The organism is Mycobacterium sp. E3305 (assembly GCF_001666785.1).
GTDB lineage: Bacteria > Actinomycetota > Actinomycetes > Mycobacteriales > Mycobacteriaceae > Mycobacterium.
Genome location: NZ_LZJA01000007.1, coordinates 1 through 56,669 on the forward strand (window position 1 = coordinate 1; position 56,669 = coordinate 56,669).

The following is a 56,669-nucleotide window of genomic DNA, read 5'->3' on the forward strand; positions in this document are numbered from 1 at the left end:
CAGATGTCCTGCAGCCGTTGTTGCGGGATGTTGGCGACGATGTCCTCGCGGATCTGGTGTGCACCAGGGCGCCGGCCGCCAAGATGCACCTCGTCATCCGGCTGCCGGCCCGCCCGCCCCGAGGCGCCGCAGCCGCACGCCCACCGTCGCGGCGTAGACGGCCAGGGGGACCGACGACGCGAACGTCGCAACCGCGACGACGCGCCCGGCGACCGGCTGCGCGCGGACGTAGGCCACGACCGCGGCCGCCGGCCCATACGGCAACGGCATCACGCCGCCCAGGCCGACGCCGACGGCGATCCCGCCGAAGAGCAGCGTCACGCACAGCGTCGAAAGCAGCGGCAACGAGAAGCCGGCGGGCCGGGAGCCGCGATCGCGCTGACGGGGGGCATCTTGGCGGCCGGCGCGCTGGGGCTGTGCGGATTGTTGGCCTGGCCGCTGTCGCAGCCCGGAGTCGCCGCGGACGCGCCGTTGGTCCGGGTCCTGTACTTGCTGGTGTTCCTCGTCGGCGGCCCGGGGCATATCGTCGCCCTGGGTCTGCTGGTGGCCGCGATGGCGGCAACCTCGCTGAACCTGGGGGTGCTCCCGAGGCCGGTCGCCTGGGCCGGCCTGGTAACCGCCGCCCTCGCCGAAGCGGCGCTCGGGGTGATGATCTGGCCGGATCTGGGCGTGATCCTGCCAATCGCGCGGGTGCTGGCGCTGTCTTGGCTGGTGCTGGCCGGGGCGCTGCTGCCGTTGCGGCGCAATGACATTCGGGAATGAGGAGTTACGGGGAGTCGATCTCGACGCGATGCAGGTCGTCGCCGAGCTCGATCCGCCCGCCGAACCGCGATGCCGCCAGCGCCCGCCACTGTTCTTCTTGGCCCGGCACCAGCGCCGGCACGTAGTGCGTCATGACGAGGGTGCCGACCCCCGCGCGTGCGGCGGTTTCCGCCGCCTCTTCTACGGACGAGTGGTAGTCGCAGATGTCCTGCAGCCGTTGTTGCGGGATGTTGGCGACGATGTCCTTGCGGATCACGGTGTGCACCAGCGCGCCGGCTCCCGCGGCCAGCTCGTCGAGGCCCGCGCAGGGGACCGTGTCCCCGGCGAGCACCACCGACGCCGTCCCGTAGTCGACGCGAAACCCGATCGTTGGCGCCACCGGCCGGTGATCGGTCGGCGCGACGCGGATCGACACGCCATCGCGGTCCCACACCGCCCCGCCGGTGCATTCGTGGACCTCGACCGCCGGCGGGGCGTTCAGGTCGGCGTGGTGGGCGAGCCGGTACTCGATGTCGTGGCGGAACGCGTGCAGCGTGGCCTCGACCGTCTCCGCTATCCCGGGCGGCCCGATGATCGGCAGCGGCGCCGGATCGGGCGCGAAGGTGCTGATCCAGCGGGTGATCAGGAGATCACCGAGGTCTCCGATGTGGTCGCTGTGCAGATGGGTGATCAGCAGCGCCGACAATCCCGCCGCGCCCACGCCGACCGCCGCCGCGCGCTGCAACACACCGCGGCCGCAGTCCACCAGAAATACCTGCCCGCCGGCCCGCACCAGAGTCGACGGCCCGGCGCGGTTTGGGTCGGGGATCGGGCTTCCGGTCCCGAGCAGCGTGATCTCGATCATGGCCCTTATCTTGCAAGCCCCAGCCCCGCGCAGGTGGGCCAATCGCTCGATCAGACCCGGCGCGGCGGCGCGGGCCGGTTTCGAACGCCGACGTCAGGGTATGGACACGGATCGGCTACCGGTTCTCGCCATGGCTTTTGCGCCGCGCGAGTTAGCCGTAGCCTGGTGTGAAGCCGATCACAACCAGCTGGAGGCCTTGATGCGGATTGCAGACGTCTTGCGGAACAAGGGCGCGGCGGTGGTGACCATCAATCCCGAGGCGACGGTCAAAGAGCTGCTCGCGGGCCTCGCCGAGCAGAACATCGGCGCCATGGTGGTGGTAGGCGACGAGGGCGTCGTCGGCATCGTCTCCGAGCGCGACGTCGTGCGTCAGCTGCACACCCATGGCGCCAGCGTGCTGTCACGCCCGATCTCGAAGATCATGACCGCTACCGTCGCGACCTGCACAAAGGCCGACACGGTGGATTCGCTGAGCGTGCTGATGACCAAGAACCGGGTGCGTCACGTCCCGGTGCTCGACGGCAAGAAGCTGATCGGCATCGTCAGCATCGGCGACGTGGTGAAGACCCGGATGGAAGAACTCGAGGCCGAGCACCAGCAGCTGCAGTCCTACATCACGCAGGGCTGAGCGCCGCGCGACAGGCGCCTAGCTCCACGAGTAGTCGGCGCGCAACCGCTCGGCCACCAGGTCGAAGATCTCCCGATCCAGAATCGCGCCCTCGCGGCGAATGCTTTCCTCCGGCACGTCGAGCACCCGGTCCAGCCTGACCCAGCTGGGCCTGCCCTCGTAGTCCCACGCCCCGGAGCCGATCCGGACCCAGTCCCGGTCCTCGGCGTGGCGCTCCTGGCTGGACAGCATCAACCCCAGCAACACCCGACGGTCCCGCCCCACGACGAGCACCGGCCGGTCCTTGCCGCGGGTCGGATCGTCTTCGTAGACGACCCACGTCCACACGATCTCGCCGGGATCGGCTCGACCGTCGAGGTCCGGGGCGTAGACCAGCTTGCGCGCCCGCTGGCCGGTGGGGAAGCTCGTGCTGGTCACCGGGCGGCCCGCGGTGACGGCCGGCGGTTGCGGCGCGGCGGCCGCGATGACGTTCGCGGTGATCTTGACGGCCTGCTGCAGTTCTCGCAGCACCGTCTGCGAGTTCTGCACGTGCCGGGCCAGCCGCGGGGCCCGATCGAAGACCAGGTTCTCGGCAAACCGCTGGAACGTCTTCCACTGGGATTTGCGGGCAGACGCCATATTCGCAGCATAGACGCGCGCGTGCGGGTGCGATTGTGTCCAAGTAGGTCTCGGGCACCCCGCCTAGATACCCTGGACATACCAACTGAGCCGGCGTTCACGCCGCCGCGAGCATGTCCAGACCAGGAGATTCCCATCAGCAGTTTCGCCGACAAGACCTTCACCGCGCCGGCGCAGATTCGGAACTTCTGCATCATCGCCCACATCGATCACGGCAAGTCCACGCTGGCGGACCGGATGCTTCAGCTCACCGGCGTCGTCGACGAGCGATCGATGCGCGCGCAGTACCTGGACCGGATGGACATCGAGCGCGAGCGCGGGATCACCATCAAGGCGCAGAACGTGCGGTTGCCCTGGAAGGTTGGCGACGAAGAGTACGTCCTGCACCTGATCGACACCCCCGGGCACGTGGACTTCACCTACGAGGTGTCGCGGGCACTGGAGGCGTGCGAGGGTGCGGTGCTGCTGGTCGACGCGGCCCAGGGCATCGAGGCGCAGACGCTGGCCAACCTGTACCTCGCGCTGGACCGCGACCTGCACATCATCCCGGTACTCAACAAGATCGACCTGCCGGCCGCCGACCCGGACCGCTACGCGGGCGAGATCGCCCACATCATCGGCTGTGAGCCCGGAGATGTGCTGCGGGTGTCCGGCAAGACCGGCGAGGGCGTCGCCGACCTGCTCGACCACGTCGTGCGCGAGGTGCCGCCTCCGCAGGGCGACGCCGACGCGCCGACCCGCGCGATGATCTTCGACTCCGTCTACGACATCTACCGCGGTGTGGTGACCTACGTCCGGGTGATGGACGGCAAGATCGTCCCGCGGGAGCGCATCCTGATGATGTCCACCGGCGCCACCCACGAGCTGCTCGAGGTGGGCATCGTCTCGCCCGAACCGAAAGCCAGCGCGGGCCTGGGGGTCGGCGAGGTCGGCTACCTGATCACGGGCGTGAAGGACGTCCGCCAGTCCAAGGTCGGTGACACGGTGACGACGGCCCGGCACGGCGCCACCGAGGCGCTGACGGGATACCGCGAACCCAAGCCGATGGTCTACTCGGGCCTGTATCCGGTGGACGGCTCCGATTACCCCGTTCTGCGTGACGCCCTGGACAAGCTGCAGCTCAACGACGCGGCGCTGACCTACGAGCCGGAAACGTCGGTGGCGCTGGGCTTCGGCTTCCGGTGCGGGTTTTTGGGCCTGCTGCACATGGAGATCACCCGCGAGCGCCTGGAGCGCGAATTCGACCTGGACCTGATCTCGACGTCGCCCAACGTCGTCTACCGGGTGATCAAGGAGGACGACACCGAGATCGTGGTGACCAACCCGTCGGACTGGCCCGAGGGCAAGGTGCGCACGGTCTACGAACCGGTCGTCAAGACCACGATCATCGCGCCCAGCGAGTTCATCGGCACCATCATGGAGCTGTGCCAGGCGCGCCGCGGCGAGCTGGGCGGCATGGACTACCTGTCGCCCGAGCGGGTCGAGTTGCGCTACACGATGCCGCTCGGCGAGATCATCTTCGACTTCTTCGACTCGCTGAAGTCGCGCACCCGCGGCTACGCCAGCCTGGACTACGAGGAGGCCGGCGAGCAGGAGGCCCAGCTGGTCAAGGTCGACATCCTGCTGCAGGGCGAAGCCGTCGACGCGTTCAGCGCGATCGTGCACAAGGACGGGGCTTCGGCCTACGGCAACAAGATGACCACCAAGCTCAAGGAGCTGATTCCGCGCCAGCAGTTCGAGGTGCCGGTGCAGGCGGCCATCGGTTCGAAAATCATTGCGCGCGAGAATATCCGGGCAATCCGCAAGGATGTGCTATCCAAGTGCTACGGCGGAGACATCACCCGCAAACGCAAGCTGCTGGAAAAGCAGAAGGAAGGCAAGAAGCGGATGAAGACCATCGGGCGGGTGGACGTGCCGCAGGAAGCCTTCGTGGCGGCGCTGTCCACCGACGCCGGCGGCGACAAGGGCAAGAAGTAGCCGTGCTGCTGATGCGAGCCGTCACTGTCGTCGGTCTCAGCCTGCTGGGCACCGGATGCGTCACGACAGTGGCCGGAACCCCAACCCGCACCGGCCCTCTCGGCGCGTCCGCGTTGCCGCTCGAACAGGTCCTACCGGACGACGCGGAGGTCAGCGTCGCGGTGGGAAACGAGCTGCCGCCCCACAGTCCGCCGCTGGTGGGTGGTATCGAGGTGCTGCCCAACGGGATTCGTGACGCCGGCGGCGCCGCTCCCATCGAATGCCTCGGCGCCGTCGACCCGGCGATGCGCCTCGTCTACGAAACCGGCCCGGTGCGCCGCGTCGCGACGCAGCGCTACTGGAATTACGGCTCCGGCGTGCAGGTGTCCAGCGCAACGGCAGCGGCGATCGAGCTGGCGACCGCGTCCGACGCGCAGCGACTCTTCGCGTCCTTCGTGCAGCAATGGCAACACTGCACGGACACCACGGTCACCATGTACACACACGATGAGAGCGCCACCGAGTTGTACTCGAAGGTGACCGACGTCCGAGTCGACGGGCCGGTACTTTCCGCCACCGTCATCGCCTGGGACAACCATCACACCCCGCCAACCCCGGACGAGCGGGCGGTGGGCACCGCGGGCGACGTCATCGCCGACGTCAAGGTCGCCGTCGCGCCGCACGTGCAGGCCGGGACGCGGGCTGTCGACGTCGTTCAGGCGATGTTGCGAAAAGTCTCGAGCACCAACTGATGTCGATGCGCCGGACGATCCTCGCCTGCCTGTTGACCGTCGCGCTCGCGACGGGCTGCACGGTCGACGGCACCGCGCGGCCCGCGCCGAATCTGAAACCGCACCCGGTGATTGGGCAACCCGTTAAGAAAGTGCTCCTCGATGACGCTGAGCTGTCGAAGCTGCTGGGCCAGTCCTTCGGGAGCAAGAACGAACTCCCGGCGCGGTTCGGCGGTCCCGAGGTGCTGCAGCCGGCCTTCGGCGCGGCCTCGCCCGCCAACTGCGTCGGTGTCACCTCGATGATGGTGAAGGACGCGTACCGATCCGCCGACGTCAAGAACGCCGCGCGGGAGACGTGGTGGAACCAGCGCGGACCGGCGAAGGTGATCAGCGTCGCCGAGGGCGTGGTCGCGCTGTCCAGCACCGGCGGGGCCGCCGCGCTGTTCCAACAGTTTGCACAACAGTGGCGCGACTGTGAGGGCACGACCGTGACCATCGGACGTCCCAGCATCATCATCGACCGCCCCGCGATCGTCTTCTCGGACACCATCTCTGAGGTAAGGGTCTCCGAATCGGTTCTGGCCGCGACCGTTTCGATCGACACCCAATTGCCCGGCATACCGTCGAGCGGGCCCAGGCCCGAGGCGCGCGCCATCGGCGTGCGGGGGAACTGCCTCGTCGAAGTCGAAGTGGCGTTCTTCAATTCGACGCGCTCGTCGGATGAGGGCTCCGGCGATGTGCACCGCAGCGCCATCGACATCGCGCACGCCATGATGGACAAGGTCAGCGGGCTGAGCTGACCGGCAGCTGCCACAAACCTGGGACTTCTCTGGGGGTTGAGCTGTGCTCACGCGTGGGCGACGGCTTCGCCGCGCCGTCGAGCCTAAGCTCGGGTGAAGTGGGAGGTAGCCGAGAAGCGCATGGAAAGAATTTGCGGTAGCGAATTGCCGCCTTCTGCGTTTGTCGCCGTGGCGACCGGTAGAAGCGGCGGCCGGCGAGCACGTTGTTACGCCGTAGCACTTTTGGTCGTGCTGATCTCGGCCACGGGCTGCTCCACCACCGTCGGTGGCGCGGCGCGGGCTCCGGCGAACCTCACGACGCGATTCCTCGACGGGCACACCCTCGAGCGGGTGCTCCTCGGCAAGAGCGCGCTGTCCCGCGTTGTCCGGGAGCCCGTGGAACTCGACCCGGGTTTCCCACCGTTTGTCGGGGGACCCGAGATGTTGGGTCGCGTGCGGTCGGAGGGGTCCGAAAGCTGCCTCGGGGTGGCAGTGATGATGCGGGCGGGCGCCTATCGGTCCGCGAACGTCAAAGCCGTTGCCTTCACTACCTGGCGGCCCACTGCCCCGTCCGGCGCGGCGGTCATCCGCGTGCAGGAGGCCGCCATCGGCCTGCCCACGGCCGATCAGGCCTACGCGCTGTTTTCGACGATCGCCAGGCGGTGGCAAGAATGCGACGGAAAGACCGTCCCCATTGCGGGCGGCAGTCTGCCGCTGGAAGTGAAAGTGAGTCACGTGCAAAGCGCGAGTTCCGTTGTCGCCGCGACTATTTCGACACAGTGGAACATGCCACCGTCGTTTTCGCCGCCAGCGCTTCCCGCTGAGCGGGCTGTCGGTGTCCGGGACAATTGCCTCATCGAAGTTGAGGTCGACTTCTTCGACGCACCAAGCGCATTGCAAGACGGCACGCGTGATGCGAACGCCAGGGCGCTCGACATCGCCCAAGTCATGCGAGACAAGGTGAGCGCGCTGAGCTGATTCGCGGTGTTGATGGCGGCGACCCGCGTCGCCCGGCCTGACGGCCGCGCTCGCGATCGCCGCGGTGTTGATGGCGGCGACCCGCGTCGCCCGGCCTGACGGCCGCGCTCGCGATCGCCGCGGTACGGATGGCGGCGACCCGCGTCGCCCGGCCTGACGGCCGCCCTCGCGATCGCCGCGGTACGGATGGCGGCGACCCGCGTCGCCCGGCCTGACGGCCGCGCTCGCGATCGCCGCGGTACCGATGGCGGCGACCCGCGTCGCCCGGCCTGACGGCCGCGCTCGCGATCGCCGCTACATCGGCGCGTTGGCGGGCTGGAACATCCCGGAGCCGTCGGCCTCCTCCTCGGCGCGGATCACGTGCACCACGGCGTTGATCAGCGCCAGGTGGGTGAACGCCTGCGGGAAGTTGCCCAGGTGCCGGCCGGTCCGTGGCTCGATCTCCTCGGCGTAGAGGTGCAACGGGCTGGCATAGGACAGCAGCCGCTCGCACAACCGCTTGGCCCGCGCCACCTCGCCGATCTCCACCAGGGCCGACACCAGCCAGAACGAGCAGATCGTGAACGTGCCCTCCTCGCCGGACAACCCGTCGTCGGTCTCCTCCACCCGGTAGCGCAGCACCAGGCCCTCCGAGGTGAGTTCGTTGGCGATGGCCAGCACGGTGTTGCGCACCCGCGGATCGTCCGGCGGCAGGAAGCGGGTCAGCACCACGAGCAGCAGCGAGGCGTCCAGCGCGTCGCTGCCGTAGCGCTGGGTGAACACCCCGCGGGCGTCCACCCCGTGTTGCAGGATGTCCTCCTTGATCTCCTCGGCGATCGCCCGCCACTGCTGGGCGTAGCTCTTCTCGCCCTGCCGCTCGGCCAGCTTCGCCCCGCGGTCGAGCGCGACCCAGCACATCACCTTCGACGAGGTGAAGTGCTGCGGCTCGCCGCGGACCTCCCAGATGCCCCGGTCGGGTTCTCGCCAGTGCTTGATGGCCTCCTCGACCTGCTTCTTGAGCACCGGCCACAGCGTCTCGGGGACCTGCTCGCGCGACTTGGCGTGCAGGTAGAAGGAGTCGAGGATGGAACCCCAGATGTCGTGCTGCACCTGGTCGTAGGCGCCGTTGCCGATGCGCACCGGGCGCGCATGGTCGTAGCCGGACAGGTGATGGAGTTCCTCCTCCACCAGGCTGCGTTCGCCGCCCACTCCGTACATCACCTGCAGCGGGTGCCGTTCGTTGCTGTTGGCGCCGGAGACGTCGGCGATGAACGCGAAGAAGTCGTCGGCCTCGCGGTCCAGTCCCAGCGTGTAGAGACCCCACAACGCGAACGTCGAGTCACGCACCCACGCGTAGCGGTAGTCCCAATTGCGTTCGCCCTGAGGCGTTTCCGGAAGCGACGTGGTGCTGGCCGCCAGCAGCGCCCCGGTCGGCGAGTAGGTCAGCCCCTTCAGCGTGAGCGCGCTGCGCTGCAGGTACGCCCGCCACGGGTGGTCAGGGAAGTTGCCGATGTTGATCCACTGCCGCCAGCATTCGGTGGTCTGCCACATCTTGTCGGCGGCCTCTTCGTAGGTCTGCGGCGCCGGATGCTTTGTCCAGCTCAGCGCGACGAACACGTCGTCGCCCTCTTTCATCCGGGTGCGCGCCCGCGCCTCGCGACCCTCCAGCCCGATCCGCAGGTTGCTGGTGAGCCGCAGTGTCGGGTGGGCGTCGGGCTGCTTGGTCGCCCGGGCCACCGCCTCGCCGTACGCATTGGCCGAGTACTCCCAGGTGGCGCCGACGCGGTGGTAGTCGAACGCGGGCTCGCAGCTCATCATCAGCTCGACCGTGCCGCTGACGCAGCGCACCGTGCGCAGCAGGATGTGCTCGGCGTCCCAGTCCATCGGGGTGCGGCGGTGCGTCCTCGACCGGCGCTCGATGTCGTGCCAGGGCCCCATCACCAGCGCGTCGCGCACGATCAGCCACCCGGTGTGGGTTTGCCACGTGGTCTCCATGATCAGGCTGCCCGGCAGGTAGCGGCGGGCCGAGGGCACCGAGACGCCGTAGGGGCCGAGCCGGAAATGGCCGGCGCTGCGGTCCAGGATCGCGCCGAACACGCTGGGGGAGTCCGGCCGGGGCACGCACAGCCATTCGACGGATCCGGCGGGCGAGATCAGGCACGTCGTCTCCCAGTCGGACAGGAACGCGTAGTCGGCGATCGGCGGAAACGGGTTCCGTAGTGCCCCGCTGGAAGCCAGGGGCGCCGGCGCGCTGAAGTCGATGGGTGACGGCAACGTCGCCGGGGCCGTTTCGAATGCCTCCTCGGGCATGGCGTCGGCGGGCTGGTCGTCGGGCTGAGCGTGCAGGACCATCCCGACATCATCATCTGTGGAGCGGTCCCCCGTCCATTTTTTCGCCGACGTGGCGTCACTCTGTGTCAACCGCGGCGTCGGGCGAACCTCGGGGCGTGCTCGGGCAGCGGGCCGATTGCGACGAGGTAGCCGAGCAGTCTCCGCAGGGCTGTGGAGCGGCCCACCAGCCGCACGCCCGGTGGCGCGCGGTCCTCGTTCCGGGCCACCGCCGCGGCGATCACGTTGGCGTGGATCCCCCGTTGCGCGGCCTGCAGCAGCGCGGTGGGCAGCCAGCGGCGCGCCTGCACCCGGGCCAGCCGCCAGACGGGCACCCGACCCGTGCGCAGCGGGCCGGCCAGGATGCGGGCGGCGGCCACCGCGTCGGCCACCGCGAGGTTGATGCCGATCCCGCCGACCGGCGACATCGCGTGCGCGGCGTCGCCGATGAGCAGGACGCCGTCGGCATACCAGCGGCGAAGCCGATTCAGTTGCACATCAAGCAGTTTCACGTCGTCGAATGACGTCAGCGTCCGCACGCGGTCACCCAGCCAGGGCACCATGGCGACCAGCACCCGGTGCAGCGCCTCGATGCCCTCGGCCCGCAGCTGGGTGTCGGTTCCCTTCGGGATGATGTAGGCGATCTGGTAGTAGTCGCCGCGATCGATCACGATGACCGCGTGCCCGGCTCGCAGCACCCCGCCCAGCCCCCGCGGATCCCCGGGATGGCGGGGCAACCGGAACCACCACACGTCCATGGGCGCGCCGAAGCTGTGCGGTTCGAGGCCGACCGCCGAACGCACCGTGGAGGAGCGGCCGTCGCAGGCGACGGTCAGCTCGGCGCGCATGCTCCCAACCTCGCCGGTCTGGTTGCGGTAAGTGACGCCGACGACCCGGTCTCCGTCCCGGATCACGCCGGTCACCTCGGTGCTGCGCAGCAGCCGGAAGCTCGGCTCGGCCTCGGCCGCGGTGGCCACCAACTCCAGGAAGTCCCATTGCGGCACCAGGGCGATGTGCTTGTGGGCGCCGGGCAGGCGGGTCAGGTCGAGCGCCACCGGTTCGTTCTGTATCTCCATGCGGACGGTGTCGATGAGGCGATGCGGGATCTGCGCGAACCGCGCGCCCAAGCCCAGCTCGTCGAGCAGGCGCAGCGTGCTCGCGTGCACGGTGTCGCCGCGAAAGTCGCGCAGGAAGTCGGCGTGCTTTTCCATCACCGTGACGTCAACGCCGGCGCGGGCCAGCAGCAGTCCCAGCACCATCCCCGCCGGGCCGCCACCGACGATCAGGCAGGCCGTCGCCCCGGGCGCGGGTGGCGGGGCGGACATGCGCCGATCTTGGCACATTGGAATTCCACTGCACGGCCGAATAGGGTGAGCCGCGTGACCGCGTTCCTGAATTGGTGGGACGGCAACGAGCTGTGGCTTTCCGGGCTCGCTTTCGTGCTGCAAGCCATGGTGGTGATGCCGGTCGTGCTCGTCGTGGCCGCGGTCACGGCGGGGCTGCTCGACGGCCTGCTTGGCAAGAGCATCGCCCTGATGCGCCGGGCCCGCCACGCCGGTGAGGCGCCCGGGTAACCCGCATGCCTCGGTCGCACGTGACGTTGATTCTGGTCGCGCTCGTGGTGCTGGTCATCGTCGCGTGGTGGCTGACGCACTGAGCGCGGTTTGCCGGCTCGGCCCCTCGAGCGGTGGCGGGCATGCCGATTCCTGTTAGGCTTCCCGCCATGCATGTGACATCCGGTGTGGAACGCCATGTCTTCGTGCACTGTTGTCGCTGACTGCCAAACCCGTGTGCGGTCTGGTATGGGGTTCGTGAGGTCTCCCTCCGTTTAAAGGCGCCTTTCCGCAGCAACGGGACAATCGTCCGTAAGTCCCCGTCCTGGAAGGCCCGAATGCCCAACCACATCGCAAGGCGTTGGCGACCGGCGACCATCTTCGCCCTCGTCGTGGCGGTCATCGCGGGGTGTAGTGGTGGGCCCAGTGACGTCGTGGGGGGGAGCGGCCCGAACAACGCGCGCACGAGCATCACTCTGGTCGCCTACTCGGTCCCAGAACCCGGCTGGAGCAAGGTGATTCCGGCGTTCAACGCCGCCGAGGAGGGCAAGAGCGTCCAGGTGATCACCTCCTACGGTGCCTCGGGCGACCAATCGCGCGGAGTCGTCGACGGCAAGCCCGCGGACGTCGTGAATTTCTCCGTCGAACCCGACATCACCCGATTGGTGAAGGCGGGCAAGGTCTCCAAAGACTGGAATACCGACGCCACCAAGGGAATTCCGTTCGGTTCGGTCGTCACCCTGGTGGTGCGCAAGGGCAACCCGAAGAACATCAGGGACTGGGACGACCTGCTGCGGCCGGGGGTGGAGGTCATCACGCCCAGCCCACTTAGTTCGGGATCGGCCAAATGGAACCTGCTGGCGCCGTACGCGGTCAAGAGCGAAGGGGGCAGCAACGCCCAGGCCGGCGTCGAGTTCATCAGCAAGTTGGTGCATGAACACGTCAAGCTGCGTCCCGGTTCGGGGAGGGAGGCCACCGATGTTTTCGTCCAGGGCAGTGGGGACGTGCTGATCAGTTACGAGAACGAGGCGATCGCCACCGAGCGCGCAGGCAAGCCGGTCGAGCACATCAACCCGCCGCAGACGTTCAAGATCGAGAACCCGGTGGCGGTGGTCACCACCAGTCCCCACCTGGACGCCGCGGTCGCCTTCAAGAACTTCCAGTACACGGCCGCCGCGCAGAAGGTGTGGGCACAGGCCGGTTTTCGGCCCGTCGACCCGGCCGTCGCCGCCGAATTCCGCGCCCAGTTTCCGGCGCCGGCGAAACTGTGGACGATCGCCGACCTCGGCGGCTGGACCGCGGTCGACCCGCAGCTTTTCGACAAGAGCACCGGCAGCATCACCAAGATCTACACGCAGGCCACCGGATGACGGCCGCGATCACGCCCGACCCCCAGGCGATCAGGCCCGAGCTCGGCGATCCCGCCGGTTACCCCGGGCGCGGGCCGGTCAAGGCCCGGCGGGCCCGCGGCACCACGTCGCTGCGCGTCGGCGTCGCGACGCTGTGGCTGTCGGTGATCGTGCTGCTGCCGCTGGCCGCGATCGCCTGGCAGGCCGCCGGCGGCGGCTGGCACGCCTTCTGGCTGGCTGTCAGCTCCAACGCGGCGCTGGAGTCGTTCCGGGTGACCCTGACCATTTCCGCCGGGGTCACCGTGGCCAACCTGGTGTTCGGCCTGGTGATCGCCTGGGTGCTGGTGCGCGACGACTTCGTCGGCAAGCGGCTCGTCGACGCGATCATCGACCTGCCGTTCGCGCTGCCCACCATCGTCGCCAGCCTGGTGATGCTGGCCCTCTACGGCAACAACAGTCCGGTGGGGTTGCACCTGCAGCACACCGCGTGGGGCGTGGCGGTGGCGCTGGCCTTCGTCACGCTGCCGTTCGTGGTGCGCGCGGTGCAGCCGGTGCTGCTGGAAATCGACCGGGAGACCGAGGAGGCGGCGGCGTCGCTGGGCGCCAGTGGCCCAAAGATTTTCACTTCCGTGCTGTTGCCGTCGCTGACGCCGTCGTTGCTGTCCGGTGCGGGGCTGGCGTTTTCGCGTGCGATCGGCGAATTCGGTTCGGTGGTGCTGATCGGTGGAGCGGTGCCGGGCAAGACGGAAGTGTCGTCGCAATGGATACGGACCCTGATCGAGAACGACGACCGGACCGGCGCCGCCGCTATCTCCATCGTGCTGCTGTCCATCTCGTTTGTCGTGCTGTTCATCCTGCGGATCGTGGGCGGCCGCGCGGCCAAGCGTGAGGAGCTGGCACCGTGACGTCGTCGCGCGGGGTTCGCTACCTGATCCGATTCGTGGCGCTGGCATACGTTTTCGTGTTGCTCGTTGTTCCGGTGGCCCTGATCCTGTGGCGGACTTTCCGGCCGGGCTTAGGCCAGTTCTTCGACTGGGTCAGCACGCCCGCGGCGGTCTCGGCGCTGAACCTGACGTTGCTGGTCGTTGCGATCGTAGTGCCACTCAACGTGGTGTTCGGCATCCCGACCGCTTTAGTGTTGGCGCGCAACCGTTTTCGCGGTAAGGGCGTGTTGCAGGCCGTTATCGATCTGCCGTTCGCGGTGTCGCCCGTCATCGTGGGCGTCGCACTGATCCTGTTGTGGGGATCGGCAGGCGCGTTCGGATTCGTCGAGAGGGACCTCGGGTTCAAGATCATCTTCGGGCTGCCCGGCATCGTGCTCGCGAGCATCTTCGTCACCCTGCCGTTCGTCGTGCGCGAGGTGGAGCCGGTGCTGCACGAATTGGGCACCGACCAGGAAGAGGCCGCCGCGACCCTGGGATCGGGTTGGTGGCAGACCTTCTGGCGGATCACTCTGCCATCCATCCGGTGGGGTTTGACCTACGGCATCGTGTTGACCGTCGCCCGCACCCTCGGCGAATACGGCGCCGTCATCATCGTGTCGTCGAACTTGCCGGGTAAGTCCCAGACGCTGACGTTGCTGGTCTCGGATCGATACAACCGCGGGGCCGAGTACGGCGCGTACGCGCTGTCGACGTTGTTGATGGGCGTTGCGGTGTTGGTGCTGATCTTCCAGGTAATTCTCGACCTTCGCCGGGCACGGGCGGACAGATAGGCTCGATATGGAGACTTGTAGATGACCGACAAGCACAACCGCGACCACGCCATCATCGTGCGGAACGCCCACAAGCGCTATGGCGACTTCGTGGCGCTCGACAACGTCGACTTCGTCGTACCGTCCGGCTCGTTGACGGCACTGTTGGGTCCCAGCGGGTCGGGCAAGTCGACCCTGTTGCGCGCCATCGCCGGGCTCGACCAGCCCGACAGCGGAACGATCACTATCAACGGCCATGACGTCACGCGGATCCCGCCGCAGAGACGGGGCATCGGGTTTGTGTTCCAGCACTACGCGGCGTTCAAGCACCTGACCGTTCGCGACAACGTGGCGTACGGGCTGAAGATCCGCAAGCGTCCCAAGGCGGAGGTCAAGGCCAAGGTCGACAATCTGCTGGAAGTCGTGGGGCTGAGCGGCTTTCAGAACCGCTATCCCAATCAGCTGTCCGGCGGTCAGCGACAGCGGATGGCGCTGGCGCGGGCGCTGGCGGTCGACCCCCAGGTGCTGCTGCTCGATGAGCCGTTCGGGGCGCTGGACGCCAAGGTGCGGGAGGACCTGCGCGCGTGGCTGCGCCGCCTGCATGACGAGGTGCATGTCACCACGGTCCTGGTCACCCACGACCAGGCGGAGGCGCTCGACGTCGCCGACCGAATCGCCGTGCTGAACCACGGACGCATCGAGCAGGTGGGATCGCCGACCGAGGTCTACGACGCCCCGGCGACGGCCTTCGTCATGTCGTTTCTCGGGGCGGTGTCCACCTTGAACGGCAATCTGGTTCGCCCGCATGACATCCGGGTGGGCCGCAACCCCGAGATGGCCATCGCGGGCGGCGACGGCACCGCGGAGTCGATCGGGGTGGTGCGCGCCACGGTCGATCGCGTGGTCGTGCTGGGCTTCGAGGTGCGAGTCGAATTGACCAGCGCCGCCACCGGGGGACACTTCACCGCTCAGATCACCCGAGGCGACGCCGAGGCCCTGGCCCTACGCGAGGGCGACACCGTCTACGTCCGCGCCACCCGAATGCCGTCCCTTCCCGCCGAGGACGCCGCCGACGGCGGCAGCCGTTCCGGCGGGGCCGGTGAGAATCAGACCACGCTGACGTCGGCGTGACCCAAGGCCGCGCTCAGGAGGCGTGCAGCCCGCACTCGGTCTTGGCCAGCCCCTGCCAACGCCCACTGCGCGGGTCGGCCCCGGCGAGCGGCTTGGCGGTGCAGGGCTCGCAGCCGATCGACGGATACCCGTCGTAGACAAGCGGATTCACCAGCACGCCGTGCTCGTCGATGTAGTTCTGCATGTCCTCGTCGGTCCACGTCGCAAGCGGGTTGATCTTCACCAGCTTGAAGCCCTCGTCGAAGCCGATCACCGGGGCGTTGGCGCGCGTCTTCGCTTCGCTTCGGCGCAGCCCGGTCACCCAGGCGGAATATCCGCTCAGGACGCGGCGCAGGGGCACGACTTTGCGCAGCCGGCAGCACTCGCCCGGGTCGCGCTCGAACAGGTTCTTCCCCAGCAACTGGTCCTGCTCGGCCACCGTCTGCTCGGGGGTGATGTTGAGAACGTGGATGTCGTAGACCGATTCGACCGCGTCCCGGGTTCCGATGGTCTCGGCGAAGTGGTAGCCGGTGTCCAGGAAGACCACCGGCACACCCGGGCGAACCTTGGCGGCAAGATCGATCAACACCGCCTCCTGCATGCTGGAGGTGAGCACGTAGTTGCAGGTGGCCCAGCCGCGCGGCCCGTTGACCCCGCCGAAGGTCTCGTCGGCCCATTGCAACACCTCGATCGCGCTGGCGCCCTCGAGTTCCGCGGCGCCCCGCGCCGCCAGGTCGCGCAGTTCCGCTTCGGTTCGTTTCGTTGCTTGTCCACTCATCGTAAATCGTCCTCATCCGCCCGAATCGCCCACTGCGCGAACCGTTCTCCCGCACTGCGGTGTTTGATGAAGTTCCTTACCACCCGGTCGATGTAGTCGCCCAGTTCGTCGCTCGTCACCTTGTGCTGGCGCAGCTTGCGCCCGAATCCGCTGTCCAGCCCGAGGCTGCCGCCCAGGTGCACCTGAAAGCCCTCGACCGAGCCCCCGTGACCGTCGTCCACCATTTGGCCCTTGAAGCCGATATCGGCCACTTGAATTCGGGCGCATGAGTTCGGACAACCGTTGATGTTGACCGTGATCGGCACGTCGAGCGAGGAGTTGATGTCCTCGAGCCGGCGCTCCAGCTCCGGCACCAAGACCTGGGCCTTTCCGCGCGTTTCGGCGAACGACAACTTGCAGTACTCGATCCCTGTGCACGCCATCAGGTTCCGGCGCCAATGGGACGGTCTGGTCTGCAGCCCGAGCGCCTCCAGCCCGGCGAGCACCTCGTCGAGTTTGTCGTCGGCGATGTCGAGGATGACCAGCTTCTGGTACGGGGTGAACCGCACCCGGTCCGAGCCCGCCTTGTCCATCAGATCCGCCACCGCAGAGAGGATGGACCCCGAGACCCGCCCCGCGATCGGCGCCGCCCCGACCGCGTTGAGCCCGTTCTTGAGCCGCTGAACCCCGATGTGGTCGATCGGATGTTTGAGCGGTTCGGGGGCCGGCCCGTCGATCAGCGGCCGTTTGAGGTACTCCGTTTCGAGGACCTCGCGGAATTTCTCGATGCCCCAGTCCTTGATCAAGAACTTCAGCCGGGCCTTCGACCGCAGCCGGCGGTAGCCGTAGTCGCGGAATATCGACGTCACGGCCTCCCAGACCTCGGGCACCTCGTTCAGCGGCACCCAGACGCCGACCCGCTGGGCCAGCATCGGGTTGGTGGACAGACCACCGCCGACCCACAGGTCGAGGCCGGGCCCGTGCTCGGGATGGTTGACGCCGATGAAGGCGATGTCGTTGATCTCGTGCGCGACATCCTGCAGACCCGAAATCGCCGTCTTGTACTTGCGCGGCAGGTCGGCGAAGTCCGGCGTGCCGATGTAGCGGCGCACGATTTCGTCGATCGCCCAGGTCGGGTCGAGCACCTCGTCGAGCGACTCGCCGGCCAGCGGCGAACCGAGGATCACGCGGGGGCAGTCACCGCACGCCTCGGCGGTCTGCAGTCCCACCCCGGCGAGCCGCCGCCAGATTTCGGGGACGTTTTCGACCTCGATCCAGTGCATCTGTACGTTCTGCCGGTCGGAGATGTCGGCGGTGTCGCGGCCGAACTCCGTCGAGATCTGGCCGACCGTGCGCAACGCCGCGGCCGACAGGGCACCACCGTCGCAGCGCACGCGCATCATGAAGTACTTGGCTTCCAGCAGATCGGCATTCTCGTCACCGGTGAAGGTGCCGTCATAGCCCTGTTCGCGCTGGGTGTAGAGCCCCCACCAGCGGAAGCGGCCGCGTAGGTCACTCTTGTCGATGCTGTCGAAGCCGGCCTTCGCGTAGATGTTCTCGATGCGTTCGCGCACCTCGAGCGGGGCGCCGGCGTGCTTCATCTCTTCGTTGGGGTTGAGCGGTTCCCGATCTCCCAGCGCCCACTGGCCCTCGTTACGGGGCTTGGCGGGACGGGCTGTGGTCATCTCGGAGGTCTCCTTCGAACATCGCAGGCATGAAAGCGCAGCTCACCGGTGGTATCGGCGGCGCAGATCCGATGCCAGCTGGACGTACAGGTGGGCGGGTCTACGACATCAAGGGAGACAGCAACAGCTGCAAACACGCTTGAGATCAATGTGCCGACGAGCCACGAGCGCAATGCGAAGGCTGGGCTGAGCGACGGTCACGCCACCATTGTGCCACGCCCGTCGGCCGGCGATGTAACCAGGTCAAACATCGGCTCACGATGAGCGGAATTCCCGATTAAGCTGGTCGCGCGGGTAAGAAAACCCAGGAAAAGCGTGTGCGGCCGACATCGGCGCGGGCACGGTGGATCGACGCCGCGGCCGGGTACCGCACACCGTGGGATGATTTGGCATGGCCCTTCGCGAGGAAGCCGTCGAGCTGCCCGACCTCCAGCCCGTCCCCGAGCGGCCGTTCGGGATCTACATTCACGTCCCGTTCTGCATAACCCGTTGCGGCTATTGCGATTTCAACACCTACACGCCGGCCGAGTTGGGCGGTGTCAATCCCGACGCCTGGCTTGCGGCGCTGCGGACGGAGTTGGAGCTGGCGGCAGAGCGTCTGCCCGGGCCGACCGTGACCACGGTGTTCGTCGGGGGAGGGACGCCGTCACTGCTCGGTGGCGCCCGCGTGGCGTCGGTGCTGGAGATGGTGCGCGAGCATTTCACGCTGGCGCCCGATGCCGAGATCACCACCGAGGCCAACCCGGAGTCCGCCTGGCCGGACTTTTTCGACGCCATTCGCGCGGCCGGCTACACGCGGGTTTCGCTCGGCATGCAGTCGGTGTCCCCGCGAGTGCTGGGGGTTCTCGACCGCATTCACACGCCGAACCGATCGGCGGCGGCCGCCCGAGAGGCCTTGGACGCCGGCTTCGAACACGTCAGCCTCGATCTGATCTATGGAACGCCGGGGGAATCCGACGACGATCTGCTGCGCTCGGTCGACACGGCGATCGACACCGGCGTCGATCACGTGTCCGCCTACGCCCTGGTCGTCGAGGAAGGCACGGCGCTGGCCCGACGGGTCCGGCGCGGCGAGCTCGCCGCCCCCGACGACGACATCCTGGCGCACCGCTACGAGCTGGTCGACGCCCGGCTTTCCGAAGCCGGAATGTCTTGGTACGAGGTGTCCAATTGGGCGCGGCCGGGCGGTGAATGCCGACACAACCTCGGCTATTGGGATGGTGGCCAGTGGTGGGGCGCCGGACCGGGGGCCCATGGCTATGTCGGTGCCACGCGGTGGTGGAACGTCAAGCACCCCAACGCCTACGCGGAAAAGCTGGCCGCCGGCGTATTACCGGTGGGGGGATTCGAGCGGCTCGACTCCGACGCCGTGCACACCGAAGACGTACTCCTGAAAACTCGTCTGCGACAGGGCCTTCCGCGCGATGTGCTGAATTCTGCCGAGGGGGCGCGGGCCGAAGGCGCGGTCGCCGACGGGTTGCTGGTGTCCGACGCAGATCGCTTCATCCTCACGCCGCGCGGCCGCCTGCTGGCCGACGCCGTGGTGCGCACCGTGTTGGGGTAGTCCTCAGCTGTTCGGGAACCAATGCGCGACTGCGCGATTGATCTCGATGTACAGCGGGATCCCGATCGTGACGGTGTAGGAGAAGGTCAGACCCAGCGCGGCCGCCAGCGGCAGGGTTGGGCTCGCCTCTGGGATCCCCAGCCGCTGGACCGCGGGCAGCGTGATGTAGGACGCCGCACTGCACAGCACCGCGAACAAGACGTAGGTGCCCGGCTGGAAGTGCGTGTCGGTCAGGTTGGCGTAGGCGTAGGCGGCCAGGATGCCAAGTGCCGCAAACAGGTTGGGCGCCAACAGGCCGAAGGCGATGAACCCGCCACCGGCCAACTTCAGATCCCGTAATTTGCGGGACGCCGTCATGCCCATCTCGAGCAGAAACAGGCAGAGCACGCCCTGAAACGCCGCAACGAAGAGCTCGTTTTGGTCGTGCACAACCTTCTGGCCCTGCAGCGCGCTGATGAAGCCGATGGCGATGCCGCCGACGAGGAGGATGAGGCCGGGATTGAGGAACACTTCCTGCAATATCGCCCGTGACATCAGCGGTGCCTTCTCGCGCTGCGGGGTGTTCCCGTACCACGCGTGCTCCTGCTTTTCCAGCGAGAACTCCAGCTCCTCTTCGATTCCGCGCTCGACCCCGTCGTCAACGCCCTCGGCCTGGGCGGCAGCGCCGGGACCTACCCTTGCGGGGGCGGTGTAACCCTGCTCGTCCGGCATGTACCCGGCTTCGTCCATCCCGCGGTGTCGCAGCCGGGCCACCAGGTATAGGGCAACCAGGCAGCCGGGAATCTCCATGAACGCGAGTAGAACCGGCATGTAGGCGTCGAAGGCGATCTTCACGCTGGTCAACACGGCCACGCAGGTGGCGAAGGCGCCCGCCGAGTCCGACCCGTAGTAACCGGCGACCGTCGCCCTGTCGACGCGTCGCAGCCGCGTCAGGTACCTCAGCAAGACATAGGTGAGCACTCCGATCACGAAGTTCAGCACCAAGCCCAGCGCGACGAATCCGGCGATGTTGTCGATATCGGCGGGTTTCACTTTCGCCAGCTCTTCGCCACCCTGCCAGCCGACGGCCACCAGCAGATACATCGTCAAACCCTGGTAGATCACGTACGGGAATTCGAACCGCACCCTCAGGATCGGAATGAGGAAACCGAAGTAGAAGAACAGCAGCAGCGGCTTGAACAGATTGTGGATGAAGTTCTGCCACATCTCTTGAAGCATGGGCGCCTCCTGGCGACGCAGTACAGCCCGGCGGGTGGCAGCAGGCGACTCGCGGCGCCCCTGAACTTAGTGGAACCTCGCGGGCTTGAGCGAGCCGACCATCGCGTCTTTACGAACAATTAACAAGTGGCCGATTGGGACCTTGGCGCGGCCCGTCAAACGAACTGTCGCCCACCATGATTCACCGGCCTGCGCGACCGCGTGGTTGGCGAAACTAGAACCAGTGGGCGATCAGCCGATTGACCTCGATGTACAGCGGGATGCCGATGGTGACGTTGTAGGAGAACGTCAAGCCGAGCGACGCGGCAAGCGGCAGGGTGGGACTGGCCTCCGGGATGGCGAGCCGCTGGACCGCCGGGACGGCGATGTAGGACGCGGCGCCACAGAGCACCGCGAAAAGCACATAGGTGCCGGGCTTGAAGTCGGCGTGGGTGAGCGACGAGTAGATGTGCGCGACCAGGATGCCAAGCGGGGCAAAGATATTCGGGGCCAACAGGCCGAAGACGATGAACCCGGGGCCGGCGCTGCGCAGGTCCTTCAGCTTCCGGGAAGCCGTCATGCCCATCTCGAGCAGGAACAGACACAGCACGCCCTGGAACGCCATGACGAAGAACTTGTCGTCATCGGCGACCACCTTCTGCCCCTGTAGCCCACTGACCAGGCCGATGATGATGCCCCCCATCAGCAGGACAAGTCCGGGGTTGAGGAACACCTCTTGGAACAGCTCCCGCGAGAAGATCGGCGCCCGCTTGCGCGCCGGGCCGGCAGTGCTCTGGTCGGGCTCCCAGTCCGGGTGGTCGAGCTTTTCCAGGGAGAATTCCAGCTCCTCTTCGATGCCGCGCTCGTGCTCGGCCGCCAGGCTCTGGCCGTGCGGTGGCTTGGCCGCGGTGCCCGGCCCGACCGAAACCCGCACCGGCGCTGTGTAGCCCGGTTCGTCGACCATGTTCCCCGCCGCGTCCATCCCGCGGTGACGCAGCCGCGCCACCAAATACAGGGCCACCAGACAGCCGGGAATCTCCATGACGGCCAACATGACCGGCATGTACGCGTTGAAGGCCATGCCGACGGCCGTCAGCACGGCCACGCAGGTGGCGAACGTTCCCGCTGAGTCTGACCCGTAATAGCCGGCAACGGTCGCTCGGTCGACTCGCCGGAGGGTGGTCAGCCAGTTCAGCAGCAGGTAGGCGATGCCGCCGATTACGAAGTTCAGCACGAATCCCAAAACCATGAAGCCGACGATCATCCCGATGCTGCCGGCGCTGATCTTCGCGAGCTCTTCACCCCCGTGCCAACCAATGGCCAGCAGCAGGTACATGGTCAAGCCCTGATAGATGACGTAGGGGAATTCGAAGCGCACCTTCAGGATCGGAATGAGAAAGCCGAAGTAGAAGAACAGCAGGAGCGGCTTGAACAGGTTGTGGGTGAAGTTCTGCCAAAACTCTTGCAGCATTTGATGCCTTCCTCGATGAGTGCGGTGATCAGGGAAAGCACCGTCCGCAAGCGGAGCCACCACGAACATCCCGACGACCGTGGAAAACTTATCCCCGGCGATGTCAAACCGCCACTCGAATGCAAAGCATGAAGTACAGGCGTGTCGAATCGATGCCGACGCGCCGATGACGGGCAAAAGCGCTGTTCAGACGGTTTCTGCCGACTGCCTTCCGGCCGCGGGCCACCGACACCGCAGGCGTGGGTTTGGTGGGAATATGCTGTGCATTTGCTGTGTGGCTAGCACAGGAATCAGCGGGCCGACGAAATTACCGAGGGCCTGACCCCGACGCCCTTCTTGCGGTGTGTCACCGACAGCCATGCCATCGGCGAGTAATAGGTGGTGATTTCCTCGAAGCCGTCGACCCTCGAGACTGTGAGCACGCCGGTCTCTTGATTGATTTCAAGCCCGTCACTCTCGCTGCCCTGGATCTCTTCGCCGTTCGCCAGCCGGATCACGAACATGACGTCGCTTTCGAATCGGCACGATCGTGCTCGCCGGAATTCACCGCCACTCCTTCACTCACGCCGCTGGGGCCTGCCGCCTCCCATTAAATCTCCCGGCCGGCGGGTTCGCACGATCTCGCCCGGAGTTCAGGCGAGGTCACGTCGCATGGGCCGTGCAGGGCTCCGACCGGGCGGGTCGTCGCGTCCCGTGTACCTGCGCTAACTGGCAGAGTCGGCGGGCCGGCGTGGGATCGAGGTGCGGCACAAGCGGGGACGGGCCGCCGCCCCGGCTTGACGAAGTTCTCGGCAGGACGGAGCGAATATGCCGGGCCGCGGCTGGGACAGCTTGCGCGTCCTTAGATAGGTTAGGCTACATTTACTAACCGTGACCGAGGTCAGCGTTCAGACGAGTTCCGCCGGCTCCACGTCATCGCCGATTCCACTTCCCGCACACGTGCACCCGGCCGACCTGGCCGCCGAGCTCGCCACGCGGTTGCCCGAACAAGCCGGCGAGGAGTACCTGGTCTACGAGCGCGGCGGTCAATGGGTACTCGCCAGCGGCGTGCGCGCGATGGTCGAGCTGGACAGCGACGAGATGCGGGTCGTCCGGGACGGCGTGACTCAGCGCCAACGGTGGTCGGGGCGGCCCGGGCCGGTCCTGGGTGAAGCCATTGACAGGCTGTTGCTGGAGACCGACCAGCTCTTCGGTTGGATCGCCTTCGAGTTCGGCGTCTACCGGTACGGGCTGGAGCAACGGTTGTCGCCGGGAACCCCGCTGGCCCGCGTGTTCTGGCCGCGCACTCGCATCGTGGTGACCCGGGAGCACGTCCAGCTCTGGGGCGCGACGGCGGCGCATCGCGACATGGTTCTCGGCCTGTTGGGCGACGGCATGCCCGAGGTGCGCCAGGCGCGCCCCGTCGACGTCATCGCCGACCCGTCCAACTATCGCGACCGGGTGGCATCGGCCGTCCGCGAGATCGCGGGGGGCCGCTACCACAAGGTGATCCTGTCCCGTTCGCTGGAAGTGCCTTTCCCCCTGGACTTCCCGTCGACTTATCGGCTCGGTCGCCGCCACAACACCCCGGTGCGGTCATTCCTGTTGCGTCTGGGGGGAATTCGCGCTGTCGGTTACAGCCCCGAGCTGGTCGCGGCGGTCCATGATGACGGCATCGTGTTGACCGAGCCCCTGGCGGGCACCCGCGCGCTGGGTCGCGGTGTGGCACTCGACCGGCAGGCCCGCGACGACCTGGAGTCGAATTCCAAAGAAATTGTCGAACATGCGATCTCGGTGCGCAGCTCGCTGCAGGAGATCACCGAGATAGCCGAACCCGGTAGCGCGGTGGTCACCGACTTCATGACGGTGCGCGAACGCGGCAGCGTGCAGCACCTGGGCTCCACGGTCAGCGGGCGACTGGGCCCGTCGAACGACCGGATGGACGCGCTGGAAGCGCTCTTCCCGGCCGTCACCGCGTCGGGCATCCCGAAAGCGGGCGGCGTCGAAGCGATCCTGCGCCTCGACGAGGGTCCGCGCGGCCTGTATTCCGGAGCGGTCGTGATGTTTTCGGCCGACGGCGGCCTGGACGCGGCGTTGACGCTGCGGGCGGCATACGAGCGCGATGGCAGGACGTGGTTGCGCGCGGGGGCGGGCATCATCGAAGAGTCCACCCCCGAGCGTGAATTCGAAGAGACCTGCGAAAAGCTGTCCACACTCGCGCCCTATCTGGTTGCGCGGCAGTAGCCCGTCCGGTCGGTCGAGGGCGCTGTGAGCGGCGTCCCTCGGCGTAGGGACCTTTGGCCCTAGTTGGTCGAGTTTCCCGCGTGTCATCTTTATGTAACCCAATGACACAGATACATTGCGCGTTACTGGACGGCACACATAACTGGAGGGCTTCGTGTCCGAGGACCTGACTAATCTGCAGCTACTACACGAGCTCGAGCCTGTGGTCGAGGGCCTGCTCAACCGCCATCTTTCGATGTTCAAGGAGTGGAATCCCCACGACTACGTCCCGTGGTCGGACGGCAAGAACTTCTACGCGCTGGACGGTCAGGACTGGGAACCCGGGCAGAGCCGGCTCCCCGACGTCGCGCAGGTGGCGATGGTGCAAAACCTGCTGACCGAGGACAATTTGCCGTCCTATCACCGCGAGATCGCGATGAACTTCAGCATGGACGGCCCGTGGGGTCAGTGGGTCAACAGGTGGACGGCCGAGGAGGCCCGGCACAGCACCGCGCTGCGCGACTACCTTGTGGTCACCCGCGCCGTCGACCCGGTGGCGCTCGAGCAGCTGCGGCTCGAGCAAATGACTCGGGGCTTCAGCCCGGGACAGAATCAGCAGGGCGACATGTTTGCCGAGAGTCTGTTCGACTCGGTCATGTACGTCTCGTTTCAGGAACTGGCTACCAGGGTCTCCCACCGCAACACCGGCAAGGCCTCGCAAGAACCGATCGCCGAGCAGCTGATGGCCCGAGTCTCGCACGACGAAAACCTGCACATGATCTTCTACCGGGACGTCAGCGCGGCGGGTCTGGACATCGCCCCGAACCAGGCGATGAAGTCGGTCCACAAGATCCTGCGCAACTTCAAGATGCCGGGATTCACGGTGCCGGAGTTCCGGCGTAAGGCGGTGATCATCGCCGTTGGCGGCGTCTACGACCCGCGCATCCACCTCGACGAGGTGGTGATGCCCGTGCTGAGGAAGTGGCGCATCTTCGAACGCGAAGACTTCACCGGCGACGCCGCGCGGATGCGCGACGATCTCGCCGTGTTGGTCAAGGAGCTCGAGCAGGCCTCCGACAAGTTCGAGGAGTCCAAGCAGCGTTATCTCGAGCGTGAGGCCCGCAAGACCGAACGAATCACGGCCAGCAAGGTGCTCCAAACGGAAGGCACGCTGACCTTGAGCGGCCACTGACGAGGTCCGGGTGCGCGGGGTTCCTGTCCCAGCAGCCTGACGGCAGCGTTCGCTGCGCTCGAAATGTGTCAGTTCCGCCGGGGGCGGGCGATCTAAGCCGCTGCGCCCTCCGAGCGCGTCTTGGCTGAGGACTGAACTCCGGCGCTTCGCCTGATTGGGGAGTTTGAACCCCGGCTGGGCGGGGAATTCCTGCATGCCCCTCATATTGTGAAGATCAGGAAGTCCCATGCTTAGCGCACGTATCGACCGCTTCAAGGAAGATTGGTTTCTGTTTCTCGGCAAGCTAGCGGCTGTGTCCACCCCGCAGTTGGGCATCATCTACGGCTTTGCCAATCGTCGAGAGGCGCGGGATCCGGTGAGCCAGGGCGGGCCGACGGCGCGTCCTCTCGCTCACCGGCCCCGACTGATCGCGTAGCGTTTCCGATTCGACCCGCAAACCGACGGTCAGGGGGCTTACCCCCGGGACCGGCCCCGCTCAGGCCCAGTCGGCGGTCGCGTTGGACTCGAGGTAATCGGCGAGTATGCGGCTCACCAGTGACTCGATATTCGACTCGATCGACGACGCGAGCGTGGCGGCGACCGTTGCCACGGCCTGAGTCCGGAAGCGCACCAGCATGGTGATCAGCTCGGCGATCTCGGCATCCGCCGGCAAGGGTTCCCCCGGCTTGATGCGGTCCAGGACATGCTCGGCGCCGGCGCGCACCAGCATGTCGCTGATCTTGTCTATTTCGGGCACGATCTGCTCGTGTAAGTCGACGAGCTTCTCCAATTTGACGCCGTAGCCCCGTATTTCGTTGAACGCCTCGATCAGTTTGGGGCGGGTGACGGTGGCTCTCGCCCCGTCGACCCGGATGACCTGCAGCGCCACCAGGCGGTCGAACGCTTCGGGGTCGTCAACGAGTCGCTGCGCATCGGCCAGCGGCATGGTCTCAGGCTTCTCCGTCGTCCAGGTGCCCACGATCGCCGTCTCGAGGCCCAGCACGTCGCCCAGGTTCTTGCCTTCTTCCCAGGCGCTGAGCATTTCGCGCACGTGGGCGATGTTGTATCCGCGGTCGAGCATCGAGGTGATCAGCCGCAGGCGGGTGAGGTGCGTGTCGTTGAACAGGGCGATGCGCCCGACGCGCAACGGCGGAGGAAGCAGCCCGCGGTCACGGTAGACCCGGATGTTGCGGGTGGTCGTGCCGGCCAGCCGCGCCAGGTCGTCGATCCGGTACTCACCGGATGCGGGGGCACCTTGCGGGTGGCGGACCGCTGCGTCGAACAGTTGTGAGACCGCGGTCTCGATCAACTGCCGGTACTCCCGCGACTGGCGCCGCACGCGCCTCGGCGCGCGCCGCACGTTGTGCAGCACGCTGGCGATGGTGCCGGGTTCGGGTCTCGAAGAACGGTCGGGTGCCATGCGTCAGCCCGACGCGGCGGCAAGCGGCGTGGAGTCGCGCGCCACCGCTTGGTAGTCCCCGTAGCGGAAATCTTTCATCTGGCGAAGATACTGCGTCGCGAAACCCGGGTACATCGACCCGTTGTATCCGTCCTTGGTCAGGTACCAGCTGCGGCAACCGGACATCCACGTCGTCTTCGTGAGGCGGCGCTGCAGGCTGTCGTTGTGGCGGCGCTGAACCTCTTCGCGCACATCGAGATAACGCAGGTCGTTGTCGAGAATGGCGGTGATGCCGCGAACCGCGTACTCGAGCTGACCCTCGATGTAGACCAGCAGCGAGTTGTGGCCAGGCCCGGAGTTGGGCCCGGTCATGACGAACAGATTCGGATATCCGTGCACGCTGATGCTCTTGTAAGCCTGTGCGCCATCGGCCCATTCGTCACCCAGCGAGCGGCCGCGCAGGCCGGTGACCGGGAAGGGCGGTCCGGTCAGATGGACGTCGTAGCCGGTGGCGAACACGATGCAGTCCAGGTGATGTTCGATGCCGTCGCTGGTGCGGATGCCGACCGGGCTCAGGGTGGCGATCGGCCAGTCGATGAGCTTGCAGTTCTCGCGCTGAAGGGCGGGGTAGTAGTCGCTGGAGACCAGCATGCGCTTGCAGCCCGGGCGGAAGTCCGGCGTCAGCTGGCGGCGCAGCCACGGGTCCCTCACCTGAGCGCGCAGATGCGCCCGCCCCAGCCGGGCGGCCAACGAGGTCAGCGGCGTGTCCCACACCAGGGCCGTGGCGCTGGCCTCGTGGCCCCAGAACAACGCCTGCCGCGCAAGTTGCTGGGCGGCGGGCACTTTGGCGAAGAGGGTCTGCAGGGCGGGCGGGGTGGCGACGTCCAGGCGCGGCAACACCCAGCATGGCGTGCGTTGGAACACCTTGACCAACCCGGCCCGCTTCGCCAGCTCGGGGATGATCTGAATGGCGCTGGCGCCGGTACCGATGACGGCGACCCGTTTGCCCGAGAAGTCGTAGTCGTGGTCCCAGCGGGCGCTGTGAATCTTGTGTCCGCGGTAACTGTCCAGGCCGCGAATGTCGGGGAACCTGACGTCCGACAGCGGTCCGGAGGCCAGCACGACGGTGCGCGCGCGGAATCGCTTGCGGCCTTTGGTGGTTGCCGTCCACACCCCGCTGTTCTCGTCGAAGGCCAGACCGCTGACCTCCTGGCCGAATCGAATGTGGCGACGGATGTCGAATCTGGTCGCCATGTCCTCGAGATGGCGGCAGATCTCCGGGGCGGGGGAGTACGTCCGCGACCAGCTCGGGTTCTTGACGAACGAATACGAATACAGCAGCGAGGGCACGTCACAGCTGGCGCCGGGATAGGTGGTGTCGCGCCAGGTTCCGCCCACCCGGTCGCCGCGTTCCAGGATCACGACGTCGTCGACCCCGGCGTCGGCCAACCGGATCGCCGCTCCCAGTCCGGTGAAGCCGGCACCGATGACGAGCACCGCGTGGGCGCGGTCGGCGGCCATCATCACGCCGCCGGCCGGTAGGTGAGTTCCTTGAACCAGCTGGGCACGGGTTTGAGCAACGGCTTGGGATAGCGGTCCGACAGCCACACCATCGAATTGGCCAGCAGGTGGTAGGGGTGGGCGGGGTTGACGACCATCGCGGCGTGTCGCTTGAGCAGTTGGTATGCCGGCACCCGCGAGGTGCGCTCACCCCGCTCGCCGAGCTGCTTGAAGCGTTTGACCGCGTTGTAGAGGCGCTCGGGCTCCATGCCCATGCCGGCCATCTCGTTGCGGACGCGATTGAGCAGCGGGATATACATCAGGGTGCCGACGATCACGCCCGGCGACGCGACTGTCCCGACGAATTCGATGGCAAGTTTGCGGGCCCTCGCGTGGCCGATCATGTCGAGCACCGCGAAATCGACGGCGATGTGGCGTGATTCGTCGTTGTTGATTTTCTCGAAGACTTGATGGCACACCGGGTCTGCAACGGTGTCGAGCAAGAACTTCAGCAACGCGCCGTCGAGGGCGACCTCCAGCATCGGTATCACGGTGCCCAGCACGGACAACGGCATGTCGTCGGAGTAGGCGTCGAGCCACTGGATGGCGAGCCGGATGTTGACGTTCGGCTTGGGAACTTCGCCGTCGTCGAGCATGCCCCAGCGCTTCATCAGCGCCATCTCGGCGTTGGCGTGCCGTTGCTCCTCGGCGTGGAAGTACCGGTAGATCTCGGCCAGTGTCGGGTTGGGCGCCTTCTTGGCCAGGGCCGCGAATCCGCGGGCGCCCACGTTCTCGATCCAGCACAGGTCGGCCATGAAAGCCTTGAGCTTGGGCCGGAATTCCTCCCGGATGGTGTCGGCGCCGGGCGCGTCCCAATCGATGTCGGCGAGCGCCCATTGGCGGTCCTTGATCTTGGCGAGCATGGCTTCCATGTCGATGGCCACTGGGAGCTCCTTTGCATTGGTCAGGGCACGTTGATTCGCGAGGCCAGACCGGCCGCACGTGTATAGGCGTGTGGTGCCAGGCGTTTGATGCTCCAGCCGATTTTGGCGTCGAGCTGTGGCATGCAGTAGAGGTCGCCGCGGTCGTGCGCGTCCAGGCAGATCCGCGCGACTTTGTCCGCCGAGAATCCGGTCCAGCGCATCAGCTTGTTGGCCAGTTCGCTGGATTCCTCGCTGATGCGGCCGGATTCGACGATGTTGGTCTTGACGAAGGTCGGACACAGCACGGTTACTCGCACGCCGGTGCCTGCCAATTCGGCGGCCAGGGTCTCGGACAGTGACAGCACGCCGGCCTTGCTGACGTTGTAGGGGGCCATTCCCGGCGCCGCGCCGAACGCCGCCGCCGACGCGACGTTGATGATGCCGCGGGGGGCGGGCGACGGCTCCCGGAGGATCGGTGCGAAGACGTGGCAGCCGTGAATGGGGCCCCACAGGTTGATTCCGATGGTCCATGCCCAATCGTCCAGGGGCGTATCACCGATGGCCGCGCCGCCGGCGCCGACGCCGGCGTTGTTGATCACCAGCGTCGGGCATCCGGAAAACCAGGCCTGTGATTGCCCGGCCAGCGCCCGCACGTCCTCGAAGTGCGAGACGTCGCAGCGGATCGCCGTCGCACTGGCGCCCAGTTGGGTGATCGCGTCGGCCGTCCGTTGGGCGGCCGCTTCGTCGATGTCGCTGCAGACGACCCTGCCGCCACGGCGGCCGAGTTCGATGGCGAAGGCCGCCCCGATGCCGCTTCCGGCGCCGGTCACCACCGCGGACGCACCGCGGCTGGTCTTCGGCCTGCCCAGCAGTCTGTCCAGCATCGCTCAGCGCACCTCCTGCGTTGTGACGCGTGCATCCTGCAACGCGTGGGTGACGAAGCGCGCGACGTAGCCCATGGCCGCGGCGGCTTCGGGCATCATCCGGGGCAGCGCCTGAAAGACGTGCACCTGGTGTGGCCAGATCTGCAGTTCGCAACGGCCGCCGGCGGTTTCGATGTCGGCGGCGAGCTGACGGGCGTCGTCTTGCAGCATCTCCGCGCCCCCGGCCTGGATCAATGTCGGGGGAAGCGGAGGGCCGCCGGCGACGTTGAGCGTCAACCGCTGGTGCGCGGGATCGACGCCGGCGTGATACATGCCGACCAGGCGGGCCGCGTCGGCCGCCCGGATCGCGGGATCGCGGCGCAGTCGTTCTCGGGCGAGACACAACTCGAAGCTGAGGTCGTACAGCGGGGAGAACAACGTCAGTGCGGCGGGGTGATCGGCCACCACCTCGGGTTGCAGCAACATGTCGACGGCCAGATGGCCGCCCGCCGAATCCGCGGCGACGACAAGCCCTTTCGGCGACAAACCGCACGAGTTCACCAGCCAGTCCCAGCCCGAGCGCACGTCGTCGGCCGCGGTGGGGAAGCGGTGGCGGGGCGCGAGTCGATAATCGATGCCGAACACCGGCAGACCGGTCAGTGACGACAGCCAGGATGTCAACCGGCGGTGCGTCTTGGCCGAGCACACGGCGAAGCCGCTGCCGTGCACGTAGTAGACGGCGCCCGCGGAGGTGGACGACCGCGCGGTATCACTTGTCGGCGTGCGGGGCCCGTAAACCCATTCGCCCTTGACCCGGCGACCGTCCGGCAGCCTCGTGTCGACGTGTTCGACTCGGGTGCCCGCCAGTGAGGGCCCGAAGGTGCCCATGATCCGGGCGACGATTTGGCGCGACAGCCACAGGCCCCACGCCCGCTCGGGCGGTAGCAGGCCGGTTACGGGCCGCAGGGTGTAAGCACTTACCGCTGCCGCGCCGCGGGACCGCAATGACCCGCGGGCCGGAACACCGTCCGCCATGCCGGGAAGTCAATACCAAATGGTGACATTAGTCAATGGCAGCTTTTAGGGGTCGGGTGCTTGCTTCGCAACGCGCGGCATGCGCGGGCCCATCGGCTCCCCGTCGCCGTCCAACTACTCGAAAGCGATGACGCCCCGGATGTTCTTGCCGGCGCGAAGGTCTTTCATGGCCGCGTTGATGTCGTCGAGCTTGTACTTCTGCGTGACCAACTCGTCGAGCTTGATCAGGCCCGCCTCGTACATCGATAGCAGCTTGGGCATCGCTTCGCGCGGGTTCATCTCGCCGTAGAGCGCCCCTTTGAAGGTCTTGCACGAGTTGACCATGTCGCCGAGCATCATCGGGACCATCATGTCGGTGATCTTGGCCATCCCGGTCAGCACACAGGTTCCGCCCTTGCGCAACAACATCATCGCCGTAAAGATCAGGTCGGCCGGCACCACCCCGGGGGTGAGAACGACGCGGTCGGCCATGACTCCCCAGGTGATCTCCTTGACAAGTTCGACCGCCGCACCGGCATCGACGGCGGTGTGGGTTGCGCCGAACGTCGGCGCGATCTGACGTTTGAATTCGTTGGGGTCGACGGCGACGATGTGCTTGGCGCCCGCGACCTTCGCGCCCTGCACCGCGTTCATGCCGATCCCGCCGACACCAATCACCACGACGGTGTCACCCGCTCCCGTGCCTGCCGCGACGGATCCCGAGCCGAATCCCGTTGTCACACCACAGGACACCAGGGATGCGGCCTCCAAGGGGATCCAGTCATTCACCTTCACCAGCGAACGCTCGGACGCCACCACGTACTCGGAGAACGTGCCGACCTGCATCATCGCCATCAGATCCTCGTCGCCGAGGTGGCGTCGCCGGGTGCCGTCGGTGGTCATTGCCTTGCTGTAAATGTCGGAGCCAATGTCGCACAGGTACGTGTGCCCGGTGGCGCACCATCGGCAGCTACCGCAAGCAGGCAGGAACGAGATCGCCACATGGTCGCCAGGTTTGAGTGTCTTCACCTCGGGACCGACCTCTTCAACGACACCCGAGCCCTCGTGGCCGCCGAGCATCGGGAACCATTCGGGTACCGGAATGCCGGACGCCCGCATCATTTCTTCCATCTCGGCCGTCGGCACACTGTCGCCGGTGTAGAAGTGCTCGTCAGAATGGCAGATGCCGGCGTAGGCCATCTTGACCAGAACCTCGCCGGCGTGCGGAGGATCGAGCTCGACGTCGGTGACTTCCCAATCGATACCGACGCCGCGTAACACCGCTGCTTTGGACTTCATTGTCGCTTCTTTCAGTTGGGAGTCAGGCGGCAGGCCAGCCGACGGTCTTTGTCTCGGTGAAGATTTCGAGCCCCTCGATGCCGCATTGTCGTCCGACACCGGACTGCTTGTAGCCGCCGAACGGCGCGTCCGCGCCGTACCAGAGTCCGCCGTTGATGCCCAGGGTGCCGGTTCTGATCCGGCGTGCGACGGATTTCGCGCGATCTAGATCAGCGGCGAACACCACGCCCGACAGGCCATAGATCGAATCGTTGGCGATGCGCACGGCGTCGTCGTCGCCGTCGAACCCGATGACCGACAGCACCGGCCCGAAGATCTCCTCCTGGGCGATCGTCATCTTGTTGTCGACGTCGGCGAATACCGTTGGCTCGACGTAATAGCCCTTGGGGAGATGCTTGGGCACCCCGCCGCCGGTGACCAGTCGGGCGCCTTCCTGCTTACCCTTCTCGATGTAGCCGAGCACGCGGTCATGCTGCCTTTTGGAGACAAGTGGACCCTGCAGCACCGACGGGTCCGTGGGGTCACCGTATTTGTTGTTCTCCATCGCTGTCTTGACGATTTCGACCGCTTCGTCGTAGCGCGAGTTGGGGACCAGCAGTCGGGTGGGCATCGCGCAGCCCTGCCCGGCGTGCATGCAGATGAAGGCGCTGCCGCCGACCGCGCCGCCGATGTCTCCCTCCTCGTCGAGGACGAGGTAGACGGACTTGCCCCCGAGTTCGAGGAAGGTGGACTTGATGGTCTCGGCGGCCGCCGCCATGATGCGCCTGCCGGTAGCGGTCGAGCCGGTGAACGCCACCATGTCTACCAGTGGCGAGGTCGAAATCACCTCTCCGACGGAATGATCGGACGACGGGACGATGTTGATGACCCCGGGCGGGATGTCGGTGTGTTCGGCGATGATGCGGCCGATTCTGGTGGCGTTCCACGGTGTGTCCGGGGCGGGCTTGAGCACGCAGGTGTTACCCATCGCCAGGATGGGGCCGATCTTGTTCAGGATGATCTCGAAAGGAAAATTCCAGGGCGTGATCACACCGACGACTCCGATCGGCTCCTTCCAGACTTCGCGGGCCGTCAGGCTGCCCAGGCCGAAGGCGTCCTTGTCGGGAAGCGGCCGTTCCCAAGCGAATTCACCGATCATGTCCGCAGGCCAGGTGAGCGCTTCGCGGAGGGGGACGTCGAGCTGCGGTCCGTAGGTGGACAGCACGGGGCAGCCGACCTCCGCGACGAGCTCGCCGCGTAAGTCCTCACGTTCGGCTTCCAGCGCCGCCTGCAGCTGCCGCAGGCCGGCGGCCCGCGCCTCGCCATCGCGTGACCACGCCGCGTTGTCGAACGCGTGCCGTGCCGCAGCGATGGCGCGTTCCATGTCGGCGTGGGTGCCGTCGCAGGTGGTGCCGAGCACCTCCTCGGTCGCCGGATTGACGTTGTCGAATCGCCGCCCGGATACGGACTCGACGAGCTTGCCGTCGATGAGCATGCGCGGTTCGTGGTTCACCAATTCCGAAGCTCCTTCACTGCATCAGAGGCGCGTGGGGCCAGAGTCAGATGTGGGATGAAACTGCTTTTGCCGCAACGGATAACGGAATCGACAACGTCAACCAGGTGCTCGACGTCGACGAGGCCGCCGAGCATGTATTTGTTATCCATCCAGTATCTGATAGCCGCTTCCAGGGCGTCGGGGTCCCACGCCTTGTTGAACTCAGTCTGCGCGTCGCCGGTGCCGCCCAGGCTGTCGCCGACGGCCAGACGGGTGAAGCCGATCTCCGGATGCTCGATGCGCCAGGCCTCGACAAGCTTGTCCAGCGCCGCCTTGGACACCGCGTATGCGCCGAGCAGCGGCCACGGCGTCGTGTACGACGCGCTGAGCGACGAGAGGTAAACGGCACCGCCCGCCGCCGCGGCCAAATGGGGCGCGGCCGCGGCGGTCACGAGTGAGGCGCCGGTGACGTTGGTGGCGAACAGTTGCGCCCACTGTTCCGCGGTCACCTCGCGCAGCGGCGCGAGCACACCCATGCCGGTCGTGTAGACCAGGGCGTCGAGCCCGCCGAGCGCTCCGACCACCTCGGACATCGCCGTCTGGCAATCGTCGGCTACGGTGACGTCGCAGGCGACGGCCACCGCGCCGTTGCCGGCTTCCCCGGCGGCATCGACCAGCCTGTCGTATCGCCGCGCCAGCAGCGCGACATGTGCGCCTCGCTGGGCAAGCCCTATGCCGATGCATCGTCCGAGTCCGGCGGAGGCACCGACGACAGCGACCCGCAGCGGGCTTTGTCCGTTGTCAGACATCGAGCTTGGCGCTCATAGTGCCGAGGGTCGCGCCCGCGGTGCGTTCGAACCGGCCGTGGTCGAAGCTACGGATCTCGACATCGTGGTCACCGGCTTCGGCGCGCAGGGCGCCGACCGTGCATCGTTCTCGGGTGCGATGCCGGAACGGGTCGAATGAGTACCAACGGCATGCGTTCTCATACGTGATCTTGTTGACCTCGTAGTCGGGGAGGTCAACCATGACCAAGGCAAGCTCCTCGGCTGCCGCGGGCCACGACGAGTCGGAGTGCGGGTAGTCGCACTCCCAGGCGATGTTGTCGATGCCGATGTCATGGCGCAGTTTGACGCCAATCGGGTCCGCGATGAAGCAGGTCAGGAAGCGCTCCCGGAACACCTCGCTGGGCAGTTTGTTTCCGAAGTCCTGGCCGGTCCACAGGTGATGCATTTCGTAGGTTCGGTCGAGGCGGTCGATGAAATAGGGAATCCAGCCGGTGCCACCCTCGGAAAGTGCGAAGCGGACGTCGGGAAACTCCTTGATGACGCGGGACCACAGCAGGTCGGCGGCCGCCGAGCAGATGTTCATCGGTTGCAGGGTGATCATTACGTCGACGGGCGCGTTGTCGGCGGTCATCGTGATCTTGCCGGAGGACCCCAGGTGGACCGAGAGCACCGTGTTGGTGTCCGACAGCGCCCGCCACATCGGATCCCAATACTCGTCGTGGAAGCTCGGGAAGCCGAGCGTCGCGGGGTTTTCGGTGAAGGTGACTGAGTGGCAGCCTTTGGCGGCGTTGCGGCGGATCTCATTGGCGCACAATTCGGGATCCCACAGCACGGGCAGCCCCATGGGCAGGAAGCGCCCGGGATACGAGCCGCACCATTCGTCGATGTGCCAGTCGTTGTATGCCTGGGTGACGGCGAGGGCGAGGTCCTTGTCGGTGTGGGTGGCGAACAGCCGGCCCGCGAAGCCGGGGAAGGACGGGAAGCACATCGATCCCAGCACGCCGCCCGCATCCATGTCTTTGATGCGCTCATGAATGTCGTAGCACCCGGGCCGCATTTCGTCGAAAGCGGTCGGCTCGACGCCATACTCATCGCGTGGGCGTCCCGCCACAGCGTTGAGCCCGATGTTGGGAATGATGGCGTCGTTGAAAGTCCACACCTCCGAGCCGTCGGGCCGGCGGATGACCCGGGGCGCCGCGTCCGCGTACTTGCTTGCAAGCCTGCCCTCGAACAGGTTCGGCGGCTCCACGAGGTGATCGTCGACGCTGACCAAGATCATGTCTTCGGGCTGCATGAGTCTCCTTGCACAGAGGTTGAGAACGAGACTATCAGATTGGCAGAGTAACTATTTCGATTTCTGGAAATATTCATTTCCACTGGTGACGGACGTGGCCTCCACACTTCGGCAACGCTCAGCGCCGCGGCGTCGCGTGCGGCTCGACGGCAAACGAGAGCAGTAGCCGGTCCAGGATCCTGGCGGCCCGGCGACGCGCGCTCTTGGGGTTTGCGGAGTGCGCGACGAGCAGCGAGGCCTCCTCGAGCGCGGCGATGAGCATGTGCGTCAGTTCCCCGACGGGTTGATCGTCGATGGTGCCCTCGGCGATCGCCTCGCGGACCACCTCGTTGATCAGGGCGATGCTGTTGCCATTCTGGATTTCGCGCAGGGTCTGCCAGCCCAGCACCACCGGTCCGTCGACAAGTATCACCCGCTGCACCGCGGGTTCCATTGCGGCTTCAAGGAATCCGTGCAATCCACGCGTGAGCCGTTCCCAGGCGTCCGCGCCCGGCGGGGGAGCGGCAATGGACCGGAGGGTGAGATCGTTTTCGACGTCTTCGAATACCGCTCGAAAGAGCTCGGCTTTGTCCTTGAAGTGGTGGTAGAAGGCGCCGCGCGTCCCGACGCCCGACCTCGTCACGAGGTCGCTGATGCTCGTGTTGAAGAACCCGTGTTCAACGAACAGCTCGCGACCCGCGTCGATCAGGTCGCGACGGGTCTGCTCGCCCCGGGCGCGTCGATCCTCGTCCGCCCCGCCACGCTTCGCCATGCCGACGATCGTAGCAACCTTCAGTTTGAATGTTGAGCGTCGGGACGTGCCGCCTCAGCGCACGATCCCGCGAACCGTCATGAGTCCAAGATCGGCGTGCGACTTGAAACCCGGCGGCGCATCGCAGATGGCGGGGATGGAGTTCACGGGCTCCATCGCGGTCCATGCGTAGCCTATGTAACCGGGCTTCGCGTGCTCGCGCGCCTGCGGGCTGCCGCGCAGGATGAGCTCGGTGCCGGGGTCACCGTCGATCACCACGCGGTAGTGGTAATACGGTTCCCAATCGGGCCTCGGGTCGATGGCGTCGTGCTCGATGAACGAGTAGAGCTCGTGCAAGGTGATGAACGGCCTGCCGTCCACCCACGCCGTCCAGAGGTGATGTTGGGATGCGACGGTGCCCGTCTTGATCACACCTCGCAGGCCGGGCATGTCCATGTCCGCGGTGCCCTCGTACGGGATGTCGCGGGTGGCCAGGCCCAGTTCGACGTCTGTCGTGAACTTGTCGACACTCTTGCCCAAGCCTTCGACCACCATCGTCAGCGATTGCGCGAACAACGACCATGCATCTTGAAAGAGATTGCCCTTGGCGAACTCGTCCGGTGTCTTTCCGAATCCCATCTCGTCCAAGTACTTCAGCGTGTCCTTGTTGAAGTTCACCGCCTCGTAGATGTGGATGTGGTCGGTCTTGCCGACGATCCGGGCCAGCGTCAGGACGAGCAGGTCCGCCGCGTAGCCGGGGTGGATGCCGCCTCCGTGGAACGACGTTCCACCGTCTTGGCACGCCGCCTCGATTTTGTCGATGTCGGCGCTGTTGGTTTCCGTCCGATGCCACCAGGCCCCACCCGAGGCGACGACGCTCTTTCCGCCGCGCAGCAGTCGGCAGATCTCGTCGACGTCCGACCAGAGGGGCGCGTAGAACACGCAGTCTGCGTCAAGGCCCTCCAGGGTGGCCTTGTCCGTGGTTGCGAGCACGCCGATCGGCCCCACCCCGACCAGCTCGCCCGCATCCTTGCCAACTTTCTCCGGGCGGTTGCAGAGCACTCCGACCACCTCATAGAGGGGATTGTGGGCGAAGTGGCGCAGCGCCAAGGTCCCGACATTGCCCATGCCCCACTGGATCACGCGATATTTCTTCTCGGCCGCCGACACGCTCGATTCCAGTGGTGATGTGAGCGTCATGGTGTCCCCTTCGCGTGAGGCCAGACGGGAGCGAGCACTCCGGAAACCGAATATGCAGTTTCGCGAATCATTGTTTCCGTACGGTGGCGATTACACAACCTTCATCCGGTATGTTGCCGCTATGGCAGACGACGGCGTTCGCGCGTACGGTTCGGTCGCTCCCCTGAAAGTCGGCTTGCTCAACGATTATCCGACTTCCGGCGACACGGACAACGACAGCATCGACGCCCTGCGGCTGGTGATGGATGAAGCGTTGTCCTCCGGGCTGATCGACCGGCCGATCGAACTCGTCACCCGAAACGTGGTGGGCTTGCCGAACGGCACCTACCTCGCGGTCGAACGTGCCTTCGACGAGCTGGTCGCGGAGGGATGTCTGGCCATCTACGGGCCGTGGGTATCGGACAACGTGGTGCCGCTGCGCTCCCATGTCGAGGCCACGGCTCGCGTTCCGATCGTCACCCTGTCGGGGTCCGAGGGTGCGCTCGGAGAGTGGTGCTTTGCGCTGAACAACGGCTCGATGGCCGAGGAGCCGGTGATGCTGGCGGCGGTGATGATCGGGGACGGGCGGTCGAGGATCGCGATCGCCTATGAGTCGTCACTGATCGGAAAGGAGTACCTCGCCTTCGCCGAACGAGCCTACGACGCCGCCGGCTTGAAGGTCGTTGCGACCGTGGCAATTCCGCAGGTGGAGGCCGACAAGGCCAAAGCGGTCGCCGCGCTGAGTGCGTCGGAGCCCGACGCGTTGGTGCACGTCGGGTTCGGGCATGGCCTGTGGGGGTTCACGGACGCGCTGCTGGCCGCCGGCTGGGACCCCCCGCGGTACACGACGACGGCCTTCGAAATGGCGCACATCAACGCGGAATGGAGGCGGCAGTTGTCCGGCTGGATCGGCCTGGACAGCTACGACGAGCGCAACACCGTCGGTCAGGCCTTCCTGGACCGCTTTGAAGCCAGATACGGTCGTCGGCCTGGTCATTCGATGCCGGGCCTGTCGCACGACGCGGCGACCGTGATCGTGCGCGGCCTCGCGGCGGCACGCCCGCTCACCGGGGAGGGAGTGAAGAACGGGCTCGAGCAGGTCAAGCTGATCCCGTCGGCCAGCGGCGCTCCCGGGACGTTCCTGCGGTTCGGTCGGTTCATCCGGCAGGGCTGGATGGGATCCGACTATCTCATTGCCCGCAGGGTGCTGCCGGACGGCAGTGCGCATGTCTTCCACGCGGCGCCGAGCGACCACATTGCCCGCGCGGTCGCGCGCGCCTCACGCTAGTTGGATCGCGCCGAATACCGCCGCGGTCACGATGCCGGGCGGTTGGGCGAGCACATACGGAATCGCGCGAATCGCGCCCATCGCGATCATCAGGTGGCCCGGCATGGCGTGCTGACCGGGTTGCGCCGTGCCGTCGAATCCCACGTCGAGCTGGAGTTCGAAGCTCGGCTCGCCTTTGATGACCGCGCGGATGAGGGGCGCCTTCTCGCCGGGCGCCAGCGGCGCCATGCCCCACTGGGGGAGGTCGCGGGTGAGGACCCACTCCTCGTGAATGGCCAGCAGCGGACGGCCCGACCAGTGCCCGACCCAGGAAAACCTCTGCCCGACAACCGTTCCCGCCTCGATAGTGCCGGCGGGTACCTCGATGTCGTGCGGCAGGGTGGTGGCGTCGACCGCCACGTCGATGCGCGACAGGGTGATCCCGAGGACGTCGGCCGTGGCGTTGAGCGCCTGGCGGTACGCCATATCGAGCTTCTTGATGATCGGGGAATCGATGCTGACGTCTTCCGGCGGTCTCCCCATGCCCATCAGGTCGACCAGCATCGGCCGGCTGTCCACGGCCGAAACGTCAGTTGCCTCATAGAGGTCGATCCGGTCGATCGTCTTGCTCAGCCCCGTCACCGTGGCGACCAGTCGCTCGAACATGAACCCGGGGTTCTCGCCGGCAGCATGGAAACGCGACTCACCTTGTCGGCACGCCTCGACGAACGCGGACTCCGTTTCCGCCCCATAGGTCGGCAAATGGTTATACGACGTCGTAGTGATGACGGTGCTACCCGAGGCGAGTAGGCGGCAGATGTCCTCGGCGTTCGTTTCGATCGCGTGTGCTTTGCTGGCCGTGTGCACGACGACGTCGGCGCCCAGTGCGACGATCGCGTCCTTGTCCGCCGTCGCGATCACGCCGGTCGTCGGCGGGAGACCACACAGCGCGCCCGCATCGAGTCCTGTCTTCGCCGGGTCGTAGACCAGGACCCCCACCAGTTGATAACGGGGATTCTCGATGAGCTCTCGGAGCGCGGCCCGGCCCACGGCGCCGGTCGCCCACTGCACGACTCGAGTAACCAATCGGACGCTCCAGGTTGCGGTTTCGCGATGTAAGCCTTCTGGTTCATTCAACCTACATCATGTAGGTTTGCAACCGACAATATGTAGGTTGACGGGCTTATGAGGTGGCACGTGGTGGAGTCGAGGGTTGACGACGACATCGAGCAGCGCATCCGCGAGGCGCAGGAGAAGTTCAACGCCGGCATGGGCGCCGACGGCGACGCGACCCCGTACCCGCTGCTGCGCGAACTGCGGCAGAAGGCGCCCGTTCACCCGGGCTGGCCGGAGATGGGGGTTCCGTGTGACGGACCCGGCGGCAAGAAGACCTTCACCGCGTACTCGTTCGACGCCGTCAAGGCCGTGTTCACCGACAACGTCACGTTCAGCACCCGCGTCTACGAGGATATGGTGCGGCCACTGCAGGGTCCGACGATTCTGGAGATGCAGGAACCCGAGCACGCGACGTACCGCAGGTTGCACGAATTCGCCTTCGCGAAGTCCTCGATGAAGCGCTGGGACACCGAACTCGTCGGGCCCCTCGTGGATCGCACGATCGCGAGGATTCGTGATGACAAGCGTGCCGATCTGGTGGCCGCGGTGTTCATGCCGATCCCGGTCCGGATCATCGCGGCCCTTCTCGGGTTGCCAGAGTCCGACATCGGGGAGTTTCACCGGCTGGCCATCGACCTGCTGGGCTTTCGCGCCGACATGGAGACCGCCATGAAGGCGTCGGCGGAGATGAAGGAGTACTTCATCGGCGTGCTGGCCGACCGGCGCAAGTCGCCGAAGGACGACATGGTGACGATCCTGTCGCGGGCCGAGATCGACGGCGTCAAAATGTCGGACGAGCAAATCTACGGATTCATGCGCAATCTCCTGCCCGCCGGAGCGGAGACCACGTCGCGATCGACAGCGAGCCTCGCGCTGGCCCTGTTGACCCACACCGACCAACTCGACGCGGTTCGCGCCGACCGCACCCTGTTGCCCCAGGCGATCGAGGAGGGCATCCGGTGGGAGACGCCGCTGCTGAATTTCATCCGGGAGGTCACCACTGACACCGAGTTCTTCGGGCTCGACATCCCGAGGGGATCGACGATGATGGTGAACCTGGGCAGCGCCAATCACGACGAGACGCGCTGGCCGGACCCCGAAACCTTCAATATCTTCCGGGAACGCAAGCCGCACATCGGGTTTGGCCACGGTGCGCACTTGTGCCTGGGGATGCATCTGGCCCGGTTGGAGAGCACCAAGTTCTTCAACGCGCTCTTCGACGAATTGCCGGGGTTGCGGCTCGACCCCGACGCCCCGCCGCCCTATGTGAGCGGCACGATGTTCCGTTCACCGCCCCGTCTCGACGTGGTCTGGGATTGATCGGACCAGGCTGACATGACTCGCGTGATCCAATGGGCGACCGGGGTGACCGGAATGATGGCGCTGCGCCACGTGCTGGGCCGCCCAGACCTGGAACTCGTCGCGGTGCGCGTCTACGACCCGGCGAAAGCCGGCGTCGATGCGGGCGCCCTGTGCGGGGCCTCCGAAACGGGGGTGCTCACTTGCGCGGATCGGGATGCCGTGATCGGCACCGACGCCGACGTGGTTCTCTACATGGGCAAGGTGGAAACCGACACGCCCGGCTGCTTCGCCGACGTCTGCGATCTTTTGGCGTCGGGCAAGAGCGTGGTGGCCACCGGTAGCCGGTTCGTGCATCCCCGATCGCTGCACGAATCGCTGGCCGACGCAATCGAGAAGGCCTGTCGTGCGGGCGATTCGTCATTCCTTGGGCTCGGCCTCTACCCGGGCTTCGTCGGCGAGTCGCTGGTGCCCATTCTGTCCCGCCTCACCGAGCGCACCGACCGGATCAACGTACGAGAGGTGCTGAACTACTCGACCTACGCCAGCCACGACCTGATCTTCAACGCGATGGGCTTCGGGCATGCGCCGGACGACACCACCCCGCTGCTGACGAACACCGACTACGCGGCAAGCGCGTGGATCGGCAGCGCGACAATCCTGGCGCAGGCCCTCGGGCTCGAGATTCGGTCCGTCGAGGGTTTCCGCGAAGTCGCCACAACGCCGCGACCCCTGACGGTGGCGGCTGGAGAGATCCCCGCGGGCACGGTCGGGGCGATGCGCTTCGGCGTCGTGGTCGACTGCGGTGAGACCACCCTCGCCGTGGAGCATCTCACCAGGATGGCCGACGACCTGGCGCCCGAATGGCCGACGGAGATTGGCTATCAGGTGGCCTTCGAGGGCAAGCCCAACATGAGTCTTCATCTCGTGATCGGCTCGCATGAGGAGGATCACGCCGAGCAAGGCTGCCTGGCCACCGCCATGCACGCCGTCAACGCCATCCCGGCCGTGGTCGCGGCCGAGCCTGGGCTCTACGACCTTTCGACGATCACCCCGTTCGTCGCCCACTGGACCGAGCGTGGTGCCGCGTCCGCCGCGTCGCCGCCTGCGGGAGGCTGAAATTGGTCTCGTTCACCGATCGGGTCGTCCTGGTGACCGGCGGTGCCCGCGGCCTCGGCGAGGCGTATTGCCATGAAATGGCCCGTCGCGGAGCCGCCTTGGTGGTCCACGACAACGGCGCCGAAACCGACGGAAGTGGAGGCGACCCGAAACCGGCTAATGACGTCGCCGCCGCGATCTGCGCCGCGGGGGGACGGGCGGTGGCGTGCGCCTCGGACGCCAGCGCCGAAGAAGGGGGGCAGGACGCCGTCGACCTGGCCGTCAGCGAATTCGGACGATTGGACGCGATCGTCGCCAACGCCGGCATCATCCACGACGACGCGTTGCCGGAATGGCCGACCGAACGCTTCGAGGCGCTGCTGCGGCACCACGTGTTGGCCGCCTTTCACGTCATCCGACCGGGTTTCGCGGTGATGCGGGACGCCGGATACGGGCGACTGGTGTTCGTTTCCTCCGCAGCGGGGGTTTTCGGGCAGCCGGGCTTGACCGGATACGCCACGGCCAAGACGGGGATGCTCGGGTTGATGAACGTCGCGGCGCTCGAGGGTGCGGCGCACGGCATACACGCCAACGCCATCATGCCGATGGGCGACACGCGAATGGCCATGGCAATGATGGGGGAGGCCGGCCGCACGGCCGATGCTCGGGCCTTCCTGCAGACGCTGCGGCTCGATCAAGTGGCACCGGTCGTTGCCTACCTCGCGAGCGAGAGCTGCATCCTGACACAAAAGGTCCTGAGCGCTTTCCGTGGACGGGTGGCCGCTTTGCAGATCGGTGTGACCCGTGGCTGGTTCGCCGCCGACGGTGCCTTCGACGCCGAGGGCGTGGCGGCCAATCTCGACCGTATCCTCGACCCATCAGATATCTTCGTGCCCGGCAGTATCTTCGACGAAATGGAATATGTTTTCGCGACGGTTCCTTCTGAGTCGCAGCCGAATTCCTGACCGAACCGATGCCTTGGCGCAATGATCTTTGGTGTGCGGCTGCGCCGGGCCGGCCCGATGTCAATCCTTGATGACTGTGGGTCCATCACCGAAACCGGTGTAACTGCGTATCAGCGGCAGGTCCGCCATGGTGGCGAAACCCGCGGGGGCGGCACATATCGCCGGTATGGCGTTGACGACCTGTAGCGCAACCGCGACAAGACCCGCCCGGACGTGTTCGGCGACCGACGCCGGCCGCGAGTAGCTGGCCAGGCAGAAGAAGTGCACGCGCATGGACGGGTCGCCTTCGAGCGTGAGGGTCCAGCCGTCATCCGGTGTGGGCCAGTGCTCCGGATACTCGCCGCCGACGGTCCACAGCGTCTCGAATTCGATGATCGGCTCGCCGCGACGATTCCCGACGAAGTTCCACCGCTGACCGGCTGTCGTGCCGGCGCGAACCCGGTGGTCGAAGATCTCGAAGTCCTTGGTGGCGGGCACTGCGTCAACGGTGACCGTGACATCGTCGATGGCAGCGTTCAACGTGTCGGCGATGAACCAGGTCTGCTGGGTGAACAGGGCGGTGTTGAATGTCAGGAACTCGTTGGCCGTCGGGGTGATGTCCTCGGTCGGTCGTCCGAACCACATTCCGTCGAAGGTTATTTCGGTGCTCTCCCAGAGCGACCAGTCTGCGCGCTCCTGCAGACTGAACCTGTCAATCGAGCGACTCATACCCGACAGCGCGAGCGGCAAAACGCCAGATAGGTTGCCCGGGTTGAGACCGCTCGCGTGGATCGTGCTGTTGCCCTTGCGGCAGGCCGCCAGCAGCCGTCGACGGTCCGCATCGCCGATGCGCTGGGGGTGGAAAAGGAACGCGACGGTCGCAACGTTCTTGCCGCTCTCCAGCAGCGCGCACACGTCGTCGAGACTGGTGAACGACGGCGCGTAGAGCACGAGGTCGGCCTCGATCGCGAGAATGTCCGCGACATCGGTGGTTGCGTTGACGCCGACGGGGTTCCGGCCCACCAGCGTCCCGACGTCGACGCCGTTCTTTGAATCGGAGTAGACCCGCGCTCCCACCAGCTCGAGGTCGGCCCGGTAGTCGAGGATGGTCTTGATCATCTCGGTGCCTACGGCACCGGTTGCCCACTGAATGACTCGCAGACGCCGGGAATTCACGGTCAAGTCTCCACTCCCTTCAGAGCCGGATGGGTGGGCGAGGAGGGTCAGATGAAGTCCGATCCGCCGTCGACGTTGACGGTCGCACCCGTCACATAGCCGTTGCGTCGCGACGCCAGATACGTGGTGATGGAGGCGATCTCCTCCGGCAGCCCGGCGCGACCGATATCGCATGGATGGCCGAAGGTCTTCTCGACCCAGCTCATCACGTCCCTGGGATCCGACGAGTCGAGCCCGTCTGCCGCGAGCGCATCCCGCAGAACCTCGGTAAAGCTTGCCGTCACAATGGTTCCCGGACAGACGCAGTTCACAAGAATGCCCTCGGCTCCAAGGCTTTTCGACAAGTTCTTGGTGAAGCTGGACAGCGCCGATTTCGCTGCCGTGTAGGCGACCAGCCGCGGGCTTTGTCGCTGGATGGAGTGCGCGGAGAGGGTGACGATGCGGGCCCACTCGGCTGATCGCAGCATCGGCAGCGCGGCCCGCACGGATCGCACCGCGGACAGGGTGCCGAGATCGAATGCGGCGTGCCAGTCGTCGTCGTTCAGATCGTCGAACGCGCCCGCGTTCGGACCCACGGTGTGCACCAGGACGTTCAGGGTGTCCCACGAATGACCAATGCAGGCAAAGCCCGAAGTGATGGAATCGCCATCGGACATGTCGACGCTGACGGTGAGTACTTCGGGTGCCCCCGCGGCGCGGATTCGCCTGGCGGCCGAATCCAGCGCCGCCCGACCGCGCGCCATGATCGCCACGGAGGCGCCTTCCGCCGCGAGACTCTCGGCGATCGCCAGCCCCATTCCCTTACTGCCGCCGGTTACGACCGCCGTCGCGCCCTCAAAACCAAGATCCATTCAGTCATCCGCCCTTCGCGGTTCGTAGTATCACCGAGTCTTGGTGATCCGCGGGGCAAGATGCACGATCTCGCTGACGACGGTGGGGTTCGCGCGTGAGATGGCGATCAGGGACAGCATGGCGTTGGCCACGTCGTCCACCGTGGACATTTCCTCAGGAATCTGGCCCGCCCGCGCCCAGGCCCGGTATAGATCGGCCAGCAGATCCCGGTCGGCGCCGCGCAGGATCTCGGTGTCACAGGTCGGGCCAACGCTAACCCGGATCACGGCCAGTTCGGGATGCTCGGCGCGCCAGGATCGCAAGATCTCGTCTAGCGCGGCCTTGCTCGCGTGGTAGGCGGCCACGCCGGCGCGGGGGCGACCGACGTCATGGCTGGATGCGACGATGACCGTGGCGTCGTCGGTCAAGTGGGGAAGGGCCGCCCGAAGCACGTGGGAGGCGCCGACGGCATTGACGGCGTAGGAATGCAGCCAGGTTTCCACATCGGTGTCTTCGATCAGCACGAAGGGCACCACGGCGCTGGTGAACACCACCGCGTCGAGCTTGCCCAGGTTCGCGGCGACCTCGGCGACGACGGTCTCCACCGCGCGCGGGTCCGAAACGTCCAACTCGTGGGCCGATCCGTGCAGCCGATCGGCCAGGTCCGACAGCAGCTCCACCCGCCGTGCGGCGAGCGCGACGCGAGCCCCCCTGGAGTGGGCGGCAATTGCCAACGCCTGTCCAATGCCGGAGGACGCCCCGATGATCAGCATCCGCGTCCCCGCGATGTTGGAGTGCCGGTCGCTCATAGCCCGCTTTCCTCTGGCCGAATCCGTAACTGAAGGTTAGCCGCTATTCTCGCATGCGAGAATCGATATTCTCGTCGCGGCCGGATCATTTGCGCTTCGGCGACGCAAAACAGGAGGCGGAATGATCGACTTCAACGACAAGGTGGTGCTTGTCACCGGCGGTGGCGCGGGCATCGGGCGCGCCACGGCGCTGGCCTTTGCCGGCCTGGGTGCGTCGGTCGTCGTACTCGAGGTCGACCCGGCGCGGTCGCAGGACCTGCGCAGCGAACTCGGCGATCGGGCGCTCGTGGTGACGGGCGATGCGACCGTCGCGGCCGACGTGTCGGCGCTCGCCGATGCCATCGGCAGCCGCTACGGGCGCCTCGACGCGCTGGTGAACAACGTCGGTCACTTCATGACGCGGCCGACACCTTTCGAGCGGCTCACCGACGAGCAGATCGACGACATATATCGGGTGAATCTCAAGCACATCTTTCTGGTCAGCCGGGCCATGCTGCCGCTGCTGCGTGCCGCCGCCGGCGGCGCGAGCATCACGAACGTCTCGTCGATCGAGGGCTTCCGGGGTATACCGCACTTCGCGGTATACGGAGCCTTCAAGGCGGCGGTGACCGGCTTTACCATGAGCCTCGCCCTCGAGCTTGGCCCGGAGGGCATCCGGGTGAATGCCGTGGCGCCGGAAACCACGGATAGCGCCCAGGTCCCGCTGGACCGCATGATCCACCAATCACAGCGGCACAATATTCCGCGCTGGATTCCGCTGGGCCGCTTCGGAACCCCACAGGACATCGCGGGCTGCGTCTTGTTTCTCGCGAGCCCGCTGGCCGCATGGGTATCGGGGACTGTGGTGCATGCCGATGGCGGTGCGTTGGCCGCCGCGGGGTGGTATCGCGACGACCGTGGCGCGTGGACGAACATGCCCGTCATCAAGGGCAACAGCGCAACACCCGCCGAGGCGGCGGGCTGAAGATGGACCAAGTCGTCCCGAAGTCTTTTTGTCGCTGTCGATAACGCATATTCTCATGGGGCCGGGCTGTAGAGGTTGAAAGGAACATCGGGGTTTGGCATGACGGACGTCGTGGACACCAGCCCCGATTCCGGGTCCTCTCGGCCCATTCGGGTCGGCAGTTCGCCGCCGCTGTCCCGTGCCGGATGGGCGTTGTTCATAGCCGGGTACCTGGTATTCGCGATCGTGACCGTCGCGACGATGCAATCGGGTACGCACGGGGATCCGCGCACCACCAACCCATACCCGGGGCCGGCACCGTATCCGCCGTTCCTCGGGTTCGACGACTGGCCGCTGGTGGTCGCCCTGAGCTCCGTCCCCATGGCCATCGGGCTGATCGCCACGTTGGTGTGGCTCTCGGTAAGACAACGCAAGGTGCATTGGACGGTGGTGATCGCGTTCGCGGGGCTGATCACCGGCGCCCTGGACCCGTTGGCCAACTGGGCGACGTTCGCGATCTTCGACCCGCGGATGTTGCACTTCCCGTTGTCGTGGCCGTACGTGAACATCTCGCCGAACCTGGAACCCGCGCTGTCGTTCCTCGGGGGTTACGCGGCGTACTACTTGTTGACCGGTCTGGGGATTCTGCAGCTGCACAATCGATTCCTCGAGCCCCTGATTCGGCCCATGGGTTGGCTGGCGCGCCATCGGCTTGCCGCGGTCTTTGTCGGCTCGTTCGTGATCGCCTTGCCGCTCAACGGAGTCGTCCAGTTCACCTGGATGAGGTTCGGCATCTTCTACTACACCGAGGCGGTCGGACCGACGCTGCAGATCGGCCACATTCATTTCCCGCTCATCATGGCGGTGTATGACTCGTTCATATTCGCGATGGTGGCGGTGATGTGCGTCCGGGACCAAGGCGGCGAGCTGGTGCTGATAAACCGGATCGCCCGCCGGCTACCGGCGCGACCGCGCCGCGACATGCTGGCGCTGACGCGCCGGCTCCTCGTGTCGGCCTCGGTGGGGCTCGTATCGTTCGCCGTCCCGCTGGTGGTACTGGCGGGGCTGCGGACCGCCGGACTGTCCAAGCCTGCGTACGAACAGAACCCGTACCCGAACATCAAGGTCTACGATCCCTACGGGCATCTCGAGAGGTCGGGCAAACGGGGACCCTTCTACCAGTGAGCCACACCGAACAAGTAGTTCGAACACGCGTCATCGGGTTGCCGTTGGCCGGCCCAGAGCTCGCCACCCGGATCTCGCGGACCCGAGCATGACGCTGTTCGCGCTGCTGCACGGCGGGCTGCATGATGGCTCGTGCTGGGACGGGGTCGCCGTGGAGCTCGCGCGGCGTGGTCACCGGGTCGTTGCGCCGGATCTGCCGGTCGATGATGAGTCGGCGGGTGCCCTGGAATGGGCGCGGGTGGCGATCGACGCGATCGAGGGAGCCCGAGTCGGTGCCGCGTCCCCCGACATGGTCGAGGACGTCGTCGTTGTGGCACATTCGCTGTCGGGGCTGTGCGCACCGGTCATCGCCACGCTCCACCCGGTGCAAAGAATGGTGTTCGTCGGTGGCCTCCTGCCCGTGCCCGGAGAGTCGTTCGCCGACCACCTGGCCGCCAACCCCGATGCGATCTCTTTTCCTGAGCCGCAAGAACAGGGTGAGGGACCGTTCGGCCTGTCTTGGGAGGCGGTGCGGGAAGGCTTCTATCATGACTGCCCAGAAGCGCTGGGGCGCAAAGCGTTCAATGAGTTGCGACACCAATCCTTTACGGTGTTAATCGAACGTTGTCCGATCGACCGCTGGCCCGACACGCCCTCGGACTACGTGCTCATGCGCGATGATCGCGCGGTCGGCGGGTCCTGGGCCCGGCGCAATGCGGCCGGCCGGATCGGCGCTCGGGTCTTCGAGTTGGACGGTGGCCACTCACCGTTTTTCGCCCGACCGGCCGAACTGAGCGCCGTCCTGCTAAGCCTGAGCGACCCCGACATCGACGGAAATCGCCGAAGCCGTGACGAACCGCGATTCGTCTGAGGCCAGCCAAGCAACGGCGTTCGCGATGTCCTCAGGCATCGTCACGGCAGTGGGGATGAGTTGCTTGCTGAAGCCGTACTGGGGATGCGAATACGACTCCGCCGCCTCCTGCATCGCTTCGATCATCCGCCCGCTACCCATGGGTGTCGCGACCGATCCGGGATGGAGGCTGTTCACCCGGATGTCGTAACGGCCGAGTTCGACCGCGAATGAGCGGGCGAGGCCGGTAACGCCGTGCTTGCTCGCCGTGTACGCCACCATGAAGGGCTCCACTTTCACCCCCGCCACCGATCCGATCAGAATGATCGACCCGCCACGTCCGCCGGCGATGATGTGCTTCGCTCCGGCCATGACCGTGTTCCAGGTCCCGACCAGGTTGACGTTGACCGTGTCCTGAAAATCGCTGGGGGAGACGCGGTCCCAGGGAGCCGGACAACAGATGCCGGCATTGGCGACGATCACGTCAAGCCTGCCGAGTTCGGCAACAGCCTTATCGACGGCGGCACAGAGGGCGTCATGGTCGCGGGTGTCGACGATCGCCGTGACGGCACGTCTGCCATTCGCCACCACGAGGTCGGCGGTTTGCGCCAGATCATCGGGAGTGGCCGAGTCGTAGGGGACGCTCGGCGGCAGCGGTCCGGCGATATCGACGAGGATGGTGTCGGCGCCGTCGGCGCTCAACCTGGCGGCGTGCGCTCGGCCCTGGCCACGGGCGGCACCGGTGATTAGTACAACCTTGCCGCTCATGTCTGCCACACGGGTACGTTACATCACCGCGCTGGTTCTGAGAACTTCCTTTACTCATTAAGGAGAATTAGTATTCTGCTGCCGATACATAAATGGAGGCGGGGTCGCATGGGCGTACTTGACGGTCAGACGGCATTCATCCTGGGGGCGTCAGCCGGAATTGCCCAGGCGAGCGCCAAGCTGCTCGCCGCTGACGGTGCGGCGCTGTACCTTTTGGGGAGATCGAGCAAGCGCCTGGACGCGGCCCGCGACGGCATCCTCGCCGCGGTCCCGGATGCCGAAATTGTCGTCAAGAAGGGCGATCCCGAAGACGAGGGGACCGTCGCGGCGGCCGCCGAGGCGGCCCATGACCTCAAGGGTCGGCTGGACATCGTCGTGGGCACGGTGGCCACCGGCGGCACCGGACCACTGACTGGGCTCGATCTCGAGACCTTCACCAACTTCGTGATGGGCAATCTGCGGTCAAACTTCTTGGCGCTGCGCTACTCGGCACCGCTGATGACGAACGGCGGGTCGATCGTGTTCATCTCTTCGACGTCGTCGAAGATCCCGATGGAGGGCCTTGGGCACTACTCGGCGGGCAAGGCCGCACTCGAGATGATGATCCGGGTCGCGGCATCAGAGTTGGGCCCTAGGGGAATTCGTGTCAATGCCGTCCGGCCCGGCCTGACCGAGGCGGCCACCACGCAGGGCTACATCCACCTGGAAGAGCTGACCAGCAGCTTCCTCGAACGCGTCCCGTTGGGCCGCCTCGGGGTGTCTGACGATATCGCCCCGGGCGTCCGTTACCTGGCGGGACCCGAGTCGAGTTGGATGACCGGGCAGAGCTTTGCGATCGACGGCGGCAACGAGGTAAGGGGCGCTCCCCGCGGGCCGATGTTCACCGTCTAGCTCACATCCACCGCGTTGCGGGGCGCGGTGATCGGCAGATCCAACGACGTGGCGATGCCCGGTGCCGCATCGATGACGTACGGGATTGCGTTGACCACCCGCATGGCCGTCGCCTGCATGGCATCGTCGTTCGCTGACTGCGCCGTCGGTTCGGTACCGAACCGAAGATCGCAGTGGATGTGCGGCTCGCCCTCGATGACGACGCGGTACGTCCCGTGCGGTGCCGACGCCCACTCGGGTGCCAGATCGGGCGCCATGCGGTTGATGTGTTCGATGGTGATCACCGGGTGGCCGTTGACGATTCCGGTCGTCTCGGCCCGCACCGCCCCACAGGTGCCTGCCGGGATCAACCCGCACGCGACGTGGAGGTCGCGTGGTGTGAGCACGCGCTCGTAGCGTTCTGTCACTTCGTCGAGCTCGACGCCAAGAGCTCGTGCCACCAGACCGATAGGTGGTCCCCAGGCGAACCGCTGTGCGCCCTCCAGTTCGAGCAGTGGCCTGAAGTCCAGCGGACGGCCAAAGCCCATCGCGTCGAACATCGAGTACTCGTTGGGGTAGGCCGAGTAGTCGAAGATCTCCTGCGCGCGGACCGACCGGATGGTGTTGGACAAGGTCGACAGCATGACGGCGAACTGATCACCGGCGAATCCCGGTTCGATACCCGAGGTGTAGATGGTGACGCCGCCGGCGAGCGCCGCCGCTCGTACTTGGTCGGCCAGGTCGGGAATCCATCTGTCGGGAAACATCATCCCCGGTGTGTTGGTCGTAACGACATTGATGCCGGCCTTCAGAAATCGGACATAGTCGGGCACCGCGGCCGCATCCATGTCGGCCCCCAAAGCCGCGTAGACCACGCAGTCGGGCTTGAGTCTGATGATGTCGTCCAGGTCGGCAGTGGTCGTCACACCGATAGGGCCCAGCCCGACAACGTCGCCGGCATCGCGACCCGTCTTTTCGGCGCTGTGCACCCATACACCGACCAGATCGAGGTGTGCGCGCCGGTGGATGGCCCGCAACGCGATGCTTCCGACGCCGCCCGTCGATATTACGGCGACGCGTAAAACCTTCTCTGCCATGCTGGTTACTCCTTTGTCGGCTGCGTCTGGCTACAGATCGGGGATGGGCAGAGAGGAATTCGGACCCTGGAGGCCGCCGTCGACAATGAAGGTCGAGTTCGTCGCATAGCAATCGCGGGTGCACAGGTACAACGTCAGCCGGCCGAGGTCCGCGACGTCACCGATACGATGCAGCGGCGTCAGCTCCTTCAGTTTCTCCTCGGACCCAGGCATCAGGTCGAAGCTGGACTGCAGCCCGGTGGTCATGAATGCGCCCAGGGCGATCGCATTGACGCGGATCTTGGGGGCGAGCTCCTGGGCCATGGCGCGGGTCAGGGCTTCGAGTCCACCCTTGGCCACGGAATAGGGCAGTAATCCCCGGATCCCGAATCGGCCCGCTCCCGACGAGATGTTCACGATCGAGCCCCGGCCCACCGCCAGCATGTGCGGCACGACCAACTGGCTCATGATGAAAGCGGAAGTGACGCAATAATCGAAGGTTTCCCGGAGGTTGTCGTCGGTCAGGCGCAGAAATGGGCCGTAAGTTGCGAAACCGACGTTGTTGACCAGGATGTCGATGCGGCCGAACTTGTCGACCGCGGTCTGGACCACGCGCTCGCTGTCGGAGCGTTGTAGCGCGTCGGCGGTGATTGCGAGTCCTTTGCCGCCCGATTCTTCGATGTCCGTGACCGTCCGCTCCACCTCGGACGTCGTACGCGCCGTACCGACCACCGTGGCGCCCGCTTCCGCAAGGACCTTGGCGATACCCTCGCCGACGCCGCGCCCGGCGCCGGTGACAATCGCCACTTGACCGTCTAGGTTGAACTGCTCGAGTGCCACAAAGCGCCTCTCCGCCAGGACGTGTGGGTGTGCAGCCGCGAATCTACCGCAACGAGAATCGATATTTCCGATAATTGAAATCTCTCTTTATGCGCTCGTAGAGTCTTTGGCATGTCACCCCAGCTGCCGCAGTTGCACCACGTTGTGTTCGCCGTCGCTCTTGAGCGCCTCGACCGCGCTGCCGACTACCTGAGCGCTTTGGGCTTTCAGTTCCAGGCTTTCGAGTTAGAGCGCCTTGGTCTGCAGGTTCGCCTCGACTGGGACCGCGGGTTCGAGCTCATCGCCCCGACCGCCGCGGCACCAACGGATGCCGGTACCGCGGCGGACTTTCTCGCGCGCAACGGTGACGGGCTGTTCTCCGTCATCGTACGCACCGCGGATTGTGCCGCGGGCGAGGACATCGCCGCGAGGTACGGCGTGAAGTCCGACTTCCGGCAGCGGCACGAAGGCGACGGATTCGAACTGACCGAAGTCAAATTGGAGCCGTTGTTCGGCATCCCGTTGACCCTGATGACCACGAATATGCCCGACGGGCAACCGGTTAGCTCGTAGCCGAGCGCAACTGTTCGCTGAGTTGCCGCGCCAGCTCCGACTTCTTGACTTTGCCGGTCGCGGTGAACGGAAGGTCTCGCTTGGCGGTGACCCAAATGTGCTTGGGAACCTTGTACGCCGACAGCCGGTCGCGCAGTTGCGCTCGCAAAGACTCGGCGTCGAGTGCGGATTCGCCGCGCGGCACCACCGCAGCCGCGACTACCGTTCCGTGTTCAGCGCTCTCCGCTCCGACCACATATGCCTCGAGCACGCCGTCGCAGTCGGCCAGTGCCAGTTCGACTTCGCTGGGTGTGACGTTGGTGCCCCCACCGGTCTTGATCAGGTCGCCCAACCGTCCGGTGAACTTGATCCAACCGTCGTCGTACTCGATGCCGCAGTCGCCCGTTCGGTAGTAGCCGTCCGACGTGAACACGTCCTCGCGCTCGCACTTGTGCAGCCGCTGCATCAACGAGTATCCGCGAACCCATATTTCGCCGGGCGTGCCAGTGGGCGCCGGCTGTCCCGTGTCGGGGTCGACGATCAGGTGGTGCAGCCCTTCGATTGGTGGGCCGCCGGTTTCGGACCGATCGGGCGTTTGCGGCAGATAGGGATCGACGCCGAGGTGGTTGCCGCACAGCTCGGTCATTCCCAGGCCGCTGGAGCCCTTGGGTTGATGCTGGGGTGGCACCATCGCGGGCATGCTGGTGCGGTGCACCGAACTCAGATCGCGTGCTGAGAAGTCGGGATGCTCGGACAGCGTCTTACCCTGCTGCGGCCAGCCCAGCGCGATGGTCGCGCGGTGTCGCTCCATCAGCTCCAACGCCTCTGCTGCATCGAACGCGGGCTGAGTGATCAGCGTCGCGCCGTGGTGGATCACCGCGTGCAATCCGGTGATCAGCCCGCCCACCCAGAAGAAGGGCATGGACGTGAACATCACGTCGTCGTGGGTGACGGCGTACATGAAGGTGAGGTTGTAGGTGTGGCGGACCAGCGTTCCCTGGGTGTGCACGGGCCCTTTCGGGTCACCGGTGCTGCCCGAGGTGTAGATGATCATCACCTCGTCGGCCGGGGTCACGCACGACTCCACGTCGACGAGGAAGTCGGCGTCGGCGGCCGGCAGCGCGCCGTCGGCGTGGATCCTCGTCGTCCAGGCCCGATCAGACGGTCCCCACACCGCGACAGTCCGTAGGAAGGGGGCCTTGCGGACCATGATGCGCCCTGGCCGGTCCTGACCGGCGAGACCCGGCAGTGCATCTTCCAGCCGGGTCAAAAAGTCGTGATTGCGGAACCGCGGCCACGCCAAGATTGCGTTCAGGTCCGCATGGCGGGCGGTCCAGGCCAGTTCGGAGGCCTTATAGAAGGTGTTGAGCGGAACAGCGACCGCACCGATGCGTGTGGTGGCAAACCACGCCAGTGCCCAGTCGACGCTGTTGGGCATCAGGATTCCGACGTGGTCGCCCTTGCTGATGCCCTGCGCCAACAGGGCGGCGGCCAGGGCGGCCGAACGGCGGTCGAGATCGGCGTAGGACAATCTCCGCCCGTCGGCGATGAGGAACGGCCTGTCGCCGAAACGGGCTGCGCAAAACCTCACCAGTGCAGGGATCGTGGGCAAGATCGTCGGAAAGGGCATGAGCGCAGAATAGTAGCCTTTCCGAAACCGAGAACAGCGGTTCTCATTAGGCGGTGTGAGCCTACAATACCGCGATGGCCACAGGATTGAAGGGTTCGACCGGCGATGACCGGTTGGACCGAGTGGAGTCGAGCCTCGCGATTAGCCAGTTACCCGGCAAGTATGCGATGGCCCTCGATGCCCGTGATCTCGATGCATTGGTGGCGTTGTTCGTCGACGATGTCGACGCGGGCGCCGAGGGGCGCGGCAGGGATGCGTTGAGGCGCTGGTATGACCGCGTGCTCCGACGGTTCTACCGCAGCATCCACCTGATCTGCGGTCACCAGTTCGACTTCGTCGACGCCGATCATGCGACCGGAGCGATTTACTGCCGCGCCGAACACGAGGACGGCGACGGATGGTATGTGATCACGATGCGCTACGACGACGTCTATGAGCGCCGCGACGGCCAGTGGTGCTTCGTCAAGCGGCGGGAGCATCCCTGGTACTCCGTCGATGTCACCGAGCGCCCCGGTCCCGAGTTCATGCGATGGCCGACCGACGTTCGGTTGCGTGCGGCTATGCCCCAACGGATGCCGACCTGGCGGGCCTTTTGGGCCGATGGTGATCCGGGCTTGCCGGGACGGCTGTCGGCGCGTCCGTAAGCACTTCGGCGCTGCCCCGTTGGCGCCGCCGCGGTTTACAAACTCCCTCGAAACTGACATTCTCGAAACGTGTAAACGAGCATTACCGCCGTTTCCCAACTGTTGGTGCGCTCGCACCCGTACTGCCGTGACCCATGGAGGCCGTCATTTCCGTCGACAAAGTACTCAGCGGTGTTCGCGTGCTGGAGGTTGCCGCGTGGACCTTCGTGCCGTCGGCCGGCGCCGTGCTGGCGGAATGGGGTGCCGAGGTCATCAAGGTCGAGCCGCGCGAGGGAGGCGACCCGCAACGCGGCCTCGTGACGATGGGCATCGTCGACGAGGGTGGTGGCGCCGTCAACTACATGATCGAGATACCGAATCGGGGCAAGAAGTCGATCGGCGTCGATCTGAGCACTCCCGGAGGCCAAGACGTCATCCGCAAGCTCGCGGCCACCTGCGACGTGTTCCTCACCAGCTACCTACCAAGCCGCCGCAAGAAGATGGGCATCGACGTCGACGACATCAGGGCCGTCAACCCCAACATCGTCTACGTACGAGGGTCGGGCCACGGCCCGAAGGGACCCGACGCCGACAAGCCCGGCTATGACGGCGTCTCTTACTGGGCGCGCGGCGGCATCGCCGCCATGCTCACCGAGGACGCTGAGGAATTGGTGCGTTCACGACCCGCCTTCGGCGACCTGCTCGGCGGAATGACGATCGCTGGGGGTATCGCGGCAGCGCTGTACCGGAAGGCGACCACCGGTCAGGGATCGGTGGTGGATGTCTCCCTCCTCGGGCTTGCGGCTTGGAACCTCAGCCCCGACATCGCAGTGAGCCAGATTCATGGCGGCGGCGCGGCTCCGAGCTGGCGCCACGCCGACGCGCCCAACCCTTTGGTCGGGACCTACCGCACAAAAGACGATCGCCACGTCCAGCTGATGATGTTGCAACTGGACAAGTTCTATGCGGAAGCGATGCGCGCGATCGGCCTACCCGAACTCGTCGATGATGCGCGA

53 protein-coding genes and 2 pseudogenes (1 of these 55 running past the window's edge) are annotated in these 56,669 nt (G+C 66.2%); 25 read left to right on the forward strand and 30 right to left on the reverse strand.

Features of this window, described 5'->3' with window-relative positions:
- Positions 1–93: 93 nt before the first annotated feature.
- Positions 94–321, reverse strand: coding sequence for a hypothetical protein (locus A5701_RS28420; RefSeq protein WP_197504907.1), 228 nt, complete (start codon positions 319–321; stop codon positions 94–96).
- Positions 322–393: 72 nt separating this feature from the next.
- Here A5701_RS28420 and A5701_RS00845 point away from each other — a divergent pair, with 72 nt between their 5' ends.
- On the forward strand, positions 394–762 hold the full coding sequence (locus A5701_RS00845) for a hypothetical protein (RefSeq protein WP_067747514.1): 369 nt from the start codon (positions 394–396) through the stop codon (positions 760–762).
- A 4-nt stretch (positions 763–766) separates the two neighbouring features.
- Here the strand turns inward: A5701_RS00845 and A5701_RS00850 are convergent, their stop codons facing one another.
- Positions 767–1,606 (reverse strand): ribonuclease Z, encoded by an 840-nt coding sequence (locus tag A5701_RS00850; protein ID WP_067747518.1) that lies wholly within the window; start codon positions 1,604–1,606, stop codon positions 767–769.
- Between the two features lie 199 nt (positions 1,607–1,805).
- Here A5701_RS00850 and A5701_RS00855 point away from each other — a divergent pair, with 199 nt between their 5' ends.
- The gene (locus tag A5701_RS00855) at positions 1,806–2,234 is read left to right on the forward strand and encodes a CBS domain-containing protein (RefSeq protein ID WP_067747652.1); all 429 of its coding nucleotides are present in this window, start codon (positions 1,806–1,808) and stop codon (positions 2,232–2,234) included.
- An 18-nt stretch (positions 2,235–2,252) separates the two neighbouring features.
- Here the strand turns inward: A5701_RS00855 and A5701_RS00860 are convergent, their stop codons facing one another.
- Complete coding sequence (locus tag A5701_RS00860; protein WP_067747526.1) at positions 2,253–2,852, reverse strand: type II toxin-antitoxin system PemK/MazF family toxin; 600 nt, start codon at positions 2,850–2,852, stop codon at positions 2,253–2,255.
- Between the two features lie 32 nt (positions 2,853–2,884).
- On the opposite strand from A5701_RS00860, the pseudogene lepA reads away from it, so the two are divergent.
- The 4 genes and pseudogenes from lepA (at position 2,885) to A5701_RS00880 (ending at position 7,296) form a co-directional block, all read left to right on the forward strand.
- Positions 2,885–4,829, forward strand: a pseudogene (gene lepA, locus A5701_RS00865) (translation elongation factor 4).
- Positions 4,830–4,840: 11 nt separating this feature from the next.
- A complete protein-coding gene (locus A5701_RS00870; protein ID WP_067747654.1) occupies positions 4,841–5,560 on the forward strand; it encodes a sensor domain-containing protein in 720 nt (239 codons plus the stop codon).
- Complete coding sequence (locus A5701_RS00875; RefSeq protein ID WP_231969192.1) at positions 5,560–6,339, forward strand: sensor domain-containing protein; 780 nt, start codon at positions 5,560–5,562, stop codon at positions 6,337–6,339. The genes A5701_RS00870 and A5701_RS00875 overlap by 1 nt, the downstream gene beginning before the upstream one ends.
- A 228-nt stretch (positions 6,340–6,567) precedes the next feature.
- On the forward strand, positions 6,568–7,296 hold the full coding sequence (locus A5701_RS00880) for a sensor domain-containing protein (RefSeq protein WP_197499215.1): 729 nt from the start codon (positions 6,568–6,570) through the stop codon (positions 7,294–7,296).
- Between the two features lie 294 nt (positions 7,297–7,590).
- On the opposite strand, the gene A5701_RS00885 is transcribed toward A5701_RS00880, so the two are convergent.
- On the reverse strand, positions 7,591–9,627 hold the full coding sequence (locus A5701_RS00885; protein WP_067747535.1) for a glycoside hydrolase family 15 protein: 2,037 nt from the start codon (positions 9,625–9,627) through the stop codon (positions 7,591–7,593).
- Positions 9,628–9,692: 65 nt separating this feature from the next.
- Complete coding sequence (locus A5701_RS00890; protein WP_067747537.1) at positions 9,693–10,928, reverse strand: FAD-dependent oxidoreductase; 1,236 nt, start codon at positions 10,926–10,928, stop codon at positions 9,693–9,695.
- Between the two features lie 54 nt (positions 10,929–10,982).
- On the opposite strand from A5701_RS00890, the gene A5701_RS00895 reads away from it, so the two are divergent.
- The 5 genes and pseudogenes from A5701_RS00895 (at position 10,983) to A5701_RS00915 (ending at position 15,329) form a co-directional block, all read left to right on the forward strand.
- On the forward strand, positions 10,983–11,177 hold the full coding sequence (locus A5701_RS00895; RefSeq protein ID WP_066952819.1) for a hypothetical protein: 195 nt from the start codon (positions 10,983–10,985) through the stop codon (positions 11,175–11,177).
- 317 nt (positions 11,178–11,494) lie between these two features.
- Positions 11,495–12,526, forward strand: a complete 1,032-nt coding sequence (locus A5701_RS00900) for a sulfate ABC transporter substrate-binding protein (RefSeq protein ID WP_067747539.1) — start codon at positions 11,495–11,497, stop codon at positions 12,524–12,526.
- A gap of 48 nt (positions 12,527–12,574) precedes the next feature.
- Positions 12,575–13,410 (forward strand): annotated as a pseudogene (cysT, locus tag A5701_RS00905) (sulfate ABC transporter permease subunit CysT).
- Positions 13,407–14,219 carry a sulfate ABC transporter permease subunit CysW gene (gene cysW, locus A5701_RS00910; protein ID WP_067747543.1) on the forward strand — a complete coding sequence of 271 codons (813 nt, stop codon included), beginning with the start codon at positions 13,407–13,409 and terminating at the stop codon, positions 14,217–14,219. The pseudogene cysT and the gene cysW overlap by 4 nt, the downstream one beginning before the upstream one ends.
- Positions 14,220–14,240: 21 nt before the next feature.
- Positions 14,241–15,329, forward strand: a complete 1,089-nt coding sequence (locus A5701_RS00915) for a sulfate/molybdate ABC transporter ATP-binding protein (protein ID WP_067747545.1) — start codon at positions 14,241–14,243, stop codon at positions 15,327–15,329.
- Between the two features lie 13 nt (positions 15,330–15,342).
- Here the strand turns inward: A5701_RS00915 and A5701_RS00920 are convergent, their stop codons facing one another.
- From A5701_RS00920 to A5701_RS29230, 3 genes are all read right to left on the reverse strand, one after another.
- Entirely contained in the window at positions 15,343–16,086 is a 744-nt protein-coding gene (locus A5701_RS00920) for a phosphoadenylyl-sulfate reductase (protein WP_067747547.1), read from the reverse strand.
- On the reverse strand, positions 16,083–17,750 hold the full coding sequence (locus A5701_RS00925; protein ID WP_067747549.1) for a nitrite/sulfite reductase: 1,668 nt from the start codon (positions 17,748–17,750) through the stop codon (positions 16,083–16,085). Before A5701_RS00925 ends, A5701_RS00920 begins: the two co-directional genes overlap by 4 nt.
- Before the next feature lie 108 nt (positions 17,751–17,858).
- Complete coding sequence (locus tag A5701_RS29230) at positions 17,859–17,951, reverse strand: Ms4527A family Cys-rich leader peptide (RefSeq protein WP_368664890.1); 93 nt, start codon at positions 17,949–17,951, stop codon at positions 17,859–17,861.
- A 190-nt stretch (positions 17,952–18,141) separates the two neighbouring features.
- Between A5701_RS29230 and hemW the strand changes: the two genes are divergently transcribed.
- Positions 18,142–19,314, forward strand: a complete 1,173-nt coding sequence (gene hemW / locus A5701_RS00930) for a radical SAM family heme chaperone HemW (protein WP_067747551.1) — start codon at positions 18,142–18,144, stop codon at positions 19,312–19,314.
- A 3-nt stretch (positions 19,315–19,317) separates the two neighbouring features.
- Here hemW and A5701_RS00935 read toward each other — a convergent pair whose 3' ends face one another.
- The 3 genes from A5701_RS00935 to A5701_RS00945 all read right to left on the reverse strand — a co-directional run bounded on the left by A5701_RS00935 (position 19,318) and on the right by A5701_RS00945 (position 22,485).
- The gene (locus A5701_RS00935; protein WP_067747555.1) at positions 19,318–20,532 is read right to left on the reverse strand and encodes a sodium-dependent bicarbonate transport family permease; all 1,215 of its coding nucleotides are present in this window, start codon (positions 20,530–20,532) and stop codon (positions 19,318–19,320) included.
- 214 nt (positions 20,533–20,746) lie between these two features.
- Positions 20,747–21,982, reverse strand: coding sequence for a sodium-dependent bicarbonate transport family permease (locus A5701_RS00940; protein WP_067747557.1), 1,236 nt, complete (start codon positions 21,980–21,982; stop codon positions 20,747–20,749).
- Between the two features lie 290 nt (positions 21,983–22,272).
- Positions 22,273–22,485, reverse strand: a complete 213-nt coding sequence (locus tag A5701_RS00945; protein WP_067747559.1) for a hypothetical protein — start codon at positions 22,483–22,485, stop codon at positions 22,273–22,275.
- 367 nt (positions 22,486–22,852) lie between these two features.
- Here A5701_RS00945 and A5701_RS00950 point away from each other — a divergent pair, with 367 nt between their 5' ends.
- Both A5701_RS00950 and A5701_RS00955 read left to right on the forward strand, forming a co-directional pair.
- Complete coding sequence (locus A5701_RS00950) at positions 22,853–24,205, forward strand: salicylate synthase (RefSeq protein ID WP_067747561.1); 1,353 nt, start codon at positions 22,853–22,855, stop codon at positions 24,203–24,205.
- Positions 24,206–24,359: 154 nt separating this feature from the next.
- A complete protein-coding gene (locus tag A5701_RS00955) occupies positions 24,360–25,376 on the forward strand; it encodes an acyl-ACP desaturase (RefSeq protein ID WP_067747563.1) in 1,017 nt (338 codons plus the stop codon).
- A 475-nt stretch (positions 25,377–25,851) separates the two neighbouring features.
- Here the strand turns inward: A5701_RS00955 and A5701_RS00960 are convergent, their stop codons facing one another.
- From A5701_RS00960 to A5701_RS01010, 11 genes are all read right to left on the reverse strand, one after another.
- Positions 25,852–26,775: a MerR family transcriptional regulator gene (locus tag A5701_RS00960; protein WP_067747565.1), complete on the reverse strand. Its 924-nt coding sequence runs from the start codon at positions 26,773–26,775 to the stop codon at positions 25,852–25,854.
- A gap of 3 nt (positions 26,776–26,778) precedes the next feature.
- Positions 26,779–28,281 (reverse strand): NAD(P)/FAD-dependent oxidoreductase, encoded by a 1,503-nt coding sequence (locus A5701_RS00965; protein ID WP_067747567.1) that lies wholly within the window; start codon positions 28,279–28,281, stop codon positions 26,779–26,781.
- Positions 28,278–29,198 (reverse strand): reductase, encoded by a 921-nt coding sequence (locus A5701_RS00970; RefSeq protein ID WP_067747569.1) that lies wholly within the window; start codon positions 29,196–29,198, stop codon positions 28,278–28,280. The genes A5701_RS00965 and A5701_RS00970 overlap by 4 nt, the downstream gene beginning before the upstream one ends.
- Before the next feature lie 20 nt (positions 29,199–29,218).
- Entirely contained in the window at positions 29,219–30,061 is an 843-nt protein-coding gene (locus A5701_RS00975) for an SDR family oxidoreductase (RefSeq protein WP_067747571.1), read from the reverse strand.
- Between the two features lie 3 nt (positions 30,062–30,064).
- Positions 30,065–31,075 (reverse strand): alpha/beta hydrolase, encoded by a 1,011-nt coding sequence (locus A5701_RS00980; RefSeq protein ID WP_082954940.1) that lies wholly within the window; start codon positions 31,073–31,075, stop codon positions 30,065–30,067.
- Positions 31,076–31,189: 114 nt separating this feature from the next.
- The gene (locus A5701_RS00985) at positions 31,190–32,353 is read right to left on the reverse strand and encodes an NDMA-dependent alcohol dehydrogenase (protein ID WP_067747573.1); all 1,164 of its coding nucleotides are present in this window, start codon (positions 32,351–32,353) and stop codon (positions 31,190–31,192) included.
- 22 nt (positions 32,354–32,375) lie between these two features.
- Entirely contained in the window at positions 32,376–33,827 is a 1,452-nt protein-coding gene (locus A5701_RS00990; RefSeq protein WP_067747660.1) for an aldehyde dehydrogenase family protein, read from the reverse strand.
- A gap of 14 nt (positions 33,828–33,841) precedes the next feature.
- Positions 33,842–34,636: an SDR family oxidoreductase gene (locus A5701_RS00995; protein WP_067747575.1), complete on the reverse strand. Its 795-nt coding sequence runs from the start codon at positions 34,634–34,636 to the stop codon at positions 33,842–33,844.
- Positions 34,629–35,909, reverse strand: coding sequence for an amidohydrolase family protein (locus A5701_RS01000; RefSeq protein WP_067747577.1), 1,281 nt, complete (start codon positions 35,907–35,909; stop codon positions 34,629–34,631). The genes A5701_RS00995 and A5701_RS01000 overlap by 8 nt, the downstream gene beginning before the upstream one ends.
- A 118-nt stretch (positions 35,910–36,027) precedes the next feature.
- Positions 36,028–36,660, reverse strand: coding sequence for a TetR/AcrR family transcriptional regulator (locus A5701_RS01005; RefSeq protein ID WP_067747579.1), 633 nt, complete (start codon positions 36,658–36,660; stop codon positions 36,028–36,030).
- Between the two features lie 54 nt (positions 36,661–36,714).
- Entirely contained in the window at positions 36,715–37,839 is a 1,125-nt protein-coding gene (locus A5701_RS01010) for a dihydrodipicolinate reductase (RefSeq protein ID WP_067747581.1), read from the reverse strand.
- A gap of 121 nt (positions 37,840–37,960) precedes the next feature.
- Here A5701_RS01010 and A5701_RS01015 point away from each other — a divergent pair, with 121 nt between their 5' ends.
- Positions 37,961–39,106 carry an ABC transporter substrate-binding protein gene (locus A5701_RS01015; protein WP_067747583.1) on the forward strand — a complete coding sequence of 382 codons (1,146 nt, stop codon included), beginning with the start codon at positions 37,961–37,963 and terminating at the stop codon, positions 39,104–39,106.
- Here A5701_RS01015 and A5701_RS01020 read toward each other — a convergent pair.
- Complete coding sequence (locus A5701_RS01020) at positions 39,098–40,156, reverse strand: dihydrodipicolinate synthase (protein ID WP_067747585.1); 1,059 nt, start codon at positions 40,154–40,156, stop codon at positions 39,098–39,100. The two genes, A5701_RS01015 and A5701_RS01020, sit on opposite strands and share 9 nt — an antisense overlap.
- A 198-nt stretch (positions 40,157–40,354) precedes the next feature.
- Here A5701_RS01020 and A5701_RS01025 point away from each other — a divergent pair, with 198 nt between their 5' ends.
- The 3 genes from A5701_RS01025 to A5701_RS01035 are packed head-to-tail and all read left to right on the forward strand — an operon-like array spanning position 40,355 to position 43,563.
- On the forward strand, positions 40,355–41,521 hold the full coding sequence (locus tag A5701_RS01025) for a cytochrome P450 (protein WP_231969221.1): 1,167 nt from the start codon (positions 40,355–40,357) through the stop codon (positions 41,519–41,521).
- Between the two features lie 15 nt (positions 41,522–41,536).
- The gene (locus A5701_RS01030; RefSeq protein WP_067747588.1) at positions 41,537–42,619 is read left to right on the forward strand and encodes a dihydrodipicolinate reductase; all 1,083 of its coding nucleotides are present in this window, start codon (positions 41,537–41,539) and stop codon (positions 42,617–42,619) included.
- Between the two features lie 32 nt (positions 42,620–42,651).
- Positions 42,652–43,563 (forward strand): SDR family NAD(P)-dependent oxidoreductase, encoded by a 912-nt coding sequence (locus A5701_RS01035; protein WP_231969219.1) that lies wholly within the window; start codon positions 42,652–42,654, stop codon positions 43,561–43,563.
- A gap of 60 nt (positions 43,564–43,623) precedes the next feature.
- On the opposite strand, the gene A5701_RS01040 is transcribed toward A5701_RS01035, so the two are convergent.
- The 3 genes from A5701_RS01040 to A5701_RS01050 form a co-directional block, all read right to left on the reverse strand.
- Positions 43,624–44,661 carry a dihydrodipicolinate reductase gene (locus A5701_RS01040; protein WP_067747591.1) on the reverse strand — a complete coding sequence of 346 codons (1,038 nt, stop codon included), beginning with the start codon at positions 44,659–44,661 and terminating at the stop codon, positions 43,624–43,626.
- A 104-nt stretch (positions 44,662–44,765) separates the two neighbouring features.
- Complete coding sequence (locus tag A5701_RS01045) at positions 44,766–45,569, reverse strand: SDR family NAD(P)-dependent oxidoreductase (protein WP_067747595.1); 804 nt, start codon at positions 45,567–45,569, stop codon at positions 44,766–44,768.
- 30 nt (positions 45,570–45,599) lie between these two features.
- Positions 45,600–46,358, reverse strand: a complete 759-nt coding sequence (locus A5701_RS01050; protein WP_067747597.1) for an SDR family oxidoreductase — start codon at positions 46,356–46,358, stop codon at positions 45,600–45,602.
- Between the two features lie 121 nt (positions 46,359–46,479).
- Between A5701_RS01050 and A5701_RS01055 the strand changes: the two genes are divergently transcribed.
- From A5701_RS01055 to A5701_RS01065, 3 genes are all read left to right on the forward strand, one after another.
- On the forward strand, positions 46,480–47,322 hold the full coding sequence (locus A5701_RS01055) for an SDR family NAD(P)-dependent oxidoreductase (RefSeq protein WP_067747599.1): 843 nt from the start codon (positions 46,480–46,482) through the stop codon (positions 47,320–47,322).
- A gap of 99 nt (positions 47,323–47,421) precedes the next feature.
- Complete coding sequence (locus A5701_RS01060) at positions 47,422–48,486, forward strand: spirocyclase AveC family protein (protein ID WP_067747601.1); 1,065 nt, start codon at positions 47,422–47,424, stop codon at positions 48,484–48,486.
- A gap of 88 nt (positions 48,487–48,574) precedes the next feature.
- Positions 48,575–49,336, forward strand: coding sequence for an alpha/beta fold hydrolase (locus tag A5701_RS01065; protein ID WP_067747603.1), 762 nt, complete (start codon positions 48,575–48,577; stop codon positions 49,334–49,336).
- Here A5701_RS01065 and A5701_RS01070 read toward each other — a convergent pair.
- Positions 49,271–50,083, reverse strand: a complete 813-nt coding sequence (locus A5701_RS01070) for a mycofactocin-coupled SDR family oxidoreductase (RefSeq protein ID WP_067747605.1) — start codon at positions 50,081–50,083, stop codon at positions 49,271–49,273. The genes A5701_RS01065 and A5701_RS01070 overlap by 66 nt on opposite strands.
- A gap of 108 nt (positions 50,084–50,191) precedes the next feature.
- On the opposite strand from A5701_RS01070, the gene A5701_RS01075 reads away from it, so the two are divergent.
- Positions 50,192–50,974 carry an SDR family NAD(P)-dependent oxidoreductase gene (locus A5701_RS01075; RefSeq protein WP_067747607.1) on the forward strand — a complete coding sequence of 261 codons (783 nt, stop codon included), beginning with the start codon at positions 50,192–50,194 and terminating at the stop codon, positions 50,972–50,974.
- On the opposite strand, the gene A5701_RS01080 is transcribed toward A5701_RS01075, so the two are convergent.
- A complete protein-coding gene (locus A5701_RS01080) occupies positions 50,971–52,050 on the reverse strand; it encodes a dihydrodipicolinate reductase (RefSeq protein WP_067747609.1) in 1,080 nt (359 codons plus the stop codon). The genes A5701_RS01075 and A5701_RS01080 overlap by 4 nt on opposite strands.
- A 30-nt stretch (positions 52,051–52,080) precedes the next feature.
- Positions 52,081–52,869, reverse strand: a complete 789-nt coding sequence (locus tag A5701_RS01085) for an SDR family NAD(P)-dependent oxidoreductase (protein WP_067747611.1) — start codon at positions 52,867–52,869, stop codon at positions 52,081–52,083.
- Positions 52,870–52,980: 111 nt separating this feature from the next.
- Between A5701_RS01085 and A5701_RS01090 the strand changes: the two genes are divergently transcribed.
- A complete protein-coding gene (locus A5701_RS01090) occupies positions 52,981–53,421 on the forward strand; it encodes a VOC family protein (RefSeq protein ID WP_067747613.1) in 441 nt (146 codons plus the stop codon).
- Here the strand turns inward: A5701_RS01090 and A5701_RS01095 are convergent.
- Positions 53,411–55,030, reverse strand: coding sequence for a class I adenylate-forming enzyme family protein (locus tag A5701_RS01095; RefSeq protein ID WP_067747614.1), 1,620 nt, complete (start codon positions 55,028–55,030; stop codon positions 53,411–53,413). The two genes, A5701_RS01090 and A5701_RS01095, sit on opposite strands and share 11 nt — an antisense overlap.
- A 113-nt stretch (positions 55,031–55,143) precedes the next feature.
- On the opposite strand from A5701_RS01095, the gene A5701_RS01100 reads away from it, so the two are divergent.
- Together A5701_RS01100 and A5701_RS01105 are read left to right on the forward strand one after the other, a co-directional pair.
- Positions 55,144–55,674 carry a nuclear transport factor 2 family protein gene (locus tag A5701_RS01100; RefSeq protein ID WP_067747662.1) on the forward strand — a complete coding sequence of 177 codons (531 nt, stop codon included), beginning with the start codon at positions 55,144–55,146 and terminating at the stop codon, positions 55,672–55,674.
- Between the two features lie 134 nt (positions 55,675–55,808).
- Positions 55,809–56,669 carry the 5' portion of a CaiB/BaiF CoA-transferase family protein gene (locus tag A5701_RS01105; RefSeq protein ID WP_067747616.1) on the forward strand. The gene runs 372 nt beyond the window's last position, so the window shows 861 of its 1,233 coding nt (coding positions 1–861); its start codon is at positions 55,809–55,811; its stop codon lies beyond the right edge, outside the window.

What these genes read in the sequence shown, in the direction of transcription:
- A5701_RS00920 (WP_067747547.1), bottom strand. Translation starts at nt 16,086, where the DNA reads ATGAGTGGACAAGCAACGAAACGAACCGAAGCGGAACTGCGCGACCTG.
- A5701_RS01075 (WP_067747607.1), top strand. Translation starts at nt 50,192, where the DNA reads ATGGGCGTACTTGACGGTCAGACGGCATTCATCCTGGGGGCGTCAGCC.
- A5701_RS00995 (WP_067747575.1), bottom strand. Translation starts at nt 34,636, where the DNA reads ATGTCTGACAACGGACAAAGCCCGCTGCGGGTCGCTGTCGTCGGTGCC.
- A5701_RS01045 (WP_067747595.1), bottom strand. Translation starts at nt 45,569, where the DNA reads ATGGATCTTGGTTTTGAGGGCGCGACGGCGGTCGTAACCGGCGGCAGT.
- A5701_RS00875 (WP_231969192.1), top strand. Translation starts at nt 5,560, where the DNA reads ATGTCGATGCGCCGGACGATCCTCGCCTGCCTGTTGACCGTCGCGCTC.
- hemW (WP_067747551.1), top strand. Translation starts at nt 18,142, where the DNA reads ATGGCCCTTCGCGAGGAAGCCGTCGAGCTGCCCGACCTCCAGCCCGTC.
- A5701_RS00940 (WP_067747557.1), bottom strand. Translation starts at nt 21,982, where the DNA reads ATGCTGCAAGAGTTTTGGCAGAACTTCACCCACAACCTGTTCAAGCCG.
- A5701_RS00990 (WP_067747660.1), bottom strand. Translation starts at nt 33,827, where the DNA reads ATGCTCATCGACGGCAAGCTCGTCGAGTCCGTATCCGGGCGGCGATTC.
- A5701_RS01030 (WP_067747588.1), top strand. Translation starts at nt 41,537, where the DNA reads ATGACTCGCGTGATCCAATGGGCGACCGGGGTGACCGGAATGATGGCG.
- A5701_RS00945 (WP_067747559.1), bottom strand. Translation starts at nt 22,485, where the DNA reads ATGTTCGTGATCCGGCTGGCGAACGGCGAAGAGATCCAGGGCAGCGAG.
- A5701_RS01065 (WP_067747603.1), top strand. Translation starts at nt 48,575, where the DNA reads ATGACGCTGTTCGCGCTGCTGCACGGCGGGCTGCATGATGGCTCGTGC.
- A5701_RS01090 (WP_067747613.1), top strand. Translation starts at nt 52,981, where the DNA reads ATGTCACCCCAGCTGCCGCAGTTGCACCACGTTGTGTTCGCCGTCGCT.
- A5701_RS01050 (WP_067747597.1), bottom strand. Translation starts at nt 46,358, where the DNA reads ATGAGCGACCGGCACTCCAACATCGCGGGGACGCGGATGCTGATCATC.
- A5701_RS01040 (WP_067747591.1), bottom strand. Translation starts at nt 44,661, where the DNA reads ATGATCAAGACCATCCTCGACTACCGGGCCGACCTCGAGCTGGTGGGA.
- A5701_RS00890 (WP_067747537.1), bottom strand. Translation starts at nt 10,928, where the DNA reads ATGTCCGCCCCGCCACCCGCGCCCGGGGCGACGGCCTGCCTGATCGTC.
- A5701_RS01080 (WP_067747609.1), bottom strand. Translation starts at nt 52,050, where the DNA reads ATGGCAGAGAAGGTTTTACGCGTCGCCGTAATATCGACGGGCGGCGTC.
- A5701_RS01000 (WP_067747577.1), bottom strand. Translation starts at nt 35,909, where the DNA reads ATGCAGCCCGAAGACATGATCTTGGTCAGCGTCGACGATCACCTCGTG.
- A5701_RS00870 (WP_067747654.1), top strand. Translation starts at nt 4,841, where the DNA reads ATGCGAGCCGTCACTGTCGTCGGTCTCAGCCTGCTGGGCACCGGATGC.
- A5701_RS00850 (WP_067747518.1), bottom strand. Translation starts at nt 1,606, where the DNA reads ATGATCGAGATCACGCTGCTCGGGACCGGAAGCCCGATCCCCGACCCA.
- A5701_RS01010 (WP_067747581.1), bottom strand. Translation starts at nt 37,839, where the DNA reads ATGACGCTCACATCACCACTGGAATCGAGCGTGTCGGCGGCCGAGAAG.
- A5701_RS01025 (WP_231969221.1), top strand. Translation starts at nt 40,355, where the DNA reads ATGGGCGCCGACGGCGACGCGACCCCGTACCCGCTGCTGCGCGAACTG.
- A5701_RS01005 (WP_067747579.1), bottom strand. Translation starts at nt 36,660, where the DNA reads ATGGCGAAGCGTGGCGGGGCGGACGAGGATCGACGCGCCCGGGGCGAG.
- A5701_RS00900 (WP_067747539.1), top strand. Translation starts at nt 11,495, where the DNA reads ATGCCCAACCACATCGCAAGGCGTTGGCGACCGGCGACCATCTTCGCC.
- A5701_RS00855 (WP_067747652.1), top strand. Translation starts at nt 1,806, where the DNA reads ATGCGGATTGCAGACGTCTTGCGGAACAAGGGCGCGGCGGTGGTGACC.
- A5701_RS00935 (WP_067747555.1), bottom strand. Translation starts at nt 20,532, where the DNA reads ATGCTTCAAGAGATGTGGCAGAACTTCATCCACAATCTGTTCAAGCCG.
- A5701_RS01070 (WP_067747605.1), bottom strand. Translation starts at nt 50,083, where the DNA reads ATGAGCGGCAAGGTTGTACTAATCACCGGTGCCGCCCGTGGCCAGGGC.
- A5701_RS01015 (WP_067747583.1), top strand. Translation starts at nt 37,961, where the DNA reads ATGGCAGACGACGGCGTTCGCGCGTACGGTTCGGTCGCTCCCCTGAAA.
- A5701_RS00915 (WP_067747545.1), top strand. Translation starts at nt 14,241, where the DNA reads ATGACCGACAAGCACAACCGCGACCACGCCATCATCGTGCGGAACGCC.
- A5701_RS00975 (WP_067747571.1), bottom strand. Translation starts at nt 30,061, where the DNA reads ATGCTGGACAGACTGCTGGGCAGGCCGAAGACCAGCCGCGGTGCGTCC.
- A5701_RS00960 (WP_067747565.1), bottom strand. Translation starts at nt 26,775, where the DNA reads ATGGCACCCGACCGTTCTTCGAGACCCGAACCCGGCACCATCGCCAGC.
- A5701_RS01095 (WP_067747614.1), bottom strand. Translation starts at nt 55,030, where the DNA reads ATGCCCTTTCCGACGATCTTGCCCACGATCCCTGCACTGGTGAGGTTT.
- A5701_RS00980 (WP_082954940.1), bottom strand. Translation starts at nt 31,075, where the DNA reads ATGGCGGACGGTGTTCCGGCCCGCGGGTCATTGCGGTCCCGCGGCGCG.
- A5701_RS01055 (WP_067747599.1), top strand. Translation starts at nt 46,480, where the DNA reads ATGATCGACTTCAACGACAAGGTGGTGCTTGTCACCGGCGGTGGCGCG.
- A5701_RS00885 (WP_067747535.1), bottom strand. Translation starts at nt 9,627, where the DNA reads ATGGTCCTGCACGCTCAGCCCGACGACCAGCCCGCCGACGCCATGCCC.
- A5701_RS00985 (WP_067747573.1), bottom strand. Translation starts at nt 32,353, where the DNA reads ATGAAGTCCAAAGCAGCGGTGTTACGCGGCGTCGGTATCGATTGGGAA.
- A5701_RS00860 (WP_067747526.1), bottom strand. Translation starts at nt 2,852, where the DNA reads ATGGCGTCTGCCCGCAAATCCCAGTGGAAGACGTTCCAGCGGTTTGCC.
- A5701_RS00925 (WP_067747549.1), bottom strand. Translation starts at nt 17,750, where the DNA reads ATGACCACAGCCCGTCCCGCCAAGCCCCGTAACGAGGGCCAGTGGGCG.
- A5701_RS01060 (WP_067747601.1), top strand. Translation starts at nt 47,422, where the DNA reads ATGACGGACGTCGTGGACACCAGCCCCGATTCCGGGTCCTCTCGGCCC.